Below are 57394 nucleotides of genomic sequence, written 5' to 3'. Positions count from 1 at the left end.
CACGCCATGGCGCCGCGTTGTCGGGCGTCGGCCGCAGCCGCACCACGCCGAGTGCGGCCCCGCGACCGGTCCCGTTGCTGATGGTGATGCGTGCGACCACGCGCAGCATATCCTTGAAACGCGCCATGCTCCGCCGCGACCACTCGGTCTGGTTGGCGAGCCGCGCCCGGTAGGCGGGACTGTCGAGCACGTCGAGCGTCGCGGTCGAATATAGCGAGAGATATTTGGGATTGGCGGCGTGCGCGACATAGCGCCGCGCTTCCAGGAATCCCTCGATCGCGACGCGCTCTCCCAGGTGCTCGCGATCGTACCAGCGGTTGAAATCGGCCTCATCTGAAGCGTCGATGTTCATCGACGTCAGCAGCATGCCTGTCCCGGCGAGCGGCATTTTCTTGTTGTCCTGCTATCGCGCGTCAGCGCGCGGCCCTCGACGCGAGGTCCGCGATCGACCTCATGACCGCGTCCCTCACGCCGGCATCATAGAGCGAATGTCCGGCTTCTTCCACGATGCGAAGCTCGGAACCCGGCCAAACTCTTGCGAGCGCCTGCGATGTCTCGGGAGGGCACAACAGATCGTAACGGCCCTGCACGATGATGCCGGGAATGCCTTCGAGCCGGCCGGCGTTTCGCAACAACTGGTCCTCGCTCATGAAGGAGTTGTTGACGAAATAATGCGCCTCCATGAACGGCGTCGCGGGCAGCGTGCGCCACACGTTCAGCGACGCCAGATCCAGCCGCGTCTTGGCGGCCTTGTGTTCCGACAAGGCGCGCTCGGTATCATGCCAGGCGCGCGATGCCGGACCGTGCACGGCGGGATCGGCATCGAGGATGCGGCGATAGTAAGCTTCCACCGGCCGCTCCCGCTCTTCAGGCGGCAGCACGCTGAGAAAATCCTCGTAGAGCGCGGGATAGAATTGCGACAGGCGCGAGGTGAAGGCCGTCTCGACCTCGGCCCGCGTGCCGAGGAAGGTCGCGCGGAGCGCAATGCCGGAGACGCGCTCGGGATGCGCCTGCGCATAGGCCAGCGCCAGCGTCGCGCCCCAGGAGCCGCCGACCACCATCCAGCGTGTGATGCCGAATTTTTCGCGGATCTTTTCCATATCCGCGATCAGATGCGCCGTGGTGTTGTGCTCGCGCGATCCCTTCGGACGGCTGCGGCCGCAGCCGCGCTGGTCGAACAGCACCGCACAGAAGCGGTCGGGATCGAACAGGCGGCGATGATCGGGCTGGCAGCCGCTGCCGGGGCCGCCATGCAGGTAGATCGCGGGGATGCCGTCGGCACGGCCGACGCTCTCGACATAGAGCTCATGGCCGTCGCCGACGTCGAGCATGTCGGAGGTCAGCGGCGCGAAGGGATCGGCGCGTTTGACTGATGTGGCCGCGTCGGCGTCAGGCGCCATTCTCGGATTCCAGGGTGCCGCCGGCGAAATTGCGATAGAGGAAGCGGTTGGTCTCGCCCTCCGCCTCGCGCTCGGCCTGCTTGAAGATGGTCTGGTGCAGCGGCGACAGCGCGCAGGCCGGATCGGTGTTGGCGGCGTCGCCGGTCAGCGCGAACGCCTGGCAGCGGCAGCCGCCGAAATCGATCTCGCGGAACTCGCAGGTCTTGCACGGCTCCTTCATCCAGCCGGTGCCGCGATAGCGGTTGAAGGCCTCCGAGTTCTGCCAGATCCAGGCGATCGAATGGTTGGAGCGCACCGACTCGAAATCGAGCCCGGTGATGCTTTCGGCGGCGTGGCAGGGCAGCACCTTGCCGGCGGGTGAGATGTTGAAGAACTGCCGGCCCCAGCCGCCCATGCATTTCTTCGGTCGCAGCGCGTAGTAATCCGGCACGACATAGTCGATTGCGAGCGTACCCTTCAGCCGCTCGCGCGCCTCCTCGACGATGCGCGTGCACTCGTCGAGCTGCGCGACCGTCGGCATCAGCGAAGCGCGGTTCTTCAGCGCCCAGCCGTAATATTGCACATTGGCGACCTCGAGCCGGTCGGCATCGAGATCGACCGACATCTGGACGATGTCAGGCAGCTGGTGCAGGTTCTGCCGGTGCATCACCGCGTTCACGGTGAGCGGCAGGTCCAACTCGCGCGTCCACTTTGCGACTTCGAGCTTCTTGCGGTGGCCGCCTTTGTAACCGGCGACGCGGTCGGCGAGGCCTTCCTCGATGCCCTGGAAGGAGATCTGCACATGGCAGAGCCCGGCGTCGGCAAGCTCGCTCAGCCGCTCGCGCGTCAGCAGCACGGCCGAGGTGATGAGGTTGGTGTAGAGGCCGACATCGCTGGCATGCTTGACCAGTTCGACGAGGTCCTTTCGCGCGGTCGGCTCGCCGCCGGAGAAATGCACCTGGAGCACGCCGATCTCGGCGAGCTCGCTCAGCACCTTCTTCCACTCGTCCGTGGTCAGCTCCTTGCCGGAGCGATCGAGCTCGACCGGGTTGGAGCAATAGGGGCATTGCAGCGGACAGCGGTGGGTGATCTCGAGCAGCACGGCGAGCGGAATGCCGAACGTCTCCGCCGTCGAGCGCTGCTTCTCCAGCACCGCGAGGCTGTCGCTGGTCTCGGGCGGTGTGGCGGGATTGCCGAGTACGTCGCTCATGACGTCTTCTCCCGGGCCTCGGTGAGAAAGCCCTTGTCGGCGAGGTCCTGCAGCATGACGATGACGTCGGCGAGGATCGCCTCGCGCGGCGCGGCATATTTCGCGGCCAGCTGATCGGACACGTCGCCGACGCTACGCTCGCCATTGCAGAGCTGCAAGACCTCGACCGCGATCTCGTCGGGGGCCAGCACCCGCTCCGGCGCCAGGATCACCCAGACTTTTCGCGTCTCGTCATATTTCAGCTTGGCATGCCGCGGCAGCACCGGGCGGCTCGCCTCGCTGACGCTGATGTTCCGCGGCCCGGCCATCGCCGCTCCTCCTTAGCCCGCTTTGGGCACGAACGCGCCCGGCGGAATGTGGCCTTCGACATAGGCGTGCTGGAGCGCGTCCAGCTGCACCCACAGCACGTTGGTCTTGAAGATCAGCGCGTTGCACACCTGCGCACGCTGCTCCGGCGTCGTGGCGTGCGCCTTGACATAGTCGAGCGCGAAGCCGGCATCGCGCGGCGCCTGCGTCAGGCGGCGCTTGAAGTAGCTCATGATATCAGGATTGACGAAGTCGTAGTGCTCCAGCATGCCGGCAATGCGCTCCTCGTGCAGGTTCGGCGCGAACAGCTCGGTCAGCGAGGAGGCGATCGCCTCCAGCGGGCTCTTCTCGCGGCAGTAGTGGACGTAAGCCTCCACTGCGAAACGCGTCGCCGGCAGGATGCCCTCGGTCGATTCCACGTAAGCCGTATCGAGCCCGAGGCCTTCGGTCAGCTTCAGCCAGCGCTCGATGCCGCCTTCACTGCCGACATCGCCGTCATGGTCCTCGATGCGATGGCGCCATTCCAGCCGCGTGGCGCGGTCGCGGAAGCGCGAGATCACCACCGCGTCCTTGATCGGGATCGTGCTCTGGTAATAGTAGCGGTTCAGCGCCCAGGCCTGCACCTGGCCCTTGTTCAGCTTGCCGCCGTGCAGCAGCTTATGGAACGGATGCAGGCTGTGATAGCGCGTCGCCCCGATATGGCGCAGCGTCGCCTCGAGCTCCTCGGCCGAGTTGAGCCTGATGTCCTTGCCGATCGAGAGCGCGGTCATTCCTGTCAGTGACGCGGCATTCACAGCACGATCTCCATTCCATCCGCGGGTATCTGCCAGCCCGCCTGTTCAGCGGCCTTCCGCTCGGGTGAAGCGGGCAGCAGCGCCGGATTCGAGTTATTGATATGCAGAAACAGCTTCCTGTCGATATTGAGGTCGGCGAGCCGCGCGATCGCGCCGCCGTCTCCGGACATTGCCACGTGGCCCATGCTCTTGCCGGTCTTGTGGCCGAGCCCGGCCCTGATCATCTCGTCGTCCTGCCAGACCGTGCCGTCGAAGAACACCAGCGCGGCGCCGTCGATCTCGGCCTTGAGTGCGTCGGTCACCTCGGCGCAGGCGGCGATGAAATAGAAGCATTTGCCGCTCGACCTGTCGGTGATCTTCAGGCCCAGCGTATCGCCGTCGCCGCTCTCGCCGCCGGGATGCGCCTTGCCTTCCAGGTACCAGGCCGATTTGCCGGGCACGGCGAACGGCAGCACCTCCAGCCCCGAGCGCGTGCCATCGGGCAACCGCGGCTCGAAGGGCTCACTGATGTCGATCGGCTGGCGCCGCACGTTCTTCTCGTTCAGCACGTTGAAGATGCTGTTGCTGGCAAGGATCGCCAGCACCTTCTCATGCGCATACACCGTGAAGGGCGAGCCCTCGCGCATCGAGAGCAGGCCCGCGACCGCATCCACTTCGCTGTTGGTCAAGATCACGCCGGCGATCGGCGTATGGCGCAGCGCACCGGCCTTGGGGTGCAGTTGAGGCGTGGCATTCAATTGCTGGCGCAGGTCGGGCGAGGCATTGATCAGGAACCAGTGCTCGCCATCGCCGCTGAAGGCGACCGAGGCCTGGGTTCGATAGAGCTCATGTCCATCCGCACGGGCCGCGCGGCAGCCCTCGCAGCCGCAATTCCACTGGGGAACTCCGCCGCCGGCTGCAGCGCCCAGGACGACGACGCGAAGCATGATCCGTCTCCTGGAAGGAACACACGCGGTGGATCTCAGGCCGACGCAAATGCCGACACGGATTCTTTCTTTCGGAAACGCGTCGTGACCGAAAGACCCACCGGCGCAGAACGCAAAATCGCCAGCCGCTTACTTGCGGGTGGCGCTCACATACATATTGATTTCCATGCCACAGGGCACTTCGACGATCTTCGGGGCTTTCCATGCCATTTTCGGCTCTCCATTTTTGCGAATTCGGACGTATCCGCCCACCCGCTAAACTAATGCGGGCGGAAAAGTTCGCCAGTGAAATTTTCCCGGACCTAGGTAGTAGGCCGACGGAATTGCTGCACTGCAAAGAGAGCGTATTGCGGCCGTAAAGATGAGCGAATGACTTACGCGAGACCGCCGATAGGTCGTGATCCCTGTCGGGATAAACCAGTTGTGAGTATAGAACGGCTTCCAATCGGCTAGAGGCGACCCCATTGGATCAGGCATGCCCAGATATTTCTTCAACACCCGCATCCGCAACGAATTGATCGTGGATCCTGACGGCGAGGACCTGCGCAATCCCGATCGCGCCTGGGAGGTCGCCCGCCAGATGATCCTTGAGGTGGTGCGATCGGAGGGGGCCCAGCCGGCCCTGCTGGAGGCGGTCATCGAGGTCACCGACGCCGACGGCGAGATCGTGCTCGAATTTCCCTTCAGCGAGGCGCTGCTGGACATGCCGGACCAGTCGGCGACGCGGCACTAGGCCCCACTCTCTCCTCCGTCATTGCGAGGAGCTCGCGACAAAATTGCGCAGCAATTTTGCGCTGATGCGACGAAGCCGTGCGGGGGCAGTCTGGATTGCTTCGCTGCGTTCGCAATGACGAAAGATGCGGCAATCCGAGCCACCGTCGCCTTTCGCCCCTGCGAAATCTGCATGGCTTTGCCGCGTTCCCGGCGCTAAAAGACGCCGGTTACACGGAGCAAGCCATGCAAGACCTCTGGCGCCTCTCGGCCGCCGACCTCGCCAATCTCGTCAAATCCAGGAAGGTCTCCGCCAAAGAGGCGGCCCAGGCCGGGCTTGCCCGGCTCGATGCCGTCAATCCCGCCCTTAACGCCGTGATCGACCACCGGCCCGAGGACGTCCTGAAGCAGGCTGAAGCCGTCGATGCCGCCATCGCCAGGGGCGAGGACCCCGGTGTCCTCGCCGGCGTGCCCGTCACCATCAAGGCCAATGTCGACCAGGAGGGCTTCGCCACCACCAACGGCCTGAAGCTCCAGCGCGATCTGATCGCGCGCGAGGACAATCCGGTGGTCGCCAATTTCCGCAAAGCCGGCGCCATTCTCCTCGGCCGCACCAATTGCCCGGCCTTCTCCTATCGCTGGTTCACCACCAACCTGGTCCATGGCGACACCAAGAACCCCCGCGATGCCTCGCTGACGCCGGGCGGTTCCTCCGGTGGCGCCGGCTCGGCGGTCGCGGCGGGCATCGGCCATATCGCCCACGGCACCGACATCGCGGGCTCGATCCGCTACCCCGCCTATGCTTGCGGCGTGCATGGCCTGCGCCCGACCTTGGGCCGCATCCCCGCCTTCAACCCGGCGCTGCCGGAGCGCCCGATCGGGCCGCAGATCATGGCGGTGTCGGGACCGCTGGCGCGTACCGTCAACGATTTGCGCATCTCGCTTGAAGCGATGTCGGCCCGCGACATCCGCGATCCCTGGTTCGTGCCGGCGCCGCTGCAAGGCCCCGCGCGGCCGAAGCGCGCCGCGCTTTGCCTCAACCCGGACGGCCTTGCCACGACGCCGGAGGTGAAGGCGGCGGTGAGCGATGCCGGCAAGCGGCTGGAGCGCGCCGGCTGGACCGTCGATGTGATCGAGAACACGCCGCCGATGCGCGAGGCGGTCGAGTGGCAGATCAAGCTCTGGCTCGGCGACGGCTACGAGGCGCAGCTGGAGATGGCCGAACGCGAGGGCGATCCCGGCGCGCTGGCGTGCCTGCGCGGCAACCGCGCCAGGGTCACGCCGATGGACCAGGCGAATTACGCGAAGGCGCTGACCCGCCGCGCCACCCTGACCCGCGACTGGATGCTGTTCTTCGAAAAATATGCCGTGGTGCTGACGCCGGTCTCCGGCGAGCTGCCATTCCCCGATCATCTCGACCGCAAGGACGAGGAGTCCTTCAAGCGCGTCTGGGAAGCGCAGCTGCCGCAGATCGCTACACCCTTCATGGGGCTGCCGGGCCTCGTGGTCTCGACCGGCCTCGTCGGCAAGGCGCCGGTCGGCGTGCACATCGTCTCCGGCCGCTATCGCGAGGATCTGTGTCTCCTCGCAGGCGAAGCGATCGAGGCGGGCGGCGTGCCGCCGTCGCCGATCGACCCTGTGGGTTAGCGATGTCCGTGATCTACGATTTCAAGGCCAACTCGCTTGCCGGCGAAGAGGTGGCGATGCGCAGCTTCGAGGGACAGGTGCTGCTGATCGTCAACACGGCGAGCAAATGTGGCTTCACGCCGCAATATCGCGGGCTGGAGGATCTCTATCGCGATCTCTCGCCGCGCGGCTTCGCCGTGCTCGGCTTTCCCTGCAACCAGTTCGGCGCGCAGGAGCCGGGGCAGGCGGACGAGATCCAGTCGTTCTGCTCGACCCATTACGACGTCACCTTTCCCCTGTTCGAGAAGATCGACGTCAACGGCGCCAACGCGCACCCTTTGTATGAGTACCTGAAACGCCAGCAATCCGGCCTGTTGGGCGCCTCCATCAAATGGAATTTCACCAAATTCCTGGTGGACCGTACCGGCCGCGTGATCGCGCGCTACGCGCCGACCGCAAGGCCCGAAGGACTGCGGAATCAAATCGAGACCCTGTTATGAGCGAGACAATCATGAGCGACGAATTCCCCGACCGCCTGTCGGTCGATCCGAACAGCCCCTATTACAACGCGGACATTTTGGCGCGCGACGTCGGCATCCGCTTCAAGGGCGTCGAGAAGACCAATGTCGAGGAGTACTGCATCAGCGAAGGCTGGGTCCGCGTCACCGCGGGCAACGCCAAGGACCGCCACGGCAACCCGCTGACCATCAAGGTGCATGGTCCGGTCGAGCCGTATTTCAGGGACAAGAAGTAAGCGCAGCGCGCACATTCTCTCCTCGTCATTGCGAGGAGCCCTTGCGACGAAGCAATCCAGACTCTTTCCGCGGTGACAGACTGGATTGCTTCGCTTCGCTCGCAATGACGAAAGTGAAGGGCCGCCCCCATGTCCGTCCGCATCGTCGACGTCCGCGAGATCACCAAGCCGATCTCATCGCCGATCCGCAACGCCTATATCGACTTCACCAAGATGACGACGAGCCTCGTTGCCGTCGTCACTGACGTCGTGCGCGACGGCAGGCGCGTCGTCGGCTACGGCTTCAACTCCAACGGCCGCTACGGGCAGGGCGGCCTGATCCGCGAGCGCTTCGCCTCGCGCATCACGGAAGCCGATCCGAAGTCGCTGCTGAACGCGGCCGGCGACAATCTCGACCCCGACAAGGTCTGGGGCGCGATGATGACCAACGAGAAGCCGGGCGGCCATGGCGAGCGTTCGGTCGCGGTCGGCACCATCGACATGGCGGTGTGGGACGCGGTGGCGAAGATCGCCGGCAAGCCGCTGTTTCGTTTGCTCGCCGAACGCCACGGCGTCACCGCCAATCCGCGCGTCTTCGTCTACGCCGCCGGCGGCTATTACTATCCCGGCAAGGATCTCTCGATGCTGCGCGGCGAGATGCGCGGCTATCTCGATCGCGGCTACAACGTCGTGAAGATGAAGATCGGCGGCGCGGGAATCGAAGAGGATCGCACGCGCATCGAGGCGGTGCTGAAGGAGATCGGCAAGGACGCGCAGCTCGCCGTCGACGCCAATGGCCGCTTCAATCTCGAGACCGGCATCGCCTACGCCAAGATGCTGCGCGACTATCCGCTGTTCTGGTACGAGGAGGTCGGCGATCCCCTCGACTACGCGCTGCAGGCCGCGCTCGCCGAGTTCTATCCCGGCCCGATGGCGACAGGCGAGAATCTCTTCAGCCACCAGGACGCCCGCAATCTCATCCGCTACGGCGGCATGCGCCCCGACCGCGACTGGCTGCAATTCGACTGCGCGCTGTCCTACGGCCTGTGCGAATACCAGCGCACGCTGGAAGTCCTGAAGACCTACGGCTGGTCGCCGAGCCGCTGCATCCCGCACGGCGGCCACCAGATGTCGCTGAACATCGCCGCCGGCCTCGGCCTCGGCGGCAACGAGAGCTACCCCGACCTGTTCCAGCCCTACGGCGGCTTCCCCGATGGCGTGCGCGTCGAGAACGGCCACATCACCATGCCCGATCTCCCCGGCATCGGCTTCGAAGGCAAGTCCGATCTCTACAAGGAAATGAAGGCGCTGGCGGAGTAGGGCGGGCTGGAGCCGCACACTCCGTCATTGCGAGCGACTTGTCCGCCATAGCTCGAACAGCGACGGCGGAAGCGAAGCAATCCAGTCTTTCCGCGGACGCAGTCTGGATTGCTTCGTCGCAAGAGCTCCTCGCAATGACGAGGTGACGAAATCTGCGTTTTGTCGCGCGTGTTGCCGATGCCGCTCGCGATCACTCATTGGTTGTGGTATCTTGAGCGTTCGCGTCAATTGAGCGCAATCATGAAGCAGCCCTGCGTGTACATGTTCGCCAATCGCCGCAACGGGACGATCTATACAGGCGTCACCTCCAACCCGCCGCGTCGCGCGTTTGAGCATCGCGAGGGCCTCGTGAAAGGCTTCTCGTCGAAGTACGGCTGCAAGCTTCTCGTCTGGTACGAGTTGCATGCGACCATGATCGACGCGATCGCGCGCGAGAAGCAGATCAAGGGCGGCAGCCGGGAAAAGAAGCTCGCGCTGATCGAGAGCGTCAATCCGGACTGGATGGATTTGTACGAGACGCTGATCTGAAAACAGGGGGAGGGGCAGAAGTAGGCGAAGCAGTCGCCACACATTCCGTCATTGCGAGCGCAGCGAAGCAATCCAGAATCTCTCCGCGGAGGCAGTCTGGATTGCTTCGTCGCAAGGGCTCCTCGCAATGACGGTGGAGAGAGCTGGGCCCTCTGTCATGGCCCGCGCCGCGCAGTGGAGGCGAGATGCGACCACATTCTCCGTCATTGCGAGCGTAGCGAAGCAATCCAGAGTCTTTCCGCAAGGCCGCAGTCTGGATTGCTTCGCTGCGCTCGCAATGACAGCGGGGCTACGACAACCGCATATCCAGCAGCCTTCGCCCTTCGCCCTTCAGCAGCTTCTTCACCGCGCTGGACGCCACCACCTCGCCGTCATTGGCATAGGCTTCGTGGTTCTTCTCGATGTTGTCGAGGCGATAGAGGTAGTTGACCATCACGCCGGCGGATTCCCGCACGCCCTTCGGCGAGAGATCGCCCAGCCAGTTGATGCGCTCGAGTCTCGCGCCGTTGCCGAGATGGAAGCGGGCGACCGAATCGATCAGCTTGCCCTTCGGCGTGCGCGCCTTGAGGAAGTAGTGCGCCGCGAGCGGCTCCAGCACCGCGCGCAGCAGCGTTGTCGTCTCGGGGTTCTCGAACCATTTGGGATCGTCGAGGCGCTTCAGGATCTCGCGATCCTCGTCCGTCAGCGGCAAATCCTTGTCCTGCTTCACCCATGGCATGAAGCCGGGCACCGGCGACAGCGTCACGAAATTGTCGAGCTTCGGCGTCTCGCGGCGCAGCTCCTCCACCACCTGCTTGATCAGGAAGCTGCCGAAGGAGATGCCGCCAAGACCGCGCTGGGTGTTGGAGATCGAATAGAACACGGCGGTGCGTGCGCGCTCGATCGGCAGGTGCTGGCGATCGACCGCGAGCAGCGGCGCGATCGCACCGGGGATCGTCTCGGTCAGCGCCACCTCGACGAAAATCAAGGGCTCGTCGACCATCGCGGGATGGAAGAAGGCGTAGCAGCGGCGGTCGACCGGATCGATGCGGCGGCGCAGGTCGTCCCAGTCGGAGATCTCGTGCACGGCTTCATAGCGGATGATCTTTTCGAGGATGTTGGCCGGGGTCGACCAGTCAATCCGGCGCAGCACGAGAAACCCCCTGTTGAACCACGAAGAGAGAAGATGCGAGACGTCGCGGTCGAGCGCGGCGAGATCGGCGTGTCCGTTCATCATGCCGAGCAGGTCGGCGCGCATGTTGACGAGATCGCCGGTGCCGCCGGGCGCGCGGTTGAGACGGCGGATCAGTTCCTGCCGCCGCGGCTCCGAGGCGAAGTGCAGCGAGCTCGCGTCCTCGTCGCTCGGCGCGGCGCGCCATTTCTCGATCGCCTTGGACAGGCGTTCCCGGTCCGGGCCGAAATCGCGCACCAGCGCCTCGAAGAAGGCGCGGCGTCCCGCCGCATCGAGCTCCTGATAGAGATCAAGCACCTCGCGCGCCATCGCGGTGCCGGAGGCTTCGCCCCGGCCCGACAGCAGCGCGCCGCAGAGCGCGATCAATCCGCCGGCGTCCTGCCTGGTGTCAGCGGAATCCCCGCGGCGCAGCAGCGTGCGGCCACGCTCGGAGATCGTGGTGAGCAGGTCGGAGAAGAAGGCGTTGGCCATCTGGGCTTTCGTATCAGGTTTGTGCGGTGCGGAAGCTTACACGGGATTTAAGCGGAAGCCGATCACAATCAAGCAGAGGAATGCGGCATCTTTAGTTGGGCCTTGCGTTTGGAGAATGCCGTCATGCCGGGTGGGGACGCGACAAACGCATGAGGCACCGCAGCTTCCACAGCGTCGTGGCCGGGGCTTGCCCCGGCCATCCACGTCTTGCCGCGCTGCCGTAGGATGGGCAAAGGCGCACTTGCGCCGTGCCCACCATCCCTCGACAGCCGCGAAAGAATTGGTGGGCACGCTTCCGCCTTCGCTCTTCGAGCTACGGCGGACAAGTCGCTTTGCCCACCCTACGAGTTCTTGCGGCTTGGCGGCTACCTCAACCCTTCCCCGCAAACTCCGTCGGCGTCCGCCCGGTCACCTGACGGAACGCGGCCGAGAACGCCGGCACGCTGGCATAGCCGAGCTGGGTGGCGAGCTGCTTCACCGAGACGTTGGCATCCGTCGATAGAAGCTGGATCGCCGCCGCAATCCTGGCGCGCTGGCACCAGCTCTTGAAGCTCAGCTGCGTCTGCGTCGAAAACAGCCGCGACAGCGTCCGCGCCGAGGTTCCGACCTCGCGCGCCAGCGTGTCGATGTCGTGCAGGCCGGTGGGATCGTCGAGCACTATCATGGCCGCGCGCCGGCAGCGCGGCTCGTGCGGCAGCGGCACGAAGGTCGCGGAATCCTCGGCCTGGTGCAGTTCCAGCATCACCAGGCGGATCAGCAGCTCGGTCCGCTCCTCGGTGTTGCGCGCGTCGAACAGCGCGAGGATCGCCTGGTTGAGCAGCGGCGACACCCGCACCACGAATTCCCTGGTCAGTCCCGCATAGCGCTGCTCGCGCTTCAGCCAGGACAGGTCGAAATACAGCGTGCGCATCTCGATGTCGGCGAGCAGGTCGAGGGCGTGCTCGAGCCCGGCCGGCACCCAGACCGCGCGGTCCGGCGGCACCAGCCAGCGACCCCCGGGCGTCGTCACCTGCATGGTGCCGCGTGCCGCATAGATCAGCTGCGACTCGCGGTGCAGGTGCGGATCGATCCGCATGCCCTTGGGATAGTCGCGGGCGACCAGGTGCACGCCCGCGGTCGAGCGGTGGTTGCCCCGGACCTCCCTCAGGATTGGCGTTTCCAAGACAGTCATTGGCAGCACCTCGTCATGCCCGCGACATATAACTCATTTCGGAACAAGTGAGGATTCGGAATGAATAGCCCCAGCCGGGTGATCAGTTTTGTCAATGCAGGTCATTTCATCGACCATTATTCGATGCTGATCTTCGCCGCCGCCGTGATCATCATGGGGCCGGCGCTCGGCATGGCCTATTCGGAACTTTTGCCTTACGCGACACCGGGGTTCGTGGCTTTCGGCGCCGGCTCGCTGCTCACCGGCTGGCTCGGGGACCGCTGGAGCCGCCGCCACATGATGCTGATCTTCTTCGTCGGCATCGGCCTCTCCATGATCTCGGTCGGCTTCGTGCAGACTCCGGCGCAACTCGGCGCCGCGCTGCTCGCGATCGGCATTTTCGCCTCGATCTACCATCCCGTCGGCACGGCGATGATCGTGTCCTACGCCGACAGGCTCGGCCGCGAGATGGGGATCAACGGCGTCTGGGGAAATCTCGGCGTGGCCTCGTCGGCGCTGGTCACCGGCGTGATCGGCCAATATCTCGGCTGGCGCTTTGCCTTCATCGTCCCCGGCATAGTCACGATCCTGATCGGCATCGCCTTCGCGATGATGGTCGTGCATGAGGACCGCAAGGGCTCCAAGCAGGCGGCGGCGCAGGCGCGCGTCGCCAAGCAGGACATGTGGCGCGTGATCCTGTCGCTGCTGATCGTCGTGATCGCGATCTCGACGACGTTCAACGCCGTCACCGTGGCGCTGCCAAAACTGTTTGCCGAGCGCCTCGCCGATCTCACCAAGAGCCCGGCGCTGCTCGGCGTCATCGCGGCCTGCGTCTACGTGTTCGGCGCGATGACGCAATACACGATCGGCCGGCTGCTCGACCGCTATTCGCTGAAGACGGTGGCGCTGCCGCTGTCCTTCATGCTGGCGCCATTCCTGTATCTGGCCGCGAGCCTGAGCAATCTGCCGCTGATCCTGGTCTCGATCGGCATCGTCATGGGCGCGTTCGGGCAGGTTACCGTGAACGACGCCATGGTCGGCAAATACACCAGCGAGGAATGGCGCTCGCGCGCCTATGCCGTGCGCTATTTCATCGGCTTCACCGCGGCCGGCGCCTCCGTGGGGCTCGTCGCCTGGCTCTACGAGCAGGGCGGCTTCGTCACCATGCTGCACGCCTTCGCCGCCCTCTGCCTGCTGGCGATTGCAGCCGCGATCATCCTGCCGCGCGAGATCAGGTCGCCGCAGGCGGTGTGAGGGCGGCTCTCTCCACTCGTCATTGCGAGCAGCTCTTGCGACGAAGCAATCCAGACCGTCCCCGCGGAGGGACTCTGGATTGCTTCGCGGCGCTCGCAATGACGAAGGAGGCGGCAATGACGGGGATGGGGCGGCGGCGGCCGGGCACCTCGCCCAACGTTCGCTCATGATGCCATTATGCCGGTGTTTTGCCCGACGGAGCAAGTCATTTCGGCAAGACCGAAATTTATCGAGCCTTTTCAACCCCATCCCTACTGTGCATGGGGTTGTTTTCGCGTTTTTGTGTTAGCCGGCGGAAAACCTACGGCTTCACCTCCGCGACCGGCTGCACCTTCGGCGCCTTCTTCGAGGCGCGCCAGTTCTCGAAGCGCTGCACCACCACGAAGAAGGCCGGCACGAACAGCACCGCGAGGCAGGTCGAGGCCAGCATCCCCGAAAACACCGTGATGCCGATCGACTTGCGCGCGCTGGCGCCGGCGCCGGTCGCGAGCACCAGCGGCACGACGCCGAGGATGAAGGCGAACGAGGTCATCAGGATCGGACGGAAGCGGGCGCGGGCCGCCTCGATCGCCGCTTCCAGGATCGGCTTGCCGTCGCGGCCGTGCAGCTCCAGCCCGACCTCGACGATCAGGATGGCGTTCTTGGCCGACAGCGCGATCAGCAGGATCAGGCCGATCTGGCAATAGAGGTTGTTGTCGATCTTGAGGCTGTTGAGGATCAGCATCGGCCCGATCAGCGACAGCGGCACGGCGAGGATCACCGAGATCGGTGCGTACCAGCTCTCATACTGGCCGGCGAGCACGAGATAGACCAGCAGCATGGCCAGCCCGAACACCCAGTAGATCTGGTTGGAGACGGCCTTCTCCTGATAGGACATCGCGGTCCATTCATAGCCGGTGCCCGGCGGCAGCGTCTTGTCCGCGATCTCCTCCATCAGCTTCAGCGACTGGCCGGAGGAATAGCCCTGCGCCGGCAGGCCGATGATGGTCGAGGATGGATAGAGATTGTAGAGGCTGATCAGCGACGGGCCGGTGGCCGGCGTGATCTTGGCGACGGTGCCGATCGGGATCATGTCGCCGTTCGAGTTGCGCACCTGCATGTTGGCGATGTCGCGCTCGGTGACGCGGAACGACGGATCGGCCTGGGTGTACACCTGGAACACGCGGCCGAACTTGTTGAACTGGTTGACATAGGACGAGCCGAGATAGGTCGACAGCGCCGAGAACACCTGGTCCGGCGTCACGTGCAGCGTCTGGGTCTTGATGCGGTCGACCTCGACGTTGAATTGCGGCACCGAGGAACGGAACGAGGACTGCACGCGCTGCAGCGCGCTCTGGCTCTGGCCGTTGGAGACCATCGCGCCGGTGATCGCCTGCAGCTTGGCGAAATCGCTGTTGCCGTCGCGCAGCTCGACCTGCATCGAGAAGCCGGCGGCATTGCCGATGCCTTGGATCGGCGGCGGCGGCAGCACGATGGTACGCGCCTCCATGATCACGGCGAGCTTGTCGTTGAGGCCAAAGACCAGAGAGCGCAGATCCTCGCCGGGGCCTTTGCGCGCGTCCCAATCCTTCAGGATGATGTAGGCAACGCCGGCATTGGCAAGGCTCGCGCTGCTGTCGAGCGCGGAGATGCCGGCGATGGTGATGACCTGCGCCACGCCAGGCGTCTCCTTGATGATGTCGGCGGCCTTGTCGAGCACCTTCTGGGTCCGCTCCAGCGAGGCGCCGTCGGGCAGCTGGATCGCGGCGATCAGATAGCCCTGGTCCTCGATCGGCAGGAAGCCGGTCGGCACCCGCGACAGGCCGTAGCCGCCGATCCCGATCAGGATCAGCGCGAGCGCGACCGAGACCGTGGCGTGCCGGACCAGGAAGGTGATCAGCCGCGTGTAGCCGTGCTCGATCCGGTCATAGACCGCGTTGAAGCCGCGATAGAAGAAATTGCGCTGCTCCGGCGGCACCGTCGGCCGCAGCCAGAGCGCGCATTGCGTCGGCTTCAGCGTCGCCGCGTTGATGGCGGACAACAGCGCGGTCGCGGCGATCACCAGCGCGAATTGCGAGTAGATGCGCCCCGTGAGTCCCGCGAGGAACGAGGCCGGCAGGAACACCGAGATCAGCACCAGCGTGATGCCGACGATCGGTGCGAACAGCTGGTCCATCGCCTTGATCGCGGCGTCGTGGCCGTTCATGCCCTGCTCGATGTTGTGGGCCGCGCCTTCCACCACCACGATGGCGTCGTCGACGACGATGCCGATCGCGAGCACGATCGCGAACAGCGTCGACATGTTGATGGTGAAGCCGAGCGCCGCCATCGCGGCGAAGGCGCCGATGATGGTGACGGGCACCGTCGTCGCGGGCACCAGCATCGCGCGCCAGTCCTGCAAAAACACCAGGATCACGACCAGCACCAAAAGGCCGGCCTCGATCAGCGTCATGTAGACCTCGTGCACCGAGGCCTCGACGAATTTGGTGGTGTCGAACGGCGTGTCGTATTTGATGCCTTCCGGGAAGCGCTTGGCGAGCTCGGCCATCTTCTTCTCGACGGCCTGCTCGACCTGGAGCGCGTTGGCGCCGGGCGACTGGAACACGCCGATGCCGGTGGCGGGCTGCTTGTTGAGCGAGAAGATCTGGCTGTAGGTCTGCGCGCCCAGCTCGACCCAGCCAACGTCGCGCACCCGCGTGACATCGCCGCTGGTGCCCGACTTGACGATGATGTTCTCGAACTGGGTGGTGTCGTCGAGCCGTCCGTTGACGTTCAGCGTGTACTGGAACGCCTGGCCCGGCGGCGTCGGCGGCGCGCCGACCTGGCCGGCCGAGACCTGCTGGCTCTGCTGCTGGATCGCGTTGATGACGTCCTGCGGGACGAGGCCGCGGACCTGCAGCTTGTTCGGATCGAGCCAGACCCGCATCGAATACTGGCCGGCGCCGAACACCGTGACGTTGCCGACGCCGGGCAGGCGGGAGAGCTCGTCGCGAATGTTGATGGTGGCGTAGTTGCTCAGGTAAAGGCTGTCGTACTTCGCGTCCGGCGAGGTCAGCGTCACGAACAGCAGGATCGAGGTCGATTTCTTCTGGACGGTGACGCCCTGGTTCTGCACCGACTGCGGCAGTTGTGCCAGTGCGCTGGAGACGCGGTTCTGCACCAGCACCTGCGCGAAGTTGAGGTCGGTGCCGATCTTGAAGGTGACGGTCAGCGTGTAGGTGCCGTCGGAGCCGCTGTAGGACTGCATGTAGAGCATGTCCTCGACGCCGTTGACCTGTTGTTCGATCGGCAAGGCAACCGTGTCGATCACGGTCTTGGCGCTGGCGCCGGGATAGCGCGTGGTGACCTGCACGGTCGGCGGCACCACATCAGGGTATTGCGCGATCGCGAGGTTGAACAGCGCGACGCCGCCGATCAGGATCATCAGGAGCGCGATGACGTTCGAGAGGACCGGCCGCTCGATGAAGAATTTGGAGATCATGGCCGGCGGCTCCTATTTGGCAGACGCCTGCGGCTGCTCGATCTTCGTCACTTGCGGGTCGATCTTCTGGCCCGGGATCACCCGCAGCAGCCCCGCGGTCACCACGCGGTCGTCAGGCTTCAGGCCGCTTTCGATCACGCGCAGGCCGTTGTCGGTCGGCCCGATCTGCACCTTGCGCTGCTCGACCGTATTGTCGCTATTGACCACCAGGAGATAGCGGCCGCCCTGGTCGCTGCCGAGCGCGGTGTCGGGGACGAGGAGGGCGCTCTTCTCCTGGTCGAAGGGCACGCGTACCCGGACGAAATAACCGGGCAGCAGCGCCCGCTTGTCGTTGGGCACGACACCGCGCACCGCGAGCGTGCCGGTCGATGTGTTGAGGGTCGGCGAGACGTAGTCGAGGTGGCCTTCATGCGGGTAGCCAGTCTCGGTCTGGAGGCCCACCTGGACGGGCAATTGTTTGAGGTCGGCGACGGTCAGCCCGCGGCGCGCCGCTTCGGCGCGGATGCGAAGGACGTCCTGCTCGTTGACCGTGAAGTTCACCCAGATCGGGTCCATCGCGACGATGGTCGCGAGCTGGGTCGGGGAGGAGACGCCGACGAGCTCGCCGACCGAGACCAGGTGCGCGCTGACGATGCCGTCGAACGGCGCGGTGACCTTGGTGTAGCCGTAATTGACCTCGGCGAGCCTCGTATTGACCTGGGCCTGCTGGAGGTTGGCCTGAGCGTTGTCGCGGGTCGATGTCGAGGTGTCCAAGGTGGACTGCGAGACCGCCTGGCGCTGCACGAGGTCGACCTGCCGCTTGTAATCGGCTTCGGCCTGCTTGACCGTGGCTTGCGCGCCGACCTCCGCGGCCTTCGCCTGGTCGACCTTGAGCTTGTAGGTCTCGGGCTCGATCGTGAACAGCTGGGTGCCCTGCTTGACGAAGCTGCCGTCCTGATAGTCGATCGATTGCAGAAAGCCCTGCACGCGCGCGACCAGATCGACGCTCTTGATCGGCGCGGTGTTGCCGGTGGCCTCGATGTAGCGCGTCAACGGACGCTGCACCGGCGTTGCCACGTCCACCTTCGGCGGCGGCGGCGCCACGAACGCGTTCTTGTCCTCGCAGCCCGCGAGCGCGACCACGGCTATCGCGGCGGCCAGTGCCCGCCCGGCCTGTCTCCACGCGTCATTGCGTCGTGCGGGAGATGCGGGATTCGCTGAGGTCATTCGGTCGCCCCCGATGATTGTCTGTCGGTGCGGCAGGCTACCAACAAATGCCCGGCCGTGGAACACCATAGCCATGGCGGTCGCCGGCCTTGCACTGCAAACGGCGGTGTGGCCTTTGACAGATTTGTCACGACAAACCGCTTTTCACCGAGCGCACGATCGACCAGAATTACGGCAAGGACCGTGCGATGGTGCGCGAAGCAGCCGGGAAGAAGCGAAGAAGAAAAGGTCAGGAGAACATGACATGCCAACGTCCCTCCAATCGGCCCTTGCCGGCCTCGTTCTTGCCGCGACGGTCGCCATGCCGGCACTAGCCGATGGCCTGAAGGACGAGATCGCACCCACCGGCAAGCTGCGGGTCGCGATCGCGATCAGCCCGGCGGGCGGCGCATTCTGGTCGACCAAGACGGAAGCAGGCTATGCCGGCGTCCCCGTCGATCTCGGCAAGGAGATGGCCGCGCAGCTCGGTGTCCCCGTCGAATATGTCGTGCACCAGAATTCCGGGCAGATCACCGACGCGGCCGGCAAGAACACCTGGGACGTCACCTGGCTGCCCAAGGACCCCGAGCGCGAGGCCAGGATGATGTTCGGCCCGATCTACGAGGTCGCGGACGCCACCTACATCGTAAAGCCCGGATCGAACGTCAGCAATTTCGCCACCCTCGACCAGCCCGGCATCAAGGTCGCGGCCGTCAATGCCACGACCACCATGCGCGGCGCGATGGCCCATCTGAAGAATGCGAAGGTTACGGGCTATCAGACCTATGACGAGATCTTCGGCCTCCTGAAGAGCGGCGAGATCGACGCCTTCGCGCTGTCGCGCGACCAGCTCAACAAGATGGCGCAGAAGATTCCGGGGGCGAAGGTGCTGGACGAGACGTTCAAGAAGACGGTGACGGCTGTCGCCGTCCCGCCCGGTCACAGCCAGGCATTGGCGTTCGTCACCAAGTTCATGAACGACGCCGTGACGAACGGCACCCTGCGCAAGGCCTATGACAACAACGGACTGAAGGACTCGCCGATCCGTACCGAGTAGGCAGGCGGCGCAGGATGACTGCGCCGTGTATCGGCCTCATGGCTCCGCGGTGCGAATGCCCGCGGGGCTCACCTGCATCTTGAGCGTGGATGTCTTGTTCAGCGCCTTGCCGTCGAACGAGAACGCGATCAGCTCGTTCTCGACCATGCACTGGGCCACGACATGCTTGGAGTCTTTCGACCACACCATGCCCTGGCACCAATGGCCGATTTTCGCTTCCGCGACCGGCGCAAGCTCGGTGCCCGAAATCTTGTAGACCTTGAGCAGGCCGAAATCGTTGAAGAAGGGCGAGGCCGACGGCTTGTTCGAGCCGTTCATGACGGTGACCGCGACATGATTGCCGTCCGGAGACATCTTCACGGCCTCCGGCGTCTGCCCGACGCTGACCGTCGAGACGACGCGGATCGGCTTCGCGGTCATGTCGATCAGGCTGATCGTGTCGTTGTCGCCCGTGCCGGCGCCGACATTGCCGACGACCGCTGCGGCGCTGCCGGTGAGATCGATATCGTAGGGACGGATGCCGGCAGTGAGGTCGCGCTTGGCGTACTCGACCTTGGTCCCGTCCACGGTGAGAAGCGAGATCTTGCTGTCGCCGTCGCGCGTCACGAGGGCGGTCGCGCCGTCACGGGAGAAGATCGCGTGGCTCGGACCCGACTTGGCGTCGCCGAGCGCGATCTTGCCGGCCGGCGTCAGCGCGCTGCCGTTGATCGTGAAGACCGAGACCGTGCCTTCGCTGCGGTTCGCGACCAGCGCCAGCGTGCCTGCGCGGTTGATCGAAACACCGGCTGCACCGGCTCCTGCCTGAAGCGTCGCGAGCACTTTCGGCGGAGATGATTTCAAATCGATGACGGAGAGCTTGTCATCGGGCACCGTCTTGGTCGCATCCGCCGGATCGAGCTTCATCGCGCCCGTCACGAGCGCGTAGGTGCCGTCCGGTGCGATCGCCACGCTCGGCGGCGGACCGACGACGCTGGCAGGGGCCGGCACCTCGCCGAGCAGCTTCAGGGCACCATCGGTGAGGTCGATGACGCTGACCGTATCCGGCAGCGGCTGCTTGCGCACCACGGCATTGCCGTTCTCCAGCACCATCTTGCCGTCATTGGCGGTGACGACGATTTCGGCGCGCGCGGCGACATTGGCAAGGCCAGCCAGGGACGTTGCGATCAGAGCTGACGCGGCATGGCGCGCGTGCCTGCGAAATGCGGCTTTCATGTTTCCCCCTGAAATCTGTTCTTGTCCGCCAAAGCTAAATACAACCTGGGGCGTCACGCAACAACCTGGGTTCGATCATTTTTTCTTCGCCCGCGGAATAAAGCGGCATGACGCGTCCCGGCGATGACGGAGCGGAGCGCGCGAGGAGGGCGCCGTCAGTGCGGCTTGATCTCGGCGTATTTCGCCATCGCCTTCTCGAACTTCCGGTTGAACAGCCACATCGCGGCGAGAATTTCGCGGAAGCTTGCCGAGCTGCGCGCCCGGTCGGCCTGGCCGAATGCGAAGATGCTGTTGTTGCGCAGATGCTTCATGATGGTGGGGCTGGACACGCGATAGTTCAGGAGATCGCCCGACTTGAGCGCGGACCTGGTCGGGGTCGGAACGATCTGGATCAGCTCGAACAGTTTCATCTGGTCGATCGGGTCGGGCAGCGTCTTCACGATTCCCGGGATCTCCCGGAACAGATCCGCATGCGCGTTCATCAGGCCGTCGCGCACGTTGGTCCAGTGATTGAAGCGGTGATCGGTGCCGCGGGCGCGCGCCTCCTCCTTGTCGTCGCGCGCGTTCAGCGCCGGATCGGCCGCCGCGATCTCGCCCTTGATCGCCTCCCATTTCCCGCGGCCATTGCGGTCCTCGGACGGGCCGGTCTGGAAGCTGCCCATATAGGTGTTCGAGCGCGCATTGCGGACATTCTGCTTGCCGTTCGTCTCCGCGTAGAACAGTCCGAGGCTGATGCGCCCCGCAGCTTCGGCGTGTTGAGGCGCAAGCCCCTTGGCGCGCGCGATCGCAGCGGCGAGATCGACGACGTCCTTGAACGGCGTCGGCGAATTCTGCGCGCCGGTAGGCGGCGCCTCCATGATCTCGAAGAGGTCAGCGTATTCGTCGACCAGAGGCTCGATGTCGGCATCGAAATAGGCAGGAGGAATCTCGAACTTGTTGGGCCGGCCGATCCGCGACGGCATGGCGTCGGTGAGGTCCTTGTAGCTGCTGATCACGGCGACGCGCGCGAGATAAAGCGCCTGTCCCGGCAGGTTTGGCAGCGGCTCCTTCGCCTCGATCTGGCGCCGCCGCTCGGCGAGGATCGATTTGAAGCCGCCAAGCGCGCGTTCGTAGGTGGCGAGCGCCTCGGCTTGTCGTGCCGTGGGCGTGCCCTGCTGTGCGACGGCGGGCGTCGTCACGAACAGGGCGAGGGCGGTCAAGGTTGCGGCAACAAGATATCTCGGTCCCATGGCGGGTTCCCCGGCGCCTGTCGAATCGCGGCCGGGGAGATCGTAAACGTCAGACGCGGAGGCTGGCGAGATGCAATCGGGCCTCCGGCTACGGTCCTTTGCCTACAGCGCGCGTTTCGCGCTTTCCGGGGCGAGCAGGATGCCGATGAAGGCGCAGGCCGCGATCACCTCGAAATAGAGGATCACGGGGGTGAAGCTGCCGCTCGACGCCATCAGGGCGGTGCCGACCAGGGGCGCGATGCCGCCGCCCAGGATGATGCCGAGCTGCTTGCCGAGGGAGGAGCCGCTGACACGGACCTCGGTCGGAAATAGCTCCGCTGTGAAAGCCGCCTCCGGCGCGAACATCAGCGCGTGGATGATTCCGATCGAGACGACGAGGCCCATGATGAGCAGCGTCGGGTCCTTGGTCGCGACCAGCTGGAAGTAGATCGGGTACCAGGCCGCCGCCAGCAGGATGCCGAGTGCGATGAATGGACGGCGGCCGAAGCGGTCCGAATAGCTCGCGATCAAAGGCACCATGCACATCTCCAGCACATTGGCGATCATGGTGCCGAAGGTGACGTTGGACTGCGCCATGCCCAGCGTCTTCACGGCATAGCCGAGCACGAACACCGTGCTCATGTACTGGAACGTGCTGTGCGCCATGTTTACGAGGCAGCCGAACAGCACCGATTTTTTCCATGATCGCACCACGTCGAGCAGCGGCGCTTTCGGTCGCGCGGCCGAGGCTTGCACCGCCTTGAACAGGGTCGACTCATCGACCTGGAGGCGGATGTAGGTGCCGAGCGCCACCAGCACGAGGCTGAGCACGAAGGGCACGCGCCAGACCCATTGCGCAAAATCCTGTGGCGTCGAGACGAAGCCGAGCAGTGCGATGAAGCCGGAGGCCAGGATCACGCCGATCGGCCCGGACGCGTTGACGAAGGAGGCGAAGAAGCCGCGCCTTGCCGTGGGCGCATTCTCCAGCGTCAGCGACACCGCGTTCATGTATTCGCCGCCGAAGGCAAAGCCCTGCACGAAGCGCAGGGCGACGAGCGCGATTGGGGCCAGCAGCCCGATCGAATCGTAGCTCGGCAGGCAGCCGATCAGGAAGCTCGCGATCCCCATCAGCACGAAGGTGATCGTCAGCATCGCCTTGCGGCCGAGCTGGTCGCCATAATGGCCGAACACCATGCCGCCGAGCGGACGGGCGACGAAGCCGACCGCGAATGTCGCGTAGACCGCCAGCATGCTCGCGGTCGAATCCATTTTCGGGAAGAAGAAGCGATCGAACACGACCGGAGCGGTGAAGGCATAGATGAAGAAATCATAATGCTCGATCACCGATCCGAGTGAGGATGCGACCACGAGCTTGCGGAACGCGGACGTGATCGGCGCCGCTTCTGCGCGGTCGGTCGTTCCGGTGATGACCTCGGCGGTGTTGCTCATGCGTTTCCCCATCTTTGGCTTTTGCTTTGCGTCGTCTCGGATCAGGCGTGCCGCCCCGGCGGCGCAGCGAGGCAGTCTCGCTGCCGCCAGGGCATGTGTCGAACGGATCGCCTACTTCGCCTCGTCGACGACCGGATTGCGCAGGATGGCGAGCTTCTCGACCTCGACCTCGACGATGTCGCCGGGCTTCATCCACAGCGGCGGGGTGCGCTTGGCGCCGACGCCGCCGGGCGTGCCGCTGACGATGACGTCACCGGGCTCGAGCCGGGTGAAGGTCGAGCAATATTCGATCTGGCGCGGGATATCGAAGATCATGTGCTTGATCTGCGCTTCCTGCACGACCTGGCCGTTGAGGCGGGTGGTGAGCTTGAGCTCTGCGAGCTCGCCGAGCTCGTCCGGCGTCATCATCCACGGGCCGAATGCGCCGGTGTCGGGGAAATTCTTGCCCGGCGTGAACTGATGGGTGTGGCGCTGGAAATCGCGGATGCTGCCGTCGTTGTAGCAGGCATAGCCGGCAACGTGCCCCATCGCCTCGCTGCGTGAGATGTAGCGTCCGCCCTTGCCGATGACGACCGCGAGCTCGCCCTCGAAATCGAGATCGGTCGAAACGCGCGGCCGGATGATGGGCTTCAGATGCCCGGTCTGGCTGTTGGCATAACGCGAGAAGATGGTGGGATGCTCGACCTCGGCGCGGCCGGTTTCCTTGCGGTGCGTTTCGTAGTTCAGGCCAACGCACAGGATCTTGTCGGGGTTGGGAACGACGGGCAGCCAGGTGAGGTTGGCAAGCGGCGTGGCGGTCGCCTTGGACTTGGCGTCCGCGACGCCTGCGAGCGCGCCGGCTATGGCGGCCCGGAGATCGGCATAGCGGGAGGCGAGCACGGCGCCGACATCGAGGAAATTGTCGCCCTCGACGAGGCCCCAGGTGGTTCGTCCCTCGATAGCAACGGTTGCGAGTTTCATGCTGTCTTCTCCATTTTCAGATCCGGATTGGAATGGCCGTGCAGGCGCGACGTGATCTCGCGCAAGAGACTGTCGAGCTCGGATGCGTTGCGCGCGGTGCCGAACACGTAGTGATCGGGCCGCACGATCGCGGCGACGGCGCCGTGACGGTCGAACCAGCGGGCCAGCACGGCGTCGGTCTCTTCGAGCATGGCGGATGCGCCGGCGCCGGCAGGCGCGATCGTCGTTGCTGTCAGCTCCGGATGCACCGCGCACAGCGTCATGAGAGGGGCCGCATCGCTGCGGCGGCCGTCGATGAACACCCGCAAGGCGGGCCCGGTGATCTTGTCGAGCAGGCAGGGCGCGCCGTCGCGCAGGACCACCGGTTGCGGAAACAGGCTGCCGCGCGCGGCTCCATCCTGTTCCGCCAGCAAGCCCGTGCGCAGCGGCGGGATGATTTCCTGCCGCGTGATTTCGAGCGGCTTGCCGCCGCCTTCAACGAGGATTTGCGCATCGCGGCGTCGCGCGGCGGCCGGATCGCGCTCACAGATCGACTGGCCGATCGCCTTGATCTTGCCGGTCAGCTCGATCACGTGCTGCTTGCGTTCCGCCGTGTAGCTGTCGAGCAGCGTCTCGGGCGAGGAGCCCTTGAGCACGCGGTCGAGCTTCCAGGCGAGGTTGGTCGCATCGCGCAGGCCCTGGCACATGCCCTGTCCGATGAACGGCGGCTGCTGGTGCGCGGCGTCGCCGGCGATGACGATGCGGCCGTTGCGCCAGTCGGCGGCGACCAGCGCGTGGAAGCGATAGGACGCCGCGCGCCACAATTCGCCATCTTCCGGCGTCAGCCACGGCGAGAGCAGCTTCCACACGTTCTCCGGCCGCGCCATCTGCTGCGGGTCCTCGCCCGGCAGCAGCATGATCTCCCAGCGACGATGGTTCTTCGGGCCGATCAGGAAGCTCACGGGCCGCGCCGGATTGCAGAACTGCGCGGAGTTTTGCGGCAGCTTTGCGAGCGCGTCCTCGTTCACCCGCACGTCGACCACGAGCCAGGGCTCGTCGAAGATCAGGTCTTCGAGCGCGATGCCGGCGATCGGCCGCACGGTGCTCGAGGCACCATCGCAGCCGATCACGTAGCGCGCCGTCACCGTTCGCAATCGTCCGTCTGCGTCCTTCAACGTCGCCTCGACGCGGTCGGGGCGCTGCACGAGACCGACCAGCTCGACGCCGAGTTCGGCCTTCACGCAGGCATAACTCTGGGCGTGACGACGCAGCTCCGCCTCGACCGGCGGCTGGCTGAACACCATGCTCGGCGTATAGCCGAGCGGGTAGGGCTTGGTGACCATGTGGACGCGGCGGATCAGCTGGCGGTCGACGCCAAAATGCTCGGAGGCAGTGAAAGGCTCGACATGGGGCGCGATTGCATCGGCCAATCCCATGTTGTCGAAGTGACGGAAGATCTCGTGGTCGAGCGCGATCGCGCGCGGCTTGTCGTAGATGTCGGTGAGGCGGTCGACGACAAGCGTACGATGGCCAAGACGGCCGAGCAGGCCGGCGGCGACGGCGCCGGTCGGCCCGAAGCCGACGACGAGCACATCATGGTCCGTGGTGGCCGGAGACGTCGTCATGCGCGGCGACCCGTATCGAACAGCACAGAGAGCTGCGCTGTCTTGCAGGCCTCGCTCTTGGGCGGCGCGATGCCCCATTGGTCGGTGCGTCCCGGCGGCCAGACCCATTCCGCCGGTCCCTTGGCGCGGTAGCTGTCGTCGACCTGCAAGACTTCGGCGGTGTATTCGACGACGACCCCTGTCGGGTCGACGAAATAGGCGAACACGTTGTCGCCGGGCCCGTGCCGGCCGACGCCCCAGCCGATCGGAAAGCCGTGATCGACCATGCGGCCGGAGCCGCGCATCACCGATTCCAGGTCCGGCATCAGGAAGGCGATATGGTTGAGGCCGTTGACCGGCGCGTCCGCGAGCACGACGGCGTGGTGGTCGCTGTTGCAGCACAGGAACGCCATCAGCTTGGAGCGGTCGGTCAGGCGGAAGCCGAGCACCTGCTGGTAGAAGGCCGAGAGCTTTTCGATGTCGGCGCTGTTGATGTTGACGTGGGCGAGCCGCTCGGGACGGTCGGCCACGCGGCGCGCCGCCTTGGTGCGATCGCCATGGACGAACTCCATGCAGCAGCCCTGCGGCTCACGGATCACGAAATGCTCGCCGCCGGACGGTGCGCGCGACGGGCCCGGCGGCGCGACGATTTCGCAGGCGGCGTCGCGGGCGCAGGCGAACAGGCGGTCGAGATCGTCGCGCGAGCGAACGCGAAACGTGACCTTGCGGAGCGCCACCCGCTCGCCTTGCGTCAGCTCGACGACGTGGAAGTCCGCGCCCGTCGCCGCGAGATAGACCGTGCCCTCGGCTCGCGCGGCAACATCGAGGCCCCAGACCTCCGCGTAGAAATCGGCCGAGGCGCCGAGGCGCGGCGTCGTGATCTCGACGCTGCGCAACGCGACCACCGGAAAATCGGACATCGGGCTTCCTCGACAAAGGCAGAGGGCGCGCCCGAATTGATGCGGATCGCCACGGAGCCGGTTGTTGTTGGCGAAACGAATAATATGTATAAACGGCTCAGTAAATAGATAATTTATAAATTATTGCCCGTGCACCTCATGATGTACAAAAAACCTCGATGAATCAGTGAGACGGCCATGAGCTCTGACCTGTCGAGCCCGAAGACCGACGCGCCGGCGACGCTGGCGACGAGCATTTATGCCCGCCTCAAGGCCGACATCCTGACCACGCGGCTTGCGCCCGGTCGCAAGCTGCAGTCGCGGTTCCTGATGGAGCACTACAATGTCGGGCAGACCCCGCTGCGCGAGGCGCTCAACCGGCTGACCACGGAGGAGTTCGTGGTCGGCATGGAGCAGCGCGGCTTCTACGTGAAGCCGGTCAGCAAGGACGAGCTTCAGGAGCTGACCAAGACGCGCTGCTGGGTCGAAGGCCTTGCCTTGCGCGAATCCATGCAGAACGCGACGCAAGGTTGGGAGGAAGCGCTTCTGGTGACGCATCACCGCCTCGACCGTACGCCGCGCTCGCTCGATCCGGACAAGTTCGAGGACAATCCCGACTGGGAGAAGGCGCACCGCGCCTTCCACGCGACGCTGATCGGGCTATGCGGCTCGCGCCCGCTGCTCGGCTTCTGCGAGCAGCTCGCCGACCGGCTCTACCGTTACCGCATGATGTCGATCGCAAAGGCCTATCCGGTCCGCAAGATCGGGACCGAGCACGCGCAGATCCTTCAAGCCGTGCTCGACCGGAAGACGGATGACGCCGTCGCGCTGCTTCAGCAGCACTATCAGCGCACGGCGGACGTGATCGATTCCGATCTGGAGACGGTGCTGCCGAAGTCCGATACGCCTCACGCAGCGCGATAGTCCGGCGCCGTGGCCAGGAATTTCGCATAGGCATCCGCGTCCGGCGGCTGGAAGTGCCCCGCGAGCCCGCCACGCTTCTGGTTCTTCGTGCCGATGTCGGCCATCAGCTCGTCGAAATGGCGGTAGTGATAGGGCGCGACGCAGAGGCCGCCATAGACGCCGGCGGCCGGCCGCTCGACGCGCTTGAAGTGCAGCATCATCTCGATGTTGTCGTGCATCTGGCGCGCCGTCGGCTGGTTGGCGAGTTGGCCGTCGGCGTAGCGCACCAGCCAGTTGGCAGCGAGGTCGGCGCAGAGCACGGTGCAGAACGAGGAGTTGAAGCCGACGAAGCCGAGCTCCGGCAGGTCGGGGTTGGCGATCAGGCGGTAGAGCCGGTACTGCCCGTCGGCATCGACCAGCTTCTGCTGACAGGCCTCGGGCAGGAACGGCACGCCGAGCTTGTAGCCGATCGCGAGCACGGCGACGTCGGCACCGACGCGTTCGCCGCCGCTCATCACGATGCTGTCGCCTTCATAATGATCGAACGTGCCGAACACCGCCTTGATGCGGCCGTCGGCGACCATCGGATAGAAGCCCGGCGTTGCGATCGGCACCGAGCAATTGACGCCGTCCTCGATCCGGTCCTTCGGCACCATCTTGCAGCGGCCGAGCTTGAGCTGCGCCTTGAGCAGGCTCTCCAGCCCGCGCCAGTTGGCCCAGATCAACGGCGCCGCGATGCGGTGCGCAAGCCGCGCCATTGCACTCGCGCCCCAGCCCGGAAACATCTCCTCCTGCGCGCGGATGTAGAGGATGCGCTTGAAGTTCACGAGGCCGCCGATGAAATAGGGAATGCGCCAGACCGGCTCGCGCATCACGATGGTGACGTCGCGCGCGCCTGATTTCACCGCGTTCACGGCGATGTCGGTCGCGGACTTCGAGCCGCCGAGCACGATGACGCGGCGACCTTTTGCCAGCGCCGGATCGCCGTATTTCGACGAGTGCAGGATCTGGCCGCCCTGGTCCAGGAAGCTGCCTTCGCCGCGGCAATGCAGCTCGCGCGGCTCGTTGAACTGCCCGATGCAGACCGCGACGAAATCGAAATCCTCGCTCGTGGTCGCGCCGTCCTTCTTCAGGGTGAGCGTCCAGCCCGGTCTGCCGTCGGCGCGCCGTGCCATGCCGGCGACCTCGGTGTTGAGGCGCAGCATGCGGTCGAGGCCGAAGCTCCTGGCGTAATCGGCGAGATAGACATGGACCTGCGGCCCGGTCGGCCATTCCGGATAGGCCTCCGGCATGGCGCGATCGGTGTAGCGATAGAGATCCTTCGGGCTCTGGGTCTGCACGTCAGGGTAGGAACGCGCCGGCTCCCAGACGCCGCCGAGATCGGCGCTGCGCTCGACGATGGTGACGCGGTGGCCGCGGCTTGAGAACGCCTTGGCGGTGGCAAGGCCGGAGACGCCGGCGCCGATCACGCAGACATGCTTGGGGCTGACCATGGGTTTGCTCGCAATCGATGTGTTTCGCGCAAGCGGCCACGTTCGGCCGCAAGGCGCGGCCGGCGGAGCTGCAAGCAGATGAAAAGCGACGGGGGAGGCGGCTGCCTAGTCGTTGGCCTCGGGCGGCAGGAAGTCGACCTCGTGCAGCGCCGAGATGCGCACGACTTCGGCCGGGTCCGTCAGATTGTGGAGCTGGTTGAACAGCGCCTCCAGCTTCTGCATCGGCGAGACCCAGAACAGCGCGCGGCACGGCTTGTCGGACTTGTTGAAATAGCCGTGCGGGATGCCGCGCGGCATGCGCACGAGATCGCCGGCATGGGCCTTGACCCATTTGCCGTCGAGCTTGAGGTCGAGCGTGCCCTCCTGCACCAGGATGAACTCGTCCTGGGTCGGATGGATGTGCACCGGCACGAACTGGCCGGGATCGCTGTTGGTCTCGAACGCGAAGGTGGAATCGGTGACGGCCTTGGGAAAATAGACCTGGCCAAGGATGTTCCAGGTCTTGCCGCCGTAGCCCGTGCCGTTTGCGGTAATGCCCTTTTCGAGTGCAGTCATGCTCGCCTCCTCTGGATCCCGGTGGGAACGGAGCTTCGGCCCGTTGTGAGGAGCTGTCTATCCGCTAAACGAATCCGGACCTCGCTGTTGCCCTGCAGCACGATGATTTTGTGGGGGCGGCCCTTTTCGCGCCTTGGGAATTATTATAGGCTTAAAGCAATTCCGTGACGCGAAGCGTGGTCGACGATGTCCGCAGCCGTGCTGGAAATGAGCGCAAGGGTGTCCGCAGCCGAACGGCTCGCGGATTTCGCCCGCGTCACCACTGACGACGTCGACGAAGCGGCCGAGCAGATCGGGCGCATCTTCTGCCCGCATGATCTCAGGCCGGCTCAGGCGCGGGCGGCCGGCTTCTCCGCCCGGCACAATTGCGCGGCATTCGCAGGCTTTTCCATCAACTATGTCAGCTATGGCGGATCGGTCAGCATCGATCCCGGCTGTCTCGAGCGCTTCTTCCTGGTGCAGGTCCCGCTCACCGGCACCGCCCGCATTCGTGCCGGCGCCGGCGAATTCGACGCCGTGCCGGAGCGGACGGCGTCGCTGCTGTCGCCGACCATCCCGACCCGGATGACGTGGAATGACTGCGCGCAGGTGATCCTGCTGCTCGACCGCCGCGTGGTGGAGCAGCGCGCCGCGGCGCTGTCGGGGAGGGTGGCGGGCACGGTCGAGTTCGATCCCGTGATCGACCTCGACGCGCCGTCCGGGCAGGCCTTGCGGACCAGCCTTGCCGAGTTGATGAGGTTTGCCGAGCGTCTTGGTCCCTCCGGCAGGCTGTCATCGCTCGCGATGGCCGATTGGCGCGAGGTGCTGCTCGATCACCTCCTCAATGGTCAGCGTCATGGCCTGTCGGATGCGATCAGGACATTCTCAGGGCAAGCCGAGCGTCTGCCGCGCGCGCTCCGTGCCGCGCGCGACCATCTCGCGGACAATGCCGGCGAGCCGCTCGACCTCACGCAGCTCGCCTGCGCCTCCGGCATCGGCATCCGCGCGCTCCAGCTCGGCTTCCGCCGCCACTTCGGCCTGTCGATCTCGGAGATGCTGCTCGACATGCGTCTCGCCGGTCTACACGCGCGCCTCGCGCAGGCGTCGCCCGATGCCTCCATCACCGAGATCGCCTTCGATCTCGGCTTCACTCATCTCGGCCGCATGGCCGGCGCCTATCGTGAAAAGTTCGGCGAGACGCCGTCGGCAACGCTGCGGCGGCGGATGAGCTAGCGCGGATCTACTTTCGCCGCCGCGGCGTGTCGTGGTCTCGATCCGCCTGCTTGCGCAGAAAACCCTCGACATCGGCCTGCACCGAGTAGGGTGTCGGGATCGCGTCGCCGGCGGCATCAACGGCGGTGTCGAGCGAGCGGCGCAGCATGCGTGCGAGCTCGGCCTTGCGGTAGGGCTTTGTCAGGAGCGGCGCGCCCATCGTGGCGCCTCCCGGCCCATGCGGGGCGTCGTGGGCATAGCCCGACGTGAACAGCACCCGCAGCGAGGGCCGCGCGGCGACCATCTCGTCGGCAAGCTCCCGTCCATTCAGGGCGCCGGCCATCACGATATCGGTGAAGAGCAGGTCGAACGGCGTGCCATCGGCCGCGATGGCGAGCGCTTCGGCTGCGTGAGCGGCTTGGATGACCTTGTAGCCGAGGCTTTCGAGCTGGACCGTCACGTACTGGCGAACGTCGCGGTCGTCCTCGACACACAGGATGGTTTCCGTCCCGCCGACGACCTTGCGCTCGTCATAGCCGGTCGGACGCAGCGTGCTGGTCTCGGCCTTCGGCAGGTAGATCATAAAAATGGTGCCGCGGCCTTCGACGGAGGAGACCTTGATGCCGCCGCCGGACTGCTTGACGAAGCCGAACACCATGCTGAGGCCGAGGCCCGTGCCCTTGCCGACATCCTTGGTCGAGAAGAAGGGATCGAAGATCCGCTCCAGGATGGCCTGCGGAATGCCCGTGCCGTTGTCGGCGATCTCGATCTCGACGTAGTCGCCGGCATAGCCGGCACCCACCGCCATGGCCTCGCGCACGCCGAACACCACGTTGCGCGTCGTCAGCGTCAGCCTGCCGCCGTCGAGCATCGCATCGCGGGCGTTGATGGCGAGGTTGAGCAGCGCCGAGCTCAACTGGCCGCGGTCGGCGAAGGCGAGCCAGATGGTGCCGTCGAGCTTCGTCACGATCTCGATCTTCTTGTCGAACGTCGCCAGCAGCAGTTTGGCGAGCTCTTCGAGCAGCTCGTTGACGTCGATCTCGGCCGGCAGGAGCGCCTGCTTTCGGGCAAAGGACAACAGGCTCGATGTCAGCGCGGCGCCGCGATCGGCGGCCTCGCTGATCAGCTTGGTGATGGTCGCAAGCGGCGGGTTGTCCTTGACGGCGTCGGCGAGGATCTCGATCGTGCCGGTGATCACCGTGAGCATGTTGTTGAATTCGTGCGCGATGCCGCCGGTGAGCTGGCCGACCGCCTCCATCTTCTGCGCCTGGATCAGCTGCTCCTCGGCGGCGCGCTTCTGGGTGATGTCCCTGACGAAGCTGTTGACGATGGTACGCTTTCCCAGCCGCAGCACCGTGCTGGATGTCTCGGTCAGGATGCGGTCGCCATCTCGGTGGATCAGGGTGATTTCGAAGCGCATGCCGGCCGGCGCATTCGACAATTCCGGCACGAGCCGCGCCATGCGCTGTCTGAAGGCGGCGCGCAGCGGCTCGGCCACGATGAGGTCGACGGCGTCGGCGCCGATGGCCTCCTTGCGCGTCCATCCCGTCAGGGCCTCGGCCTGGGAGCTCCACTCCAGCACGGTACCGCTCTCGTCGATCTGAATGAAGGCATCGAGCGCGGTCTTGATGACGGCTTGCGTCATCTGTGCGCTGTCGCTGTATGCCTGCGCCTGTTCGGCCGATTGCGCGGCCGCGCGCTTGTCTCCGGACGTCTCGATCGCGCGTGTGCAGAGACGCGCGAGCAGCAGCGCAACGGCGCCGCTTGCCAGCAGGGCGACGAGCTGGGCCGTGCCGAATCCCGCGGTGCCGGTCACCGCATGGGAGATCAGGAGGGCAGCGGCGGTCACGATGACCTGCGCGGCCATCGCGAGTGTCAGAAGCCCCCTGAGTTTCATGGTCTCATACCAAGGACGCCAGCCGCAGGCCGCGCCGGCCGCACTGTCGAGGAAGCCGGCATCATGTGAGCTACAGATTCCGCGCGGCGGCGTCGAGGGGCAATTTCCGGTAGTGTCGGGCCGCGAGCTTTCCTTGGGTCTCAACCTGCTGGCGAATCGGTCTGGCGCAGCGTCGTCACCCAGATCACGCGCGCGGCCTGCTGGGTCGGGTTGTCGAACATGTGCGGCACGATGCTCGGAAAACGAAAGCTGTCGCCGGCTTCCAGCACATGGGCCTGGTTGTCGAGCCACAGCCGCAGGCTGCCGGACAGGATGTAGCCGGCCTTCTCGCCGGTGTGCTGCAGGAAGTCGGTGCCCGAGGAGGCGCCGGGATTGAGCGTGAGCTCGTAGAGCTCGAGTTGGCCCTTGTCCGCCGGCGTCAGCGCTTCCTTGACGACGCCGCTGGCGGTGAGCCGCAGCAGGCGCCGGTTGTTCTTGCGCACGATGTAGCGCTGCACGTCGGCGGGGTCGCTGGTCTCGAAGAAGTAGGAAATCGGAACGTCGAGCGCGATGCTGAGCAGGCGCAGCGTGCGGATCGACGGCATGGCGCGCGCCCGTTCGAGCTGGCTGATCATGCCGTTGGAGAGGCCGGTCTTGTTGGCGACGTCCTGGATCGAGAGGCCGGCGCGCTGACGCAGCAGCCGCACGGTCTCGCCGAGGCGGTGGTCGACCGCATCGTCGGCCTCGATCGTCGGGGCATCCTTCGGACCGTTCGTGTCGCCGCGACCATCCATGTCGCTCTCCCATGCATCGTCTCAGCCCGGACCGCATCGGTCCGAAGCTTCAGTCGGAGTGAAAAGGTCACGCATACTAGCAATGCGATTGACAGCTGTATTTAGTCATGATGAAATTTTGACTGAAAAATTTAGAAGCACTAAAGCCCACTCCTGTCCCTTTGCCGGGGTCTCGGGGCGCGGGAGAGGTGCCGCGTGCGGGAACGGAGACTGGTCATGGCAGACAGCACCGGCAAGTTCGGCGTTCGCGGACTGCATCATCTCGGCATTCCAAATCGCCGACAATTCTTCCAGCTCGGCGCCGGTGCCGCGGCGGGATGGAGCCTTTCAGGCAACGCCTTCGCCCAGACCGAACGCCCCTCCAATCCGCCGGACAAGCCGCGCGGGCAGGTGATCGCAGCGCTGTCACAGGAGCCGACCGTCTTTCATCCGCTGATGCCGGGCATCGAGGTCGATCAGGGCGTCTGGTGGCAGGTGTTCTCGCTGCTCTGGTACATCGATCCCGACGGCAAGTTCGTCCCCGACCTCGCGCGGGAAGTGCCGACGATCGAGAACGGCGGCCTGTCGGCCGACGGCCTGACCTGGAAGATCAAGCTGCGCAGCGACGTGAAGTGGCACGATGGCACGCCCTTCACGGCCGAGGACGTGAAGTTCTCGCTCGAGCTGATCAACAATCCCGATTTCCGTGCGCGCAGCCGTGTCGGCCACAGCCTCGTCAAGGACATCAAGGTCGTCGCGGCGGACGAAATCCATTGGCGGATGGAAACTGCTTATTCGCCCTATATGTCGATCCTGGGCGCACTGACCTTCATCGTGCCCAAGCACATCCTGGAGAAGGTGTCGGATCCGAACTCATCGCCGTTCCACAACGCGCCTGTCGGCACCGGCCCGTTCCGCTGGGCCGAGCGGGTGCCCGGCGACCACATCCAGCTGAACGCCCATACCGGCTATCACGGCAAAGGGCCTTACGTAGAGCGCGTGGTCTTCAAATACATTCCTGATCTCACCGTTCTCTACACCCAGTTCCGCACCGGGCAGGTCGACTACACCGGCCTGCAAGGCATCTTGCCGAACTTCGTGCAGGAGGCGAAGACGCTGAAGGGGCGCAAGATCTTCGTCTCCTCGACGTCCTCGGTGGAGCATGTTGCGCCCAACCTGGAATTCGGCCCGTTCGCCGACCGCGCGGTGCGCGAGGCGCTCTATCTCGCCATCAACAAGCAGGGGATCATCGATGCGCTGAACTACGGCCTGCCGACGCAGACCGAGAGCTTCGTGCCGCAACAGGCCTGGTCCTTCCAGCAGGGCCTGCCGCAACACAAATACGATCCCGCCAAGGCCAATGCGCTGCTCGATGCGGCGGGATGGACGCGCGGCTCCGGCGGTGTGCGCGAGAAGGGCGGCGTGAAGCTCGAATTCACCAACTCGACGACATCGGGCAATGCCGTGCGCGAGCAGACCCAGCAGCTCCTGATGCAGGACTGGCGCGCGATCGGTGCTGCGATGCGCGTGAACAACATGCCGGCCGCGGTGATCTGGGGCGATTTCTGGCAGCAGTCGAAGTTCAATTCGGTGCTGGTGTCGGTGAATTTCATGCTGGGCAGCGATCCCGACGTGACGCCGCGCTTCGGCTCCGGCGCCATCCCAGCCAAGGGCGGCCGCGGCTACAACACCTACCAATACCAGAGCCCGGAAGCGGACCGTCTTCTTGCCGAAGGCGCCAAGCAGTTCGAGCTGGCGCAGCGCAAGGCGACCTATGGCGATCTCCAGAAGCTGATCCGCAACGATCTCGCGATCCTGCCGCTGTTCCAGGGCTTCATCGCCGAAGGCGTGAAGGAGGGGCTGCAAGGCTTCCGTCCCAACATCAACACCTCCATCAACTGCTGGAACATCCGCGAATGGTACTGGGCCTGATGCCTCAGGCTCGCTGGATCGCCTGAGATGGCCCGTTACGTCGTCAACCGCCTGGCGCAGGCGATCATGCTGCTCGTGATCGTCTCCGCGATCGGCTTTGCCCTCCTGCATCTGGCGCCCGGCGGGCCGCTCTCGCAATTTGCCGCCTCCGCCCAGATGACGCAGGAGGATCTCGACCGCGTCACGAAACAACTCGGCCTCGATCGCCCGCTGCCGATCCAGTATCTCGACTGGTTCGGCCGCATGCTGAAAGGCGATTGGGGCAAGTCCTATCGCGACGGCGAGGCGGTGCTCTCGGTGATCTCCTCGCATCTCGGCGCCACGCTGGAGCTGATGGCGACGGCGACCATCATTGCGGTGCTGCTCGGCTGCTGGATCGGCATACTTGGCGCGCTGCGTCGCTATTCGCTGTTCGATACGCTCGCAACCGTCGGCGCCATGATCGCGCTGTCGATCCCCACCTTCTGGTTCGGGCTCGTCACCATCTACGTGTTCTCCGTCAAACTCGGCTGGCTGCCGGCCGGCAATCGCCAGACCGTCGGCGACGGATCGTTCCTCGACCTGTTGCATCATCTGATTGCGCCGGCGATGGTGCTGGCGCTGGTCGAGACCGCGATGTGGGGCCGCTTCATGCGCTCCTCCATGCTCGAAGTCATCAACCAGGACTACATCCGCACCGCGCGCGCCAAGGGCATGCCGGAATGGCGCATTCTCACCGTGCATGCCTTGCGTAACGCGCTGCTGCCGATGATCACGGTCGCGGGCCTGCAGTTTCCGACGCTGCTCGGCGGCGCGCTGGTCGCCGAGACCGTGTTCACCTGGCCCGGCATGGGCCGGCTGTTCCTGGATTCGATTGGTTACCGCGACTATCCCGTGGTGATGGGCATCCTGATGTTCTCCGCGACGATGGTGCTGATCGGCTCGCTGCTCGCCGACATCCTCTATGCCGTCGTCGATCCGCGCATCCGGGTGGGCTAGGGATGACGGCTGCGACCCTCTCCACCGTTCAGCTCGCCCCCGGCCAGGCCGCATGGCGGCGCTTCCGCCGGCATCGTCTCGCGCTCACGGGCGCGGTGGTCATCTTCGTTCTCGTGCTCGGCTCGGCGTTCGGCCCTTATCTCCTGCCGTTCGACGACACCTATATCGACATCATGAAGCGGTTCGCGCCGCCGCTGTCGGGCGCGCATATCCTCGGCACCGACGAGCTCGGCCGCGACGTGCTGGCGCGGCTGATGATGGGCGGCCGCGTCTCGCTCTCGATCGGCATCGTCGCAATGGTGATCGCGATGGCTGTCGGCATTGCGGTCGGCGCCTTCGCCGGCTTCTATGGCGGCGTCGTCGGCGCGGTGCTGATGCGGCTGGTCGACGCCGTGCTGTGCTTTCCGACCATCTTCCTTCTCCTTGCGCTGGCGGCACTTACTGAGCCCGGTCTCGTCACCACCACCATCCTGATCGCTGCCACTGCCTGGATGGCGGTAGCCCGCGTCGTCGAGGCCCAGGTCCGCTCGCTGCGCGAGCGCGAGTTTGCGGTCGCAGCGCTCGCCTTCGGCTCGTCGAACCTGCGCATCATGTTCCGCGAGCTGGTGCCGAACGCGATCGCGCCGATCGTGGTGGCGGCGACGCTGAACGTTGCGAAAGCGATCCTGCTGGAATCCTATGTCAGCTATCTCGGCTACGGCATCCAGCCGCCGGCCGCGAGCTGGGGCAACATGCTCAACAACGCGCAGATCTATCTGACCAGCGCGCCGTGGCTTGCGATCGCGCCGGGCATCGCCATCACGCTGGCGGTGACCAGCTTCAACTTCCTCGGCGACGGGCTTCGCGACGCGCTCGATCCGCGGATGAACATCCCATGATCGCCACATCTGCCTCGATCGAACCGAATATCTGGAGTGCCCCATGTCCCCGCCACTCAACCGTATAAACAGCGACGAACGCTTGCCGCAGCAGGTGGATGTCGTCGTCATCGGCGGCGGCGTCATTGGCGTCTCCGCGGCCTATCACCTGGCCAAGAAAGGCCTCTCCGTCGCGCTGGTCGAGAAGGGGCATGTCGGCGGCGAGCAGTCGAGCCGCAATTGGGGCTGGTGCCGCCAGCAGGGCCGCGCGCGCGAGGAGATCCCGCTGGCGCGTGAGGCGCTGCTTCTGTGGGAAGACATGCAGAACGACGCCGGCGTCGATGCCGGCTTCCGCCGCACCGGCGTGCTGTTCCTGACCAAGAGCAAGGACGAGCTCGCGAGCTGGGAGCGCTGGGCCGCGGTCGCGCGCGAGATGCAGGTCCACTCGACTGTCCTGACGCCGGCCGAGGTCGCCGAGCGCATGCCCGGCAACACCGACGAATGGGTCGGCGGCCTGCACACGCCGAGCGACGGGCGCGCCGAGCCGTCGATGGCCGTGCCCGCGCTCGCGACTGCCGCGCGAAAACATGGCGTCACCATCCATCAGGGCTGCGCGGCGCGCGGGCTGGAGACGTCCGGCGGACGCGTTAGCGCCGTCGTCACCGAGAAGGGCACCATTCGCACCCAAGCCGTGCTGCTGTCGGGCGGCGCGTGGTCCTCGCTGTTCTGCCGCCGCCACGGCATCGAGCTGCCGATCGGCCTCGTCAACGCCACGGCATGCCGGACCACGCCGGGGCCGGAGATCACCTCGGGCGCACTCGGCACCGACTTCTACTGCATCCGCCGCCGCCTCGACGGCGGTTTCACGCTGGCGCTGCGCAACCGCGGCACGGTGGAGCTGTCGCCCGATCTGTTCCGCTATGCGCGCACCTTCTGGCCGACCTATCTGCATCGCAAGAACGGACTGAAGCTCTCGTTCGGCAAGTCCTTCTTCGACCAGATCGTGCGCGGCACGAACTGGGGCTTTGACAAGCCGTCGCCGTTCGAGACCGAACGCGTGCGGGATCCGGCGCCCGATATGTCGCTGGTCAATGCCGCGCTGGCGTCCCTGATCAAGTCCAATCCTGAATTGAAGGACATCGAGATCGCGGAGGCCTGGGGCGGCACGATCGACTGTACGCCTGATACGATCCCCGTCATCTCGCCGGTCGATGCACTGCCGGGCTTCTTCCTCGCGACCGGTTTCTCCGGCCATGGCTTCGGCATTGGTCCCGCCGCGGGCAAGCTCGCCGCCGACATCGTGACGGGCGCGACGCCGCTGGTCGATCCGGCAGCCTACAGCCACAAGCGCATGATCGACGGCCGGCGGCTCGCGCCGGTCAGCCCGTTCTGAGGGCTCGCATGACGGTTCTCTACAAGGCCAACATGGTTCGCGGCGCCGAGTGGGCGACATTCTTTGCGGAGCGCGCGCCCGATCTGCCGTTCCGGCTCTGGCCCGACATCGGCAATCCCGCTGATGTCCGTTATCTCGTGGCGTGGGTGCCACCAGATGACATCGCGACGACGTTCCCCAATCTCGAGCTGGTCTTCTCGGTCGGCGCGGGCGTGGATCAGTTCGACGCGACAAGGCTTCCGGCGCACATTCCGCTGGTCCGCATGCTGGAGCCCGGCATCGCCGAAACCATGGTGGAATACGTCACCATGTCCGTGCTCGCCCTGCATCGGGACCTCCTGCACTTCATCAACCAGCAGAAGGAGCAGGTCTGGCGCGAGATCCGGATCACGCCGGCGAAGCGGCGTCGTGTCGGCGTGATGGGGCTCGGCCAGCTTGGCCACGCCGTGCTCGATCGGCTCAAGGCATTCGGCTTTCCGCTATCGGGGTGGAACCGTTCGCCGCGCGAGATCGAAGGCGTCACCTGCCTTGCAGGCGCAGAAGCGCTGCCGGAGTTTCTCTCACGGGCCGACATTCTCGTCTGCCTGCTGCCGCTGACCGACGAGACGCGCGGCATCCTCAACGCCGATCTGTTCGCGCGCCTGCCGCGTGGAGCGTCTCTCGTCAATGTCGGGCGTGGCCCGCATCTCGTTGAGGCCGATTTCCTCGCGGCGCTCGACAGCGGCGTGCTCTCGGGGGCGGTGCTCGACGTCGCCGATCCCGAGCCGCTGCCTGCGGGTCATCCGTTCTGGAGCCATCCGCGCATCCTGCTGACGCCGCACAATGCCAGCATGACGACGCCGGATACCGCCGTCGATTTCGTGCTCGACGGGATCGCGCGTCACCGCCGCGGCGAAGAGCTGCCGGGGCGCGTCGATCGCACGCGTGGCTATTAGGGCAATCGCATGAGCATGGGCGCGAGCGGAGCTGACCAGGTGATCGCCGAAGCACAGGCTCCCGTGCTGTCCGTCGCAGGCCTCACCACATCCTTCCTGCGCGAGCGGCAATGGATTTCCGTCGTTCGCAATGTCTCGTTCGACATCGCCCCACGCGAAACCGTGGCGATCGTCGGCGAATCCGGTTCGGGCAAGAGCGTCACCGCGCTCTCGATCATGCGGCTCATCCCGAAGGAGAGCGGCCTTGTTGAGGGCCGCGTCATGCTGGCCGGCCGCGATCTCCTGACGCTGCCCGAAGCTGATATGAAGGACATCCGCGGCAACGACGTCGCCATGATCTTCCAGGAGCCGATGACGAGCCTCAATCCGGTGCTCACCATCGGCTTCCAGATCGCAGAAGCGCTGATCCAGCATCGCGGCCTGTCGCGCGCGGCGGCAGAGGCGGAGGCCATCCGCCTGCTCGATCGCGTCCGCATTCCCGCGGCAAAAGCCCGCTTCCACGAGCATCCGCACCGTTTCTCCGGCGGCATGCGCCAGCGCGTGATGATCGCGATGGCGCTCGCCTGCAAGCCGAAGCTTCTGATCGCGGACGAGCCGACCACCGCGCTCGACGTCACCATCCAGGCGCAGATCCTGGAGCTCTTGAAGGAGCTCCAGCAGGAAGAGGGGATGTCGATCCTCTTCATCACCCACGACATGGGCGTGGTCGCCGAGATCGCGGATCGGACCGTGGTGATGTATGGCGGGCAGGCGGTGGAGACGGATGCGACATCGCGCATCTTCGCCGCGCCCTCGCATCCCTACACGCGCGCATTGCTCGCGGCCGTGCCGCGGCTCGGCTCCATGGACGGACGCGCGCGGCCGATGCGGTTTCCGATCGTCGACAAGGTGACGGGCACCTCGGACGTGCCCGCGGAAACACCCGATACGGTCTCGACAGCCGAGCGTCCATTGCTCGAGGTCGCAGGCCTCACCACGCGCTTTCCGATTCGTTCCGGCCTGTTCGGAAAAGTTTCGGGTCGTGTCCATGCCGTCGAGAACATCTCCTTCACTCTGCGCGCCGGCGAGACGCTGGCGCTGGTCGGCGAATCCGGCTGCGGCAAGTCGACCACGGGCCGCTCCATTCTCAAGCTGATGGAGCCGGACAGTGGCACCGTCCTGATCGACGGTCAGGACGTGCTCGGCATGAACGGCCGCACCTTGCGTGACTTCCGCAAGCAGATGCAGATCGTGTTCCAGGATCCGTTCGCGAGCCTCAATCCGCGCATGTCGGTGGGAACGGCGATCGCGGCCCCGCTGCTCGCGAATGGACTTGCCTCGGCGTCGCAGGCGCGTGAGAAGGTCGCCGATCTCCTCGTTCGTGTTGGTCTCACCGCCGACATGGCCGCGCGCTTCCCGCATGAATTCTCCGGCGGCCAGCGCCAGCGCATCTGCATTGCGCGCGCGCTCGCGCTCGGGCCGAAGCTGATCGTCGCGGACGAGGCCGTCTCCGCGCTGGACGTCTCGGTCAAGGCGCAGGTCGTCAATCTGATGCTCGACCTTCAGGCCAGCATGGGCCTCGCCTATCTCTTCATTTCCCACGACATCGCTGTGGTCGAGCGCATGAGCCACCGCGTCGCGGTGATGTATCTCGGCGAGATCGTCGAGATCGGTCCGCGCGCTGCCGTGTTCGGTAATCCACAGCATCCCTACACGCAGAAGCTGATGGCCGCCGTGCCGGTGCCGGATCCGTCACGCCGAGGCACGAAGCGTGAAGCCTCCAACGACGAGATCAGAAGCCCGGTGCGGGCGCCGGATTACCAGCCGCCGGCCCGGCAATATCGCGAAATGTCACCGGGCCACGTCGTCCAGGTGTGGGGTGAGGAGTGGTCGGCCTGACTGCGGGCTTCACGAATCCTCCGGAAATCGTGACCGGATGGAGCGACAGGATACAGCGGTATGTGAACCGCTTCATAGTCCATCCCTCACGTTTTGAACTATCACATCGGCAAGAAATTGCCGCACCCGGAACTAGCTGACAGACACGGGTGAGTTGCAATGCCTGCGCAGCGGCGTGCGCGCAGCCTCGGATTGGCTTTCGCCTTCGCGAGCAAGTCAGCCCCATCACTCAGCACAGATCTTTCTGAAATTGGAATCAAGGGCATCGAGAACCGCGTCCCGGCAGATTCTATTCGGGGTCGGCCAGTAGGCTGCCAATTACTCAGAAGGAGCCCCCAATGAAGATCACCAGTGCAAGTTCGAGCGCATCGTCCCTCACAAGGTACGTCAGCGGTCTTGGGATCGCCCGTTCCAGTCTGATCAAGTCGGCCCATATCCTTGAAAGAATTGGGTTAGCGGCCGTTGGAGCCTCTTGCGGCCTCTATGTGGGTGCGACCCTGTTGCGTCAGAAAGGCGGACTGTTCGAAAGCGGCTGGATCGTGCTGATAACGATGCTCTATGGAGCTCTCAGTTATTATGTCGGGATTGATTTGTCCGGCAATGTCGCACGAAGGCCGAGATCGAGCATCTCGGATGAATGGAATGGTTCCGAGCCGGCTGAGATCATGAGTGCGGCCGGAACGTTCAGCGCGGCGATTGCCGCAACTCTGTCCGTCAGCATCCTTGTCCTTGATCAAAATCTACCTGACGGCCTGATAGGCTTTGTTGCCGGCTGTTGGGTGGTTGGTTCTTCGCTTCAAGTTGCGGCGGGCACGATGGCTCGCAGCCACGATGCACCCACGAACGAGCAATGAAGGAAGTGCGCTCTCGGAGAAACGTCCGCTTGGCATCGTACAGGAGCGCAAGTCGCAGTGTTGGTTCGGCTTCAGGTCTGGAGTGAGCCGTGACGACTCATCGCAACCTCTGTCGTCCAACGCTGCGCGCCAGCGATGTTTGGTAGCGCGGCCGTTCGCATCGAGCAGTGTCCCGGTCGAAGCCGTACCGGTACCAAATAACCTAAGTTATCGCGCAACAAACAAGACGTGCCATCATGGTGACGTTGGGATATTGTCCCCGCGCGCCGTGGTCCAAAATTCTGCTCACCGCCAACCAGACGATCGGTGGAGCCAATGCAGATTGAGGAGTGGCTCGGGAAGCTGGGGCTTGCGCAATACGCAGAGCGCTTTGCCCAAAACGGGATCGACATGGGCGTCCTTCCCGAATTGATGGACGAGGATTTCGACAAGCTCGGAGTCCTGCTCGGCCATCGCCGCAAAATGTTGCGTGCCATTGCCGACCTCGATCCAGCCGCGCTGATCGCATCGCCAGCTCCTCCTCACGACGCCGAGCGGCGGCATCTCACCGTCATGTTTTGCGATCTGGTCGGCTCGACTGCGCTTTCGGCGCGCCTCGATCCCGAGGATATGTGGGAAGTGATCCGGGCCTACCGCGCCGCCTGCGCGAGGGTCGTTGCTGCTTATGACGGCAGGATAGCCCGGTTCGTCGGTGACGGAATACTGGTCTATTTCGGCTATCCCCGCGCCCATGAGGATGATGCGGAGCGGGCAGTGCGAGCGGGCCTCGACATTGTCTCTGCGGTTGGGCAGCTCAAGACAGGCGCGGGCGAACGGGCTGAACTGCGGATCGCAATCGCGACCGGGCTTGTGGTGGTCGGCGACCTCATCAGCGGGGATGCGTCAGAGGAACACGCAACGATCGGCGATACACCGAACCTCGCCGCCCGGCTCCAGAGCCTGGCGGAGCCGGGAGCGGTCGTCGTTGCCTCGTCGACGCGTCGGCTGCTTGGCGATCTCTTCGCGTTTCGCAATCTCGGACGCCGCGAGGTCAAGGGAATAGCCGAACCCATCGCGGTCTGGGCGGTCGAGGGGGCGACCGCATCGGAGAGCCGCTTCGAGGCGGTCCGCGCGGCGCGCTCGATCGGTTTCGTCGGTCGCAAGGAGGAGATCGAATTCACGCTCGCGCGCCAGCGGCTGGCATGGCAGGGGCAGGGCCAGATGGTGTTGATTTCCGGCGAAGCGGGCATTGGCAAGTCGCGCATTGTCGCAACGTTGTCCGAAAGTCCCGCGTTGGGGACGCACCGGCGGGTGCGATATCAGTGTTCGCCCTATCACGCCAACAGCGCACTTCATCCCTTCGTCGCGCAGCTCGAGCGCGCAGCCGGCATCCGCTCGCACGACACGTCCGAGCAAAAGCTCGGCAAGCTCGAGGCGATGCTGGCGCTTGGAACGCAGCAGGTCGCGCGAGTGACGCCGCTCATTGCGGCTCTCCTTTCGATTCCAACCGGCGACCATTGTCCGCCGCTCGGTTTGAGCCCGGCGCAGCAGCGGCGGCAGACATTCGCCGCGCTTCTCGATCAGCTCGAGGGCTTGGCGCGAGAGCAGCCCCTGCTGATTGTCTGCGAGGACATGCACTGGGCCGATGCCACGACACTTGAACTGTTCGATCTCGGGGTCGACCGGATCCGGCGGCTGCCGATACTCGTGCTCATGACGTCCCGGCCGGAGTTCGAGCCCTCATGGTCCGGCCTTGGCAACGTCAGCCTGTTGCGGCTCGACCGGCTCGACCGGCAGGACACGCGCGCGCTGATCGAGCAGGTGGCCGTGGGTCGCCAACTGCCGCGCGAGATGATGAAGCAGATCATCGACAAGACGGACGGCATCCCGCTATTCGTCGAGGAATTGACCAAGATGGTGCTGGAGTCCGGAATGCTCGTCGAGGAATCCGGACGTTATCGTCTCGATAGTCCGCTCCCGCCGCTCGCCATTCCCGCGACGCTGCAGGATTCGCTGATGGCGCGGCTCGACCGGCTGGCTCCGGTCAAGGAGGTGGCGCAAATCGGCGCTGCCATCGGCCGCGATTTTTCATACGCGCTGCTGAGATATGTCGCGGGACGAGATGATCTGACGCTGGGCGCCGCGCTAGGGCAACTCGAGGAGGCGGAGCTGCTGGTGCGCCGCGGGACCCCGCCCGAAGCCAACTATAGCTTCAGGCACGCTCTCGTTCAGGAAGCAGCCTACGAGGGCCTGCTCAGGAGCAAGCGACAAATGCTTCACAAGCGCATCGGCGATGTCCTGCGCGAGAAATTTCCAGTCGTTGCGGAAACCGAGCCGGAAATTCTGGCGCACCACTTCACCGAGGCGGGACTGAGCGAGGTCGCCCTCGAATGGTGGCGCAAGGCGGGCCAGCAGGCACTGAAGCGCTCGGCCTATTCCGAGGCGATCGCACATCTCGGCAAGGCGGTCGCGACCGCCGATGAGTTGCCTGACGAGCCCCGCCGGATGATGAGCCGGCTGCATCTTCAAATCGCCTATGGCCGTGCCTTGCGGGGCAGCCTCGGGCACAGCGCCCCCGAAACGGTCGCGGCATGGACGCGGGCCCGACAGTTCGCAGCCGACATCAATGATCCGGTCGAGCTTGCGCCGATCCATTCGGGCCTCTTCAATGCCTGCCTGACACACGGCGAACTCGCTCCGATGCGAGAGCTGGCGGATGCCATCAAGAGCGCCGCCGACCGGCGGCCGGACTCACCGGTGGCCGCCGTCCTTGCACATTGGACCGGCGGGGTCACCTGTTGGTTCGGGGGCGATTACTTGAACGCGAGGGTTCATCTCGAGGAGGCACTGAAGATCTATGGTGCCGAGCCGGATCCGGCGACGCTCAGGGCTTCGGCGCTGGATCTCCCGTTCGTGATCATGAGGTTTCTTGCCCTGGTGCTTTGGCCGCTTGGCAGGATCGGCCGGGCACGCCGCCTCGCCAGTGCGGCGGTGAGTGCTTGCGGAGAAAAACGGGCGCTTTCCGAGGCCAATGCGCTCGTTCATCGCGCTGTGTTCGATGGACTGTGCGGGGGCATGTTGCAGCAAACGGAGACGATCCTGGCGCTCGGACTCGCGCGCGACCACACGATGCCGCTGTATGTGGCCGCCGGCACCTACCTGAATGGCCTCGCCAAATGGCGCGCCGGCGACCGGGCGACCGGACTGACGGAAATGCGCCGCGGCTGGACCTTGCTGCACGAGAATGACTGCTACCTCTGCGAACCGTTTTGGGGGATGCATGTCGCCATGGCGGACGCAGAGTCAGGCCAGCTCGAAATGGGGCTGGAAATCCTGAGCGAATTGATCGCATGGGCGGGGCAATCCGGCCAGCATTGGCTCGATGCCGAGCTGCACCGCGTCCATGGCGAGCTTTTGTTGCGCCATGACCCCCCAGACGAATCCGGTGCCGAAAATGCCCTCGAGCGAGCGCTGCAAATCGCACGAGGCCAGCAGGCGAAGACGTTCGAGCTGCGCAGCGCCCTTGGACTTGCGCGCCTGCACAGGATGAAGGGCCGAGTGGGTGCGGTCTCCGAAGCGCTCGCGCCCTTGCTCGCCGAATTCGATGCGGAGCGAGATCTTCCCGAAGTCGTGGAGGCGAGAGAGCTGCTCAGGCACAGCGCCAGGCGCGTGCCGTTTCCCTAGCTGGCCTTTTGGGAAGGCGTCACGAATTGACGTGCACGAAATCCCGCAGCAACGGATAGATCTCGTTGTTCCAGCGCTTGCCCGAGAACACGCCGTAATGGCCGACGCCGGCCTGCATGTGGTGGACGCGGCGATAGGCGCGCACGCCGGTGCAGAGGTCTTGCGCCGCCAGCGTCTGGCCGATCGAGCAGATGTCGTCCTTCTCGCCCTCGACCGTCATCAGCCCCATGCGGCTGACGGCCTTGGTGTTCACGGGACGGCCCCGATGCATCAGCTTGCCCTGCGGCAGCAGGTGCTCCTGGAATACGTCGCGCACGGTCTCGATGTAGAACTCCGCGGGCAGGTCCATCACCGCAAAATACTCGTCGTAGAAGGTCTTGATGCTGGCCGCCTTCTCCTTCTCGCCCTTGGCGATGTGGTTGGCGAGATCCATGTGCTGCTTGATGTGGCGCTCGAGATTCATCGAGACGAAGGCGGTGAGCTGCACGAAGCCCGGATAGACTTTCCGCAGCGCGCCGCGGCACTGCATCGGCACGTAGTTGATCAGGTTCCGCTCGAACCAGTCGATCGGCCTGCTCTTGGCGAACTCGTTGACCCTGGTCGGCTGGATGCGCGTGTCGATCGGCCCCGCCATCAGCGTCAGCGTTGCCGGCCGGGATGGGTGATTGCCCTCGCACATGATCGCGGCGGCGGCGAGCGCGGAGACCGACGGCTGGCAGATCGCGACCATGTGCGGGCGCGGGCCGAGCTGTCCCAGGAAGTCGATGAGATGCTCGGTGTAGTCGTCGAGCCCGAAGCGGCCCTCGCTGCGCGGGATGTCGCGCGGATTGTGCCAGTCGGTGATGTAGACGTCGTGGTCCTGCAGCAGCGTCTTCACGGTGCCGCGCAGCAGCGTGGCGAAGTGACCGGACATCGGCGCCACCAGCAGCATGCGGGGCTGCTCGGGCACGTCATGTTTCTTGAAATGCAGCAGCGAGCCGAACGGCGTCGCGTAGGCGATCTCCTCGGTGACGGCGACTTCGCGATTGCCGACCATCACGCTGTCGATGCCATAGGCCGGGCGGTGATAGGTGAGGGTGGAGCGCGAGATCAGCTCCAGCGCGGCCGACAGCCGGCCGACGACCTGGTCCGACATGCCCTGCGGTACCAGGTTGAGGAATTTGAGCGCGGACGAAGCCCCCGTCCGCCACGGCGCGGTCAGGTCCATATGGTTCTGAAAGGCCTGATAATACATCGACATCATACTGAAACGCCCACCCTTCCCGTGCTGCTATGCAATATCGAAGCCAAACGGGAGGTGGGCCGCCCGCGAAATTGGCACGTCGCTTGCTGCTTTATTTGCGGGAAGCGAGCACTTCCGGGAGGCCGGGCGGGGTGCAGGTCACAGGCGTTAAGGAAGGGCCATATGGCGAAGGCGACACTGACCATCAGCAGCAAGAACTACTCGTCCTGGTCGCTGCGTGGCTGGCTGCTGACGAAATTTTCCGGGCTCGATTTCGAGGAGAGCGTGACCGCGCCGGACGACGCGTCCGCGCGCGCCGAGATTCTCCTGCTGTCGTCCTCGATCCTGGTGCCGTGCCTGCGGCACGAGGGCGCCGTGGTCTGGGACACGCTGGCCATCGCCGAATACCTCAACGAGGCGATGCCGCATGCCGGGCTGTTGCCCGATGACCGCGTCCAGCGCGCGCATTGCCGCTCGATCTCAGGCGAAATCCACTCCGGCTTCACCACGCTGCGCGCCTCGCTGCCGGTGAATCTGAAGGGCCATTTTCCCGGCTTCAAGATCTGGTCGCGCGCGCAGGCCGACATCGACCGCGTCTGGTCCATCTGGCGCGACTGCCTGGAGAAGTCGGGCGGCCCGTTCCTGTTCGGCGAGCGGCGCACCATGGCGGATGCGATGTACGCCCCCGTGGTGACGCGCTTCGTGACCTATGACGTCAAGCTCGAGCCGCTGCTGAAGGCCTATGCCGATACCATCATGGCCATGCCCGAGATGAAGGAATGGATGGCTGCGGCGAAGGAAGAGCCCGCCGAGATCGAGGAGCTCGAGGTCGAATATTAGGCAGGTTTCGCGTCACCCTGCCTGTTTTGGGAGCGGGGCCCGGGCTGCCGCGCCCGTCCGTCATCTCATTGAATCCGTTAACTTTTGCCGCCCGTTTCTGATCCGGGTCAATCCACGTGCTGCGCAGATATTGTATGCAGGCGCGGCTCGGTTGCGACATCTAGCCGTGAACAGGCGTGGACACGGCGTTACGGCTGATTCGGACGTGATTCGTTCGGGCCGCGTTCCGTTCGTTAAGGCGGAGCGCGGCCCCGTTGCATTTTGAGACAGGCTTGAGCCAGACTTTAAGCTGGGCTTGGGCGCTCCTCAGGCCACGCCGGAATGCTTCACGCGCGGCAGGCGCCAGCCGATGACGGTCGCTTCGACCGCGATACCGGCCTCGCGGTTCTGCCAGCGTCCGCCGACATATTGGCAGGCGAACGGAAGTTGATACGTTCCGCTGTGGTCCTCGCACAGCACTTCGACTGCAAGGCCGGGTGGCGGTTCGCCGGCGCCATCGAATTCCGCCAGACGTCTATCACGCGTTGCCATTGTAAAAATCTCCCCTAAACAAAGCCGCGGAAGGAGTGCCCATGTCCTCCGCATGCGGATCATCGTTCCCCGTCCAAGGGAACAGGCGCAAGCACAACGCGAGAATGCGGTGCGAGTGTGGTAGCCTCACGCGGCTGCGCGCAATCGGCGCACATTGCCGTGATTAATTTGACGAGGAACTGCATGCTGCTTCGAAGCGCCGGTGTTTGTTTCCTGATGTTGCTGCTCGCCACGCTGGCGATTGCGCCGCTCCGCGCGCAGGACGTGCCCGGCATCGAGATCTGCACCGTCGAGAAGACCTGGGAGCGGCGCACCAGCTGTCTCCAGAGCAATGTCGATTTCCTCCAGAAGACGATCGCCAAGCTCACCCTCGATCATCAGCAGAAGCTGGACGCGGCGGGTCGCCAGATCGACGCGCTGAAGACGAGCGTTGCCGGCCTGCAGAAGACGCTCGGCGATCTCCAGGCCGCGCAGGTGAAGGTGGCCGACGACGTGAAGAAGAAGCAGGACGCGCCGCCGCCCAAGGACGCGAAATGAAGGCACCCGTCTCCCGGACGCGGCGCAGCGTGAATTTGGCGAGATAGGCGCCGGCCTAGCAGTGCACCACGCGAAGAGGCGGCGCGCTGCACTGCATCCGGGGCACGAGAGCAATTCCGGTCGAGCTCGGAGCAATCGCCAAACGCTTCATCGCGCACGCCGCTGCGACAGCAGCGCGCAACGCTGGCATACCGTGCCGCTTGCTTGGCAAGCCGAGGCGACTTTGCCATAACCGCAGGCAAATCTTGCGTGTGGGGCCCGTGCCGGACATCCCGTGCAAGTCATAACAAGCAGCCGGGAGGGTCCCAAAATGTCTGACGTCCGCGTCCTCGCCACCGACCTCGAATTTCCCGAAGGGCCGGTCGTGATGCCGGACGGCTCGGTCGTGCTGGTGGAGATCCGCGGCCAGCGCCTGACCCGCGTTTATCCCGACGGCCGCAAGGAGATCGTGGCGAAGATTCCAGGCGGCCCGAACGGCGCCGCGCTCGGCCCCGACGGCAAGATCTACATCTGCAACAATGGCGGCTTCTCCTGGATTCCGACCCGCAACATGATCATGCCGGGCCCGCAGCCGGACGACTATCTCGGCGGCTCGATCCAGCGCGTCGATCTGCAATCCGGCAAGGTCGAGACCGTCGTGACGAAGTGCGGCGAGCATGATCTGCGCGGGCCGAACGACCTCGTCTTCGACAAGCAGGGCGGCCTGTGGTTCTCCGATCTCGGCAAGCGCCGCGCCCGCGAGATGGATGTCGGCGGCATGTACTATCTCAAGCCCGGCATGAAAGAGATCGTCGAAATCGTGCACGGCGTGCTGCCGGCCAACGGCATCGGCCTGTCGCCGGATGAAAACACCGTCTACATCGCGGAAACGCCGACCGGGCGGCTCTGGGCCTATGAGCTGTCCGCGCCGGGCACGCTGAAGCCGCGCGACGCGATCTATCGCGGCGAACGCGGCAAGCCGATCTGCGGCCTCGGCGGCTACCAGATGTTCGACTCGCTCGCCGTGGAGGCGAACGGCAATGTCTGCGTCGCCACCCTCGTCTCCGGCTGCATCTCGGTGATCGCGCCCGACGGCACGCTGGTCGAGCAGGTCCCGACCGGCGACCGCGTCACCACCAACATCGCCTTCGGCGGCCCCGAGCTGAAGACCGCCTACATCACGCTGTCAGGCAAGGGCGAGCTGATCGCCATGGACTGGCCGCGCGGCGGATTGCCGCTCAATTTCCTAAACAAATAAACGGTGCTAGTTACCGTCATTGCGAGCGGAGCGAAGCAATCCAGGAATGCCTCTGCGGAGATGGTCTGGATTGCTTCGTCGCTTCGCTCCTCGCAATGACGTAAGGAGACAACCTCAATGCCCTGGCCTGACCCCATCACCCTGCGCGGACAGCACGCCCGTCTCGAGCCGCTGTCGCACCAGCATCTCGACGGGCTGGTGGCAGCGGTCAAGGACGGCGAGCTGTCAAAACTCTGGTACACGGCGATCCCGCTGCCGGAGAACATGGGCAAGGAGATCGACCGGCGCCTCGGCCTGCAGGCCGCGGGCTCGATGCTGCCGTTCACCGTGTTCGATGCCGGCGGCAACATCGTCGGCATGACGACCTACATGAACATCGATGCCGCCAACCGCCGCGTCGAGATCGGCTCGACCTGGTACGGGACAAGCGCGCAGCGCGGCCCGCTCAACACGCAGTGCAAATTGCTGCTGCTGCGCCACGCCTTCGAGACGCTGAACTGCATCGCGGTGGAATTCCGCACGCACTTCTTCAATCACCAGAGCCGCCGCGCCATCGAGCGCCTGGGCGCCAAGCAGGACGGCATTCTGCGCAGCCATCAGGTGACGCCGAATGGCACGCTGCGCGACACCGTGGTTTACAGCATCACCGCCGCCGAATGGCCGACGGTGCAAACGCATTTGAACTATCAACTCAACGACAAGCCGCGCTAGGGGCGGCCGAGGCACCATGGACAGATTTGATTATGTGATCGTCGGCGCGGGCTCCGCGGGTTGCGTGCTCACCAGCCGGCTGAGCGAAGACCCGAACGTGAGCGTCTGCGTGCTGGAAGCCGGGCCCAGCGACTGGCATCCCTACATCCATCTGCCGGCGGGCTTCATCAAGACCTTTCACATGAAGAGCATCAACTGGGCCTACCAGCAGGAGGTGGGACCCTACACCGGCGGGCGCAGCATCTACGCGCCGCGCGGCAAGACGCTCGGCGGCTCGTCCTCGATCAACGGCCACATCTACAACCGCGGCCAGCGCATGGATTTCGACACCTGGGCGCAGATGGGCAATCGCGGCTGGGGCTATGCCGACGTGCTGCCCTACTTCCGGCGGCTCGAGAAACGCGTCGGCGAGGGCGAGGACACCTATCGCGGCCGCGAGGGCAATCTCACCGTCACGACGATGGACTGGCGCGATCCGCTCTGCGAAGCCTTCATGGAAGGCGCGGTCTCGCTCGGCATTCCCCGCAACCCCGATTACAACGGCAAGACCCAGGAAGGCGTCTCCTACTGCCAGCGCACCATCGACAAGGGCCTGCGCGTCTCCGGCTCGACTGCGTTCCTGAAGCCCGCGATGAAGCGGCCCAACGTGCATGTGCACACCCATGCGCACGCGACCGAGATCATCTTCGAGGGCAAGCGTGCCGTCGGCGTGCGCTACACCAAGGGCGGCCGCGGCGGCACGCCGGTGGAGGTGCGCGCCAACAAGGAAGTGATCCTGTCCGGCGGCACCTATAATTCACCGCAGCTGCTCCAGCTCTCCGGCGTCGGCTCGCCCGATCTGCTGCAGCAGCACGGCATCGCCGTGCGTCATGCGCTGCCCGTTGGCGAAGGTCTTCAGGACCACTACGCCCCGCGCACAGTAGCGCGCGTCAAAGACATCAAGACCATCAACGAGCTTCGCCGCGGCTTCTCGCTGTGGATCGAGGCGCTGAAATGGGCGACGGCGCGCAAAGGTCTGCTCTCGCTGTCGCCGACCATGGTCTATTGCTTCTGGCATTCCGGCGAGAGCGCCGACTCGTCCGACCTCCAGCTCACCTTTACGCCGGCGTCCTACAAGGAAGGCGTGCAGGGCCAGCTCGAGGATGAACCCGGCATGACGGTGGCCTCCTGGCAGCAGCGCCCGGAGAGTCGCGGCTATGTCCGCATCCGTTCCAACGATCCGTTCGCGCCGCCGATCATCCAGACCAACTATCTCGACGCCGAGCTCGACCGCCGCGTCATCGTCGGCGGCATGAAGCTCGCGCGGCGCCTGCTGAAGTCGGCGCCGCTCTCGCCCTATTACGCCTATGAGGATTTTCCCGGCCCCAACATCAACACCGACGACGAATTCCTCGCCGCTGCCACCGAGCGCGGCACCACCACCTTCCACCCCGGCTGCACTTGCCGCATGGGCCCGGCGGATAGCACGTGGGCGGTGGTCGACGACCAGCTCCGCGTCCACGGCCTCGAAGGCCTCCGCGTCATCGACGCCTCGGTCATGCCCCGCATGATCTCGGCGAACCTCAATGCATCCACGATGATGATCGCCGACCGTGCCTCGGACCTGATCCGCGGCAAGCAGCCGATGGAAGCCGCGCGGATTCCGGATGCCGCGGTGGCGTGAGGTGATTGAGCCCTGGCGTCAGATCATCGATGAACGGGAACGCCTTCTTCTCAAAGAGGAGTTAAGGAAGGAGATTGATGATCGGCACCCGCTTGCCGGTTTGGAGGTCAAGGTGCACGCCAGGCGAGATGACCGCGACGACGTTCTTGTCTCACTGGAGGATGGAAGAGTGGCCGAAGTTCATTTGACTTGGTCCGGCAAGAAGGATGCACATCCAAGCTGGCCCAGACAGTCATTCTCGGATCCATGGAAGAATGGCAGACGAAAGCTGCAGGCGATTTGTCGTAGCTCGCAGGCTAATTGGCCAAGAAGAAAGGCGCCGTAAGGTGGTTAGATCTGCGTAGGGTGGGTTAGCGAAGCGTAACCCACCGCTTCTGTCGATGCGGAGACAAAAGAGGTGGGTTACGCTGACGCTAACCCACCCTACGATTTCGCCCGTCGCACGAGCCACAATCCATGGAAGATCATCCCCTTCTTGAAATCGTGACGAAATGGCCCGGTCGCCGGCCGACGCAAGCCGCGTTCGAGGCGCTTGGGTTCTCGCTCCACAAGGCGGGCAGGACGAACTTATCCAATTCTGCGGAGCGCAATGTTCGGATCTGCTCAACCGATATTGGGACGAAGTCGCGATCGAAACGATGCAGTCGCTTGGACAGGGTAATCCTGACGGACGGACTTTCGCCATCGTGCCGAAATATCGCTCCGCCCTTCTGGACGAACTCTTTGCCGCCAGGGATTATGTCGAGCCGCCGTTCGCAGCTCCGCCGCTCATCAAATGCGTTTTCGAACACCTTCGAAGAGTCTACCAGGATCAGGCGTTTCGCGAGAGCCGGATAGCTCGCTTAAGTGCATTGCAGATGGCGGAAGCCGAGCGTCTTCGCATCGATCCCGCCGGCGGAATTCGAACGAAAAAGGACGTCATTCCCTTCCTCGAACAATTCTGTGGCGACTTGGGATATGAAGGCCGCTCCCGGAATCGATGGCAGAAGAAGGTCGGCGGCTGCCTCGTCTTCGAGGTTGGCGTGTGGCTCGGCGGAAATGCCTTTCGCATGCGGTCTCCGCTCAAGTTTCGCATCGTCCACGTGCGCGAGCCAAAATACGCATTCGAGACCGAGGGGGCTGCAGTGTTGGGGCGACTTGTCCCGGGAGCGGACTTGTATGCACGATGGGGCAGCGATCTTGAATACGTTCTCGGCATCAGAGCTCTCATCGAGCTGTTCAATGTCATCGCAGGCACATTCGAGACTGCCTTGGCGAGCGGTTCATGACACGTCACAAGACGAGAAGCGGAGAGTCCCTGATCGCGGCATCCCGCGTTTGGGCCCTTCTCGTTCTGTTGGCATTTGCCACGGGGCCTGTCGCAGCCGACGATCGAAACGGGGACGTGTCACCCGCGTTTTTCGATTGCTGGGAGCCCGAGCTGGACATCAAGCAGTGCGCGACAATCGGTCCCGATGGCCGGCCGCGCCTGACAAGTTCCTATCTGTCGCGGCTTCAATTTGCGCCTGATGGCTTGGCGCGAGTCCTGCTGTACGGCGCCGGCAAAAAGAAGGGCCAATGGTTTTACGTGCGACGCGGGGGACCGCTCGTGCCGGTCGAAACCTACGACAACGGTGCTGATGATTTCGTGGATGGTCTTGCGCGGTCTCGGGTTGGCGGCAAGATCGGATATATCGATCGCAATCTCGATCTCGTCATCCCCGCCATCTACGACGGAGCCTATCCGTTCGAGAAAGGCGTGGCCGTGGTCTGTGTCGCTTGCGCGCTGGTCTCAGATGGGGCGCATCATTGGTACGAAGGCGGGCAGTGGGGCCGGATTGATCCCATGGGACGCGTGGTCGTGCCGTTCCAGTCTTGGGACGTATGGAAAACGCAGCAGCGTTAGTCCGTAGCCCGGATGGAGCGCAGCGCAATCCGGGACAGCTACTTCGATCCGCACACTGTTCCCGGATTTCGCTGCGCTCCATCCGGGCTACGAGCGGCTGCGTGGGAAGCGTCGGGCAAAACACCCCGTACCTCGTCAACCCCTCTCCTCAAAAATATTCCACTTTACCGAAATTCGGAATTGCGGCATATATCGAAACAGCCCGGCCCGACGAAGAGGGGCGGTTCGCGAGTCGTTCGAAACGCGGGCTGGGTTGCGGTGGACGCGGCAGCGTCGGCACGAGAGGGTGCGGGCAGGGCGGGTAGTCCCTGTGAGTCCGAAACCGCGTGCGGACGAGCGGTGCTGAACGCGTACGGCAAAACCGTGTGGTCCTGGCCGTCGTTGCTACGGTCAAGCCTCGGCGGATGCGGCAGTCGCGTCAACCGGCGCGGTGCTGGTGAATTTCGCTGGGGTGAGGGAGGCCAGAGGGAACTCGGCTCCCGGGAGAGCACGGCATAAGCCGTCCGACCACTGCGCAGGGAAGGCCGAGTGATTGGCTACACCTGTATGCTGCTGTGCGGTTTCTCTGCGCTACATTCGCGCAGCAGACCGCGGGTGCCGGTCGGCACCCGGCCTTCCCTGCGCCCTCTTTCTTCGGAGCGGCGAGGAATGAAGCAAAGCTCGGGCGAGATGAGCCGCGAGGATGCGAAGGTGTGTCTGCAGGTCGAGGTATGATTCGGAGAGCGACGCCATTGCCCCTTGCTCCGTCATTGCGAGCGCAGCGAAGCAATCCAGACTGTTTCTGCAGCGGGATTCTGGATTGCTTCGCTGCAATGACGATGTGGAGAGAGCTCGCGAATGTCTCCCCAACGTCGTCCTGGCGAAAGCCAGGACCCATTACCCCAGGGAGTGGTTTGGCGAAGACTGGTCGTCCGGTACGCCGACTATCCGCAATCGATACATCACGCGGTATGGGTCCTGGCTTTCGCCAGGACGACACCGAGTGTGGTCGGCAGCGAGGCCTACACTTCCCGTCTGCTCAGAAACGCCAGCCGTTCGAACAGGTGCACGTCCTGCTCGTTCTTCAGCAGCGCGCCGTGCAGCGGCGGGATCAGTTTGCGCGGGTCGCGTTCGCGCAGTTGCTCGACACTCATGTCTTCGTTGAGCAGCAGCTTCAGCCAGTCGAGCAGCTCCGACGTCGACGGCTTCTTCTTCAGGCCGGGCACCTCGCGCACCTCGAAGAAGATGCGCAGAGCCTCTTCCACCAGGCGCTTCTTGATGCCGGGGAAGTGGACGTCGACGATGCGGCCCATCGTGTCGGCGTCGGGGAACTTGATGTAATGGAAGAAGCAGCGGCGCAGGAAGGCGTCCGGCAGCTCCTTCTCGTTGTTGGAGGTGATCATCATGATCGGGCGCTGCTTGGCCTTGATCGTCTCGCCGGTCTCGTAGACATGGAATTCCATGCGGTCGAGCTCGAGCAGCAAATCGTTCGGGAATTCGATGTCGGCCTTGTCGATCTCGTCGATCAAGAGCACGGGGCGCTGCTCGGCGGTGAACGCCTCCCACAGCTTGCCGCGCTTGATGTAGTTCTTGATGTCGGATACGCGCGCATCTCCGAGCTGGCTGTCGCGCAGGCGCGACACCGCGTCGTATTCGTAGAGGCCCTGCTGGGCCTTGGTGGTGGACTTGATGTGCCAGGTGAGCAGCGGCGCGTTCAGCGCCTTCGCCACTTCCTCGGCCAGTACGGTCTTGCCGGTGCCAGGCTCGCCCTTGATGAGGAGCGGGCGCTCCAGCACGATCGAGGCATTGACGGCGACCTTGAGGTCCTCGGTCGCAACATAGTCCTTGGTGCCGGTAAATTTCATTGCGCGTCCTTGTTGGTCGTCGTCCCGGGCATCGCCACTTTCATTGCCCTGGTCGCGACATGGGAACGGCCGCTCATGGCGGCCGTTCCTGGTTCGGTCAGGCTTTCAGACCCGTTTTATCAGCGAAAGGATGACGAGCACAATCACCGCGCCGATGGTGGCATCGACGATGGCGCCGACCGTGCCCGTTGCCAGCTGGATGTGCAGCTGGGGCAGCACCCAGCTTGCAACCAGCGCACCGATAATGCCGACCACCATGTTGCCGATCAGCCCAAATCCCGCCCCGTGGACAATCTTGCCGGCAAGCCAGCCGGCGATCGCGCCGATGATGAGTGCTGCGAGAATTCCCATTGCAAACGTCCCCAAAACAACCCCGTGAGGCCGCCAATTCTAGAGCAAAAAGCCTCCCGGTCCAGCGCTCAAGGGGGACTTGCGCCCCTTGACGTTCGCCACCCGACGGGCAATCTGTCACCCATGTTCTTGCAATTCTTCACCTCTCTGCGCGACGCGCAGGTCCCCGTGACGCTGCGCGAATACCTCACGCTGATGGAGGCGCTCGACGCTGATCTGTCGGACTACTCGGTCGAGAATTTCTACTACCTGTCGCGCACGTCCCTCGTGAAGGACGAGCGCAACCTCGACAAGTTCGACCGCGTCTTCGGCACGGTGTTCAAAGGGCTGGAAAACCTGCTCGACGCCATGGAGAAGGCCGAGATCCCCGAGGAGTGGCTGAAGAAGCTCGCCGAGAAATACCTCTCCGAGGAAGAGAAGAAGCAGATCGAGGCCATGGGCTGGGACAAGCTCATGGAGACGCTGAAGAAGCGCCTCGAGGAGCAGAAGGGCCGGCACCAGGGCGGCTCGAAGTGGATCGGCACCGCCGGCACTTCGCCGTTCGGCGCCCACGGCTACAATCCCGAAGGCGTCCGCATCGGCCAGGAGAAGAACCGCAACAACCGCGCCGTGAAGGTGTGGGACAAGCGCGAGTTCAAGGATCTCGACGGCAATGTCGAGCTCGGCATCCGCAACATCAAGGTGGCGCTGCGCCGCCTGC

Annotated in this window: 50 protein-coding genes and 1 pseudogene (1 of these 51 cut by a window edge); 26 read left to right on the top strand and 25 right to left on the bottom strand. The window is 64.7% G+C overall.

The annotated features are described in order from the left end of the window. The 7 genes from RAD15_RS16515 to pqqA all read right to left on the bottom strand — a co-directional run. Positions 1-388: the 5' portion of a hypothetical protein gene (locus RAD15_RS16515; protein WP_458179195.1), read on the bottom strand. 290 nt of this gene lie to the left of the window's left edge; only the first 388 of its 678 coding nucleotides appear in the window; the start codon lies at positions 386-388; the stop codon falls past the left edge of the window. 25 nt (positions 389-413) lie between these two features. Further along, positions 414-1400, bottom strand: a complete 987-nt coding sequence (gene pip, locus RAD15_RS16510; protein WP_458179194.1) for a prolyl aminopeptidase — start codon at positions 1398-1400, stop codon at positions 414-416. Next, positions 1390-2589: a pyrroloquinoline quinone biosynthesis protein PqqE gene (gene pqqE / locus RAD15_RS16505; protein ID WP_458179193.1), complete on the bottom strand. Its 1200-nt coding sequence runs from the start codon at positions 2587-2589 to the stop codon at positions 1390-1392. The genes pip and pqqE overlap by 11 nt, the downstream gene beginning before the upstream one ends. Then, a complete protein-coding gene (gene pqqD, locus RAD15_RS16500; protein ID WP_270162343.1) occupies positions 2586-2897 on the bottom strand; it encodes a pyrroloquinoline quinone biosynthesis peptide chaperone PqqD in 312 nt (103 codons plus the stop codon). Before pqqD ends, pqqE begins: the two co-directional genes overlap by 4 nt. 12 nt (positions 2898-2909) lie before the next feature. Further along, positions 2910-3665 (bottom strand): pyrroloquinoline-quinone synthase PqqC, encoded by a 756-nt coding sequence (gene pqqC / locus RAD15_RS16495; RefSeq protein WP_458179413.1) that lies wholly within the window; start codon positions 3663-3665, stop codon positions 2910-2912. A 20-nt stretch (positions 3666-3685) separates the two neighbouring features. Next, positions 3686-4615, bottom strand: a complete 930-nt coding sequence (gene pqqB / locus RAD15_RS16490) for a pyrroloquinoline quinone biosynthesis protein PqqB (protein ID WP_458179192.1) — start codon at positions 4613-4615, stop codon at positions 3686-3688. Between the two features lie 129 nt (positions 4616-4744). Further along, positions 4745-4825 (bottom strand): pyrroloquinoline quinone precursor peptide PqqA, encoded by an 81-nt coding sequence (gene pqqA / locus RAD15_RS16485; protein WP_007595659.1) that lies wholly within the window; start codon positions 4823-4825, stop codon positions 4745-4747. A gap of 265 nt (positions 4826-5090) precedes the next feature. Here pqqA and RAD15_RS16480 point away from each other — a divergent pair, with 265 nt between their 5' ends. The 6 genes from RAD15_RS16480 to RAD15_RS16455 all read left to right on the top strand — a co-directional run bounded on the left by RAD15_RS16480 (position 5091) and on the right by RAD15_RS16455 (position 9533). Beyond that, the gene (locus RAD15_RS16480; RefSeq protein ID WP_458179191.1) at positions 5091-5348 is read left to right on the top strand and encodes a DUF6894 family protein; all 258 of its coding nucleotides are present in this window, start codon (positions 5091-5093) and stop codon (positions 5346-5348) included. A 224-nt stretch (positions 5349-5572) separates the two neighbouring features. Beyond that, positions 5573-6973, top strand: coding sequence for an amidase family protein (locus RAD15_RS16475; RefSeq protein ID WP_458179190.1), 1401 nt, complete (start codon positions 5573-5575; stop codon positions 6971-6973). Between the two features lie 2 nt (positions 6974-6975). After that, positions 6976-7452, top strand: coding sequence for a glutathione peroxidase (locus RAD15_RS16470; RefSeq protein WP_458179189.1), 477 nt, complete (start codon positions 6976-6978; stop codon positions 7450-7452). Next, the gene (locus RAD15_RS16465) at positions 7449-7706 is read left to right on the top strand and encodes a DUF3297 family protein (RefSeq protein ID WP_018318553.1); all 258 of its coding nucleotides are present in this window, start codon (positions 7449-7451) and stop codon (positions 7704-7706) included. Before RAD15_RS16470 ends, RAD15_RS16465 begins: the two co-directional genes overlap by 4 nt. Positions 7707-7835: 129 nt before the next feature. Then, complete coding sequence (gene tarD, locus RAD15_RS16460) at positions 7836-9005, top strand: D(-)-tartrate dehydratase (protein ID WP_458179188.1); 1170 nt, start codon at positions 7836-7838, stop codon at positions 9003-9005. 240 nt (positions 9006-9245) lie between these two features. After that, entirely contained in the window at positions 9246-9533 is a 288-nt protein-coding gene (locus RAD15_RS16455) for a GIY-YIG nuclease family protein (protein WP_458179187.1), read from the top strand. A 289-nt stretch (positions 9534-9822) separates the two neighbouring features. Here RAD15_RS16455 and RAD15_RS16450 read toward each other — a convergent pair whose 3' ends face one another. Both RAD15_RS16450 and RAD15_RS16445 read right to left on the bottom strand, forming a co-directional pair. Then, complete coding sequence (locus RAD15_RS16450; RefSeq protein WP_458179186.1) at positions 9823-11175, bottom strand: malonyl-CoA decarboxylase; 1353 nt, start codon at positions 11173-11175, stop codon at positions 9823-9825. 370 nt (positions 11176-11545) lie between these two features. Further along, on the bottom strand, positions 11546-12346 hold the full coding sequence (locus RAD15_RS16445) for an AraC family transcriptional regulator (protein WP_458179185.1): 801 nt from the start codon (positions 12344-12346) through the stop codon (positions 11546-11548). 60 nt (positions 12347-12406) lie between these two features. Between RAD15_RS16445 and RAD15_RS16440 the strand changes: the two genes are divergently transcribed. Next, a complete protein-coding gene (locus RAD15_RS16440; protein WP_458179184.1) occupies positions 12407-13579 on the top strand; it encodes an MFS transporter in 1173 nt (390 codons plus the stop codon). Between the two features lie 301 nt (positions 13580-13880). On the opposite strand, the gene RAD15_RS16435 is transcribed toward RAD15_RS16440, so the two are convergent. Together RAD15_RS16435 and RAD15_RS16430 are read right to left on the bottom strand one after the other, a co-directional pair. Further along, the gene (locus RAD15_RS16435) at positions 13881-17039 is read right to left on the bottom strand and encodes an efflux RND transporter permease subunit (protein WP_458179183.1); all 3159 of its coding nucleotides are present in this window, start codon (positions 17037-17039) and stop codon (positions 13881-13883) included. 12 nt (positions 17040-17051) lie between these two features. After that, the gene (locus RAD15_RS16430; RefSeq protein ID WP_458179182.1) at positions 17052-18245 is read right to left on the bottom strand and encodes an efflux RND transporter periplasmic adaptor subunit; all 1194 of its coding nucleotides are present in this window, start codon (positions 18243-18245) and stop codon (positions 17052-17054) included. Positions 18246-18489: 244 nt separating this feature from the next. On the opposite strand from RAD15_RS16430, the gene RAD15_RS16425 reads away from it, so the two are divergent. Then, positions 18490-19281 (top strand): ABC transporter substrate-binding protein, encoded by a 792-nt coding sequence (locus RAD15_RS16425; protein ID WP_458179181.1) that lies wholly within the window; start codon positions 18490-18492, stop codon positions 19279-19281. A 36-nt stretch (positions 19282-19317) separates the two neighbouring features. On the opposite strand, the gene RAD15_RS16420 is transcribed toward RAD15_RS16425, so the two are convergent. The 6 genes from RAD15_RS16420 to RAD15_RS16395 all read right to left on the bottom strand — a co-directional run bounded on the left by RAD15_RS16420 (position 19318) and on the right by RAD15_RS16395 (position 26613). Then, positions 19318-20493, bottom strand: a complete 1176-nt coding sequence (locus RAD15_RS16420; protein WP_458179180.1) for a YncE family protein — start codon at positions 20491-20493, stop codon at positions 19318-19320. A gap of 155 nt (positions 20494-20648) precedes the next feature. Then, entirely contained in the window at positions 20649-21722 is a 1074-nt protein-coding gene (locus RAD15_RS16415) for a hypothetical protein (RefSeq protein WP_458179179.1), read from the bottom strand. A gap of 102 nt (positions 21723-21824) precedes the next feature. Continuing rightward, positions 21825-23150: an MFS transporter gene (locus RAD15_RS16410; protein ID WP_458179178.1), complete on the bottom strand. Its 1326-nt coding sequence runs from the start codon at positions 23148-23150 to the stop codon at positions 21825-21827. A gap of 111 nt (positions 23151-23261) precedes the next feature. Next, positions 23262-24110 carry a fumarylacetoacetate hydrolase family protein gene (locus RAD15_RS16405; protein WP_458179177.1) on the bottom strand — a complete coding sequence of 283 codons (849 nt, stop codon included), beginning with the start codon at positions 24108-24110 and terminating at the stop codon, positions 23262-23264. Then, the gene (gene mhpA, locus RAD15_RS16400; RefSeq protein WP_458179176.1) at positions 24107-25714 is read right to left on the bottom strand and encodes a bifunctional 3-(3-hydroxy-phenyl)propionate/3-hydroxycinnamic acid hydroxylase MhpA; all 1608 of its coding nucleotides are present in this window, start codon (positions 25712-25714) and stop codon (positions 24107-24109) included. The genes RAD15_RS16405 and mhpA overlap by 4 nt, the downstream gene beginning before the upstream one ends. Next, positions 25711-26613: a VOC family protein gene (locus RAD15_RS16395; RefSeq protein ID WP_458179175.1), complete on the bottom strand. Its 903-nt coding sequence runs from the start codon at positions 26611-26613 to the stop codon at positions 25711-25713. The genes mhpA and RAD15_RS16395 overlap by 4 nt, the downstream gene beginning before the upstream one ends. 177 nt (positions 26614-26790) lie before the next feature. On the opposite strand from RAD15_RS16395, the gene RAD15_RS16390 reads away from it, so the two are divergent. Next, positions 26791-27516: a GntR family transcriptional regulator gene (locus tag RAD15_RS16390; protein ID WP_458179174.1), complete on the top strand. Its 726-nt coding sequence runs from the start codon at positions 26791-26793 to the stop codon at positions 27514-27516. Here RAD15_RS16390 and RAD15_RS16385 read toward each other — a convergent pair. Both RAD15_RS16385 and RAD15_RS16380 read right to left on the bottom strand, forming a co-directional pair. Beyond that, positions 27501-28988 carry a flavin-containing monooxygenase gene (locus tag RAD15_RS16385; protein WP_458179173.1) on the bottom strand — a complete coding sequence of 496 codons (1488 nt, stop codon included), beginning with the start codon at positions 28986-28988 and terminating at the stop codon, positions 27501-27503. The genes RAD15_RS16390 and RAD15_RS16385 overlap by 16 nt on opposite strands. A 105-nt stretch (positions 28989-29093) precedes the next feature. Further along, complete coding sequence (locus RAD15_RS16380) at positions 29094-29543, bottom strand: cupin domain-containing protein (RefSeq protein ID WP_063689614.1); 450 nt, start codon at positions 29541-29543, stop codon at positions 29094-29096. Between the two features lie 186 nt (positions 29544-29729). On the opposite strand from RAD15_RS16380, the gene RAD15_RS16375 reads away from it, so the two are divergent. Next, entirely contained in the window at positions 29730-30755 is a 1026-nt protein-coding gene (locus RAD15_RS16375) for an AraC family transcriptional regulator (RefSeq protein WP_458179172.1), read from the top strand. A 7-nt stretch (positions 30756-30762) separates the two neighbouring features. On the opposite strand, the gene RAD15_RS16370 is transcribed toward RAD15_RS16375, so the two are convergent. Together RAD15_RS16370 and RAD15_RS16365 are read right to left on the bottom strand one after the other, a co-directional pair. Then, positions 30763-32631 carry a PAS domain S-box protein gene (locus tag RAD15_RS16370; protein ID WP_458179171.1) on the bottom strand — a complete coding sequence of 623 codons (1869 nt, stop codon included), beginning with the start codon at positions 32629-32631 and terminating at the stop codon, positions 30763-30765. A gap of 140 nt (positions 32632-32771) precedes the next feature. Beyond that, positions 32772-33404, bottom strand: coding sequence for a helix-turn-helix domain-containing protein (locus RAD15_RS16365; RefSeq protein ID WP_458179170.1), 633 nt, complete (start codon positions 33402-33404; stop codon positions 32772-32774). 216 nt (positions 33405-33620) lie between these two features. On the opposite strand from RAD15_RS16365, the gene RAD15_RS16360 reads away from it, so the two are divergent. From RAD15_RS16360 to RAD15_RS16325, 8 genes are all read left to right on the top strand, one after another. After that, complete coding sequence (locus RAD15_RS16360) at positions 33621-35315, top strand: peptide ABC transporter substrate-binding protein (protein ID WP_458179169.1); 1695 nt, start codon at positions 33621-33623, stop codon at positions 35313-35315. A 27-nt stretch (positions 35316-35342) separates the two neighbouring features. Continuing rightward, a complete protein-coding gene (locus tag RAD15_RS16355; RefSeq protein ID WP_458179168.1) occupies positions 35343-36293 on the top strand; it encodes an ABC transporter permease in 951 nt (316 codons plus the stop codon). A gap of 2 nt (positions 36294-36295) precedes the next feature. Further along, positions 36296-37171: an ABC transporter permease gene (locus RAD15_RS16350; protein ID WP_458179167.1), complete on the top strand. Its 876-nt coding sequence runs from the start codon at positions 36296-36298 to the stop codon at positions 37169-37171. Between the two features lie 43 nt (positions 37172-37214). After that, a complete protein-coding gene (locus tag RAD15_RS16345; RefSeq protein ID WP_458179165.1) occupies positions 37215-38543 on the top strand; it encodes an NAD(P)/FAD-dependent oxidoreductase in 1329 nt (442 codons plus the stop codon). 8 nt (positions 38544-38551) lie between these two features. Then, positions 38552-39478: a 2-hydroxyacid dehydrogenase gene (locus RAD15_RS16340; RefSeq protein WP_458179163.1), complete on the top strand. Its 927-nt coding sequence runs from the start codon at positions 38552-38554 to the stop codon at positions 39476-39478. Between the two features lie 9 nt (positions 39479-39487). After that, positions 39488-41356: an ABC transporter ATP-binding protein gene (locus tag RAD15_RS16335; RefSeq protein WP_458179161.1), complete on the top strand. Its 1869-nt coding sequence runs from the start codon at positions 39488-39490 to the stop codon at positions 41354-41356. 338 nt (positions 41357-41694) lie between these two features. Continuing rightward, positions 41695-42210, top strand: a complete 516-nt coding sequence (locus RAD15_RS16330) for a hypothetical protein (protein WP_458179159.1) — start codon at positions 41695-41697, stop codon at positions 42208-42210. A gap of 315 nt (positions 42211-42525) precedes the next feature. Continuing rightward, positions 42526-45873, top strand: a complete 3348-nt coding sequence (locus tag RAD15_RS16325; protein WP_458179157.1) for an adenylate/guanylate cyclase domain-containing protein — start codon at positions 42526-42528, stop codon at positions 45871-45873. Positions 45874-45892: 19 nt separating this feature from the next. Here RAD15_RS16325 and RAD15_RS16320 read toward each other — a convergent pair whose 3' ends face one another. Continuing rightward, positions 45893-47116, bottom strand: a complete 1224-nt coding sequence (locus tag RAD15_RS16320; RefSeq protein ID WP_458179155.1) for a polyhydroxyalkanoate depolymerase — start codon at positions 47114-47116, stop codon at positions 45893-45895. A gap of 162 nt (positions 47117-47278) precedes the next feature. Here RAD15_RS16320 and RAD15_RS16315 point away from each other — a divergent pair, with 162 nt between their 5' ends. Beyond that, entirely contained in the window at positions 47279-47935 is a 657-nt protein-coding gene (locus RAD15_RS16315) for a glutathione S-transferase family protein (RefSeq protein ID WP_458179153.1), read from the top strand. 306 nt (positions 47936-48241) lie between these two features. On the opposite strand, the gene RAD15_RS16310 is transcribed toward RAD15_RS16315, so the two are convergent. Further along, entirely contained in the window at positions 48242-48466 is a 225-nt protein-coding gene (locus RAD15_RS16310; protein WP_458179151.1) for a hypothetical protein, read from the bottom strand. A 183-nt stretch (positions 48467-48649) separates the two neighbouring features. Between RAD15_RS16310 and RAD15_RS16305 the strand changes: the two genes are divergently transcribed. From RAD15_RS16305 to RAD15_RS16280, 6 genes are all read left to right on the top strand, one after another. After that, complete coding sequence (locus RAD15_RS16305) at positions 48650-49003, top strand: hypothetical protein (protein WP_458179149.1); 354 nt, start codon at positions 48650-48652, stop codon at positions 49001-49003. Positions 49004-49313: 310 nt separating this feature from the next. Further along, complete coding sequence (locus tag RAD15_RS16300) at positions 49314-50240, top strand: SMP-30/gluconolactonase/LRE family protein (RefSeq protein ID WP_458179147.1); 927 nt, start codon at positions 49314-49316, stop codon at positions 50238-50240. A gap of 117 nt (positions 50241-50357) precedes the next feature. Continuing rightward, positions 50358-50951 carry a GNAT family N-acetyltransferase gene (locus tag RAD15_RS16295; RefSeq protein ID WP_458179145.1) on the top strand — a complete coding sequence of 198 codons (594 nt, stop codon included), beginning with the start codon at positions 50358-50360 and terminating at the stop codon, positions 50949-50951. A 16-nt stretch (positions 50952-50967) separates the two neighbouring features. Beyond that, positions 50968-52614: a GMC family oxidoreductase gene (locus tag RAD15_RS16290; protein ID WP_458179143.1), complete on the top strand. Its 1647-nt coding sequence runs from the start codon at positions 50968-50970 to the stop codon at positions 52612-52614. A gap of 491 nt (positions 52615-53105) precedes the next feature. Beyond that, complete coding sequence (locus RAD15_RS16285) at positions 53106-53882, top strand: hypothetical protein (protein ID WP_458179141.1); 777 nt, start codon at positions 53106-53108, stop codon at positions 53880-53882. Further along, a complete protein-coding gene (locus tag RAD15_RS16280; RefSeq protein WP_458179139.1) occupies positions 53879-54499 on the top strand; it encodes a WG repeat-containing protein in 621 nt (206 codons plus the stop codon). The genes RAD15_RS16285 and RAD15_RS16280 overlap by 4 nt, the downstream gene beginning before the upstream one ends. A gap of 1001 nt (positions 54500-55500) precedes the next feature. Here the strand turns inward: RAD15_RS16280 and RAD15_RS16275 are convergent. Both RAD15_RS16275 and RAD15_RS16270 read right to left on the bottom strand, forming a co-directional pair. Then, a complete protein-coding gene (locus tag RAD15_RS16275) occupies positions 55501-56343 on the bottom strand; it encodes an AAA family ATPase (protein ID WP_128950190.1) in 843 nt (280 codons plus the stop codon). 105 nt (positions 56344-56448) lie between these two features. Continuing rightward, positions 56449-56694: a GlsB/YeaQ/YmgE family stress response membrane protein gene (locus tag RAD15_RS16270; RefSeq protein WP_458179137.1), complete on the bottom strand. Its 246-nt coding sequence runs from the start codon at positions 56692-56694 to the stop codon at positions 56449-56451. Between the two features lie 123 nt (positions 56695-56817). On the opposite strand from RAD15_RS16270, the pseudogene RAD15_RS16265 reads away from it, so the two are divergent. After that, positions 56818-57394 (top strand): annotated as a pseudogene (locus tag RAD15_RS16265) (VWA domain-containing protein); the annotation flags it as partial.

Source organism: Bradyrhizobium sp. 14AA, from assembly GCF_054185205.1.
Note: the sequence above shows the minus strand (reverse complement) of the source record. Positions and strands in the feature narration are given on the sequence as shown.

Coding starts and splice junctions, on each gene's coding strand:
- RAD15_RS16480 (WP_458179191.1), top strand. CDS start 5,091: ATGCCCAGATATTTCTTCAACACCCGCATCCGCAACGAATTGATCGTG.
- RAD15_RS16380 (WP_063689614.1), bottom strand. CDS start 29,543: ATGACTGCACTCGAAAAGGGCATTACCGCAAACGGCACGGGCTACGGC.
- tarD (WP_458179188.1), top strand. CDS start 7,836: ATGTCCGTCCGCATCGTCGACGTCCGCGAGATCACCAAGCCGATCTCA.
- pqqA (WP_007595659.1), bottom strand. CDS start 4,825: ATGGCATGGAAAGCCCCGAAGATCGTCGAAGTGCCCTGTGGCATGGAA.
- RAD15_RS16345 (WP_458179165.1), top strand. CDS start 37,215: ATGTCCCCGCCACTCAACCGTATAAACAGCGACGAACGCTTGCCGCAG.
- pqqC (WP_458179413.1), bottom strand. CDS start 3,665: ATGACCGCGCTCTCGATCGGCAAGGACATCAGGCTCAACTCGGCCGAG.
- RAD15_RS16365 (WP_458179170.1), bottom strand. CDS start 33,404: ATGGATGGTCGCGGCGACACGAACGGTCCGAAGGATGCCCCGACGATC.
- RAD15_RS16325 (WP_458179157.1), top strand. CDS start 42,526: ATGCAGATTGAGGAGTGGCTCGGGAAGCTGGGGCTTGCGCAATACGCA.
- RAD15_RS16390 (WP_458179174.1), top strand. CDS start 26,791: ATGAGCTCTGACCTGTCGAGCCCGAAGACCGACGCGCCGGCGACGCTG.
- RAD15_RS16465 (WP_018318553.1), top strand. CDS start 7,449: ATGAGCGAGACAATCATGAGCGACGAATTCCCCGACCGCCTGTCGGTC.
- pqqE (WP_458179193.1), bottom strand. CDS start 2,589: ATGAGCGACGTACTCGGCAATCCCGCCACACCGCCCGAGACCAGCGAC.
- RAD15_RS16445 (WP_458179185.1), bottom strand. CDS start 12,346: ATGACTGTCTTGGAAACGCCAATCCTGAGGGAGGTCCGGGGCAACCAC.
- pqqD (WP_270162343.1), bottom strand. CDS start 2,897: ATGGCCGGGCCGCGGAACATCAGCGTCAGCGAGGCGAGCCGCCCGGTG.
- RAD15_RS16475 (WP_458179190.1), top strand. CDS start 5,573: ATGCAAGACCTCTGGCGCCTCTCGGCCGCCGACCTCGCCAATCTCGTC.
- RAD15_RS16280 (WP_458179139.1), top strand. CDS start 53,879: ATGACACGTCACAAGACGAGAAGCGGAGAGTCCCTGATCGCGGCATCC.
- RAD15_RS16375 (WP_458179172.1), top strand. CDS start 29,730: ATGTCCGCAGCCGTGCTGGAAATGAGCGCAAGGGTGTCCGCAGCCGAA.
- pip (WP_458179194.1), bottom strand. CDS start 1,400: ATGGCGCCTGACGCCGACGCGGCCACATCAGTCAAACGCGCCGATCCC.
- RAD15_RS16415 (WP_458179179.1), bottom strand. CDS start 21,722: ATGGGACCGAGATATCTTGTTGCCGCAACCTTGACCGCCCTCGCCCTG.
- RAD15_RS16450 (WP_458179186.1), bottom strand. CDS start 11,175: ATGGCCAACGCCTTCTTCTCCGACCTGCTCACCACGATCTCCGAGCGT.
- RAD15_RS16275 (WP_128950190.1), bottom strand. CDS start 56,343: ATGAAATTTACCGGCACCAAGGACTATGTTGCGACCGAGGACCTCAAG.
- RAD15_RS16425 (WP_458179181.1), top strand. CDS start 18,490: ATGCCAACGTCCCTCCAATCGGCCCTTGCCGGCCTCGTTCTTGCCGCG.
- mhpA (WP_458179176.1), bottom strand. CDS start 25,714: ATGACGACGTCTCCGGCCACCACGGACCATGATGTGCTCGTCGTCGGC.
- RAD15_RS16300 (WP_458179147.1), top strand. CDS start 49,314: ATGTCTGACGTCCGCGTCCTCGCCACCGACCTCGAATTTCCCGAAGGG.
- RAD15_RS16355 (WP_458179168.1), top strand. CDS start 35,343: ATGGCCCGTTACGTCGTCAACCGCCTGGCGCAGGCGATCATGCTGCTC.
- RAD15_RS16310 (WP_458179151.1), bottom strand. CDS start 48,466: ATGGCAACGCGTGATAGACGTCTGGCGGAATTCGATGGCGCCGGCGAA.
- RAD15_RS16455 (WP_458179187.1), top strand. CDS start 9,246: ATGAAGCAGCCCTGCGTGTACATGTTCGCCAATCGCCGCAACGGGACG.
- RAD15_RS16440 (WP_458179184.1), top strand. CDS start 12,407: ATGAATAGCCCCAGCCGGGTGATCAGTTTTGTCAATGCAGGTCATTTC.
- RAD15_RS16360 (WP_458179169.1), top strand. CDS start 33,621: ATGGCAGACAGCACCGGCAAGTTCGGCGTTCGCGGACTGCATCATCTC.
- RAD15_RS16295 (WP_458179145.1), top strand. CDS start 50,358: ATGCCCTGGCCTGACCCCATCACCCTGCGCGGACAGCACGCCCGTCTC.
- RAD15_RS16305 (WP_458179149.1), top strand. CDS start 48,650: ATGCTGCTTCGAAGCGCCGGTGTTTGTTTCCTGATGTTGCTGCTCGCC.
- RAD15_RS16395 (WP_458179175.1), bottom strand. CDS start 26,613: ATGTCCGATTTTCCGGTGGTCGCGTTGCGCAGCGTCGAGATCACGACG.
- RAD15_RS16370 (WP_458179171.1), bottom strand. CDS start 32,631: ATGAAACTCAGGGGGCTTCTGACACTCGCGATGGCCGCGCAGGTCATC.
- RAD15_RS16350 (WP_458179167.1), top strand. CDS start 36,296: ATGACGGCTGCGACCCTCTCCACCGTTCAGCTCGCCCCCGGCCAGGCC.
- RAD15_RS16320 (WP_458179155.1), bottom strand. CDS start 47,116: ATGATGTCGATGTATTATCAGGCCTTTCAGAACCATATGGACCTGACC.
- RAD15_RS16410 (WP_458179178.1), bottom strand. CDS start 23,150: ATGAGCAACACCGCCGAGGTCATCACCGGAACGACCGACCGCGCAGAA.
- RAD15_RS16330 (WP_458179159.1), top strand. CDS start 41,695: ATGAAGATCACCAGTGCAAGTTCGAGCGCATCGTCCCTCACAAGGTAC.
- RAD15_RS16470 (WP_458179189.1), top strand. CDS start 6,976: ATGTCCGTGATCTACGATTTCAAGGCCAACTCGCTTGCCGGCGAAGAG.
- RAD15_RS16285 (WP_458179141.1), top strand. CDS start 53,106: ATGGCCCGGTCGCCGGCCGACGCAAGCCGCGTTCGAGGCGCTTGGGTT.
- RAD15_RS16290 (WP_458179143.1), top strand. CDS start 50,968: ATGGACAGATTTGATTATGTGATCGTCGGCGCGGGCTCCGCGGGTTGC.
- RAD15_RS16340 (WP_458179163.1), top strand. CDS start 38,552: ATGACGGTTCTCTACAAGGCCAACATGGTTCGCGGCGCCGAGTGGGCG.
- RAD15_RS16435 (WP_458179183.1), bottom strand. CDS start 17,039: ATGATCTCCAAATTCTTCATCGAGCGGCCGGTCCTCTCGAACGTCATC.
- RAD15_RS16405 (WP_458179177.1), bottom strand. CDS start 24,110: ATGAAACTCGCAACCGTTGCTATCGAGGGACGAACCACCTGGGGCCTC.
- RAD15_RS16335 (WP_458179161.1), top strand. CDS start 39,488: ATGAGCATGGGCGCGAGCGGAGCTGACCAGGTGATCGCCGAAGCACAG.
- pqqB (WP_458179192.1), bottom strand. CDS start 4,615: ATGCTTCGCGTCGTCGTCCTGGGCGCTGCAGCCGGCGGCGGAGTTCCC.
- RAD15_RS16315 (WP_458179153.1), top strand. CDS start 47,279: ATGGCGAAGGCGACACTGACCATCAGCAGCAAGAACTACTCGTCCTGG.
- RAD15_RS16270 (WP_458179137.1), bottom strand. CDS start 56,694: ATGGGAATTCTCGCAGCACTCATCATCGGCGCGATCGCCGGCTGGCTT.
- RAD15_RS16430 (WP_458179182.1), bottom strand. CDS start 18,245: ATGACCTCAGCGAATCCCGCATCTCCCGCACGACGCAATGACGCGTGG.
- RAD15_RS16385 (WP_458179173.1), bottom strand. CDS start 28,988: ATGGTCAGCCCCAAGCATGTCTGCGTGATCGGCGCCGGCGTCTCCGGC.
- RAD15_RS16420 (WP_458179180.1), bottom strand. CDS start 20,493: ATGAAAGCCGCATTTCGCAGGCACGCGCGCCATGCCGCGTCAGCTCTG.